Source organism: Bacillus pinisoli (genome assembly GCF_023036475.1).
In the GTDB taxonomy this organism is placed as follows: Bacteria; Bacillota; Bacilli; order Bacillales; family SA4; genus Bacillus_BS; species Bacillus_BS pinisoli.
Window position 1 is genome coordinate 401,961 of record NZ_JAJQKI010000001.1, and the last position, 44,917, is coordinate 446,877.

The following is a 44,917-nucleotide window of genomic DNA, read 5'->3' on the forward strand; positions in this document are numbered from 1 at the left end:
AATATCTTCTGGCAGTCGAGCGACTCACTCCAGATTTTTTACTCAATTCTTCTGCCGTAATTCCTTCAATGCCTGTAGAACTAATGCTTTCAAGGAGCTTCTCTAGCGTTAACGGATCAATGCCTTTTGGCGCATCCTCTTCCACCTGTTGTTTTGGCGAGTTGTTCCATAGTTCTTCTATCTGCTCCTGAGTAAACGTAGAATGTTGCGACAGCTGCTTGACTTTAAGACGATAATTTTCCAAGCATATTTTAAATCGGTCGAATGTTAGTGGTTTTACAATATAATCAACCACTCCTCCATGAAGTGCTTGGCGAATGATATCAACTTCAGAAGCAGCCGTAATCATAATAATATCCATGCTAGTAAAATGCTGTCTGATAAATTTGACTAACTCAATCCCCTTCATATCGGGTAAATACACATCTAGTAAAACAAGTTGCGGCTGAACGGTTTCAAGCCAATCTTTTGCCTGTTCACCTGTGGTTGCAGTACCTACAACAGTAAATCCATCTATTTTCTCTGTAAATCTCCGATGGATCTCTGCAATTCTTTTATCATCCTCCACGATTAATACCTCGATAACTGAATCCATCGGTCTTTCCTCCTTTAGCAATAGCCCATTTATCTGAATCATGTTGATCTTAATCTATCTAATCTGATTTCGGCTTGTTAGAGACGTTTGCAACATTTATTTGTGGATACCCTTGGGGATGGATACAATAAATAAAGCTCCTCCAAGATCTCCTTTTTCTATCACAATATAGCCACCTAATTCTTCTGTAAGTTCTTGTACCTTCGCTAAACCTAACCCTCGATTTTGGCCATCTTTTGTGGTGAAGCCTCGCTTGAAGATAGAGTCAATGAGTTCATCACAGATACCTTTTCCATTATCCTCCACCTCAATAACTAAATCCTCACCACGGTCCGTAACAAAAAATTGCACCTTTTTATCGTCTTTTTTTACTTCTTCCACCGCTTCAAATGCATTTGTTATTAAATTTCCGATAATGGATACAAAATGACTGCTGTCAATACTGCCTCTTAAGTCCTCGATATGACTAGAACGGTCAATTGTAAACTCAATCTTTAGCTCCTTGGCACGATTATAAAAGCCTAATAGAATACCTGCTAGCCAAGGATCCCTTATTTTTTTCATCACGAATTGTAAAAACTCCTGATGTCCTGCTGCTTCTTTATGAATTAATTCGAGTGCTTCATCGTATGCCTCTAACTGAATGAGACCTGATAATGTATATAAAAGATTATTGTATTCATGAGTTTGCGCTCTAAGTGCTTCTGTATACCTGCGTACCTGAGAAAGCTCTTCTGTTAACTGATCGATTTCTGATTTCAATCTAAAACTCGACACAACTCCTATTACATCATTCCCTACTTTAACAGGAAGACGATTGGCAATGACCGTTTTCCCACCAATTTGAAGCTGTCGATCCAATTGTTCTTCTCCTGTATCTACTACTTCTAATATAGTAGAATGGGGTATTACTTCTAGAATAGACGCACCGATGACAGATTGTGATTTTTGTAAGGAGAGTATTTCATAGGCTGCTTGATTGGCCAGTATCACTCTTCCAAGTCGGTCTACTACAATAATACCTTCTCTTACAGATTCAATGACTGCATTTCTTTCTTTATATAAAGAGGCAATTTCTTCTGGTTCCAAGCCAAACAATAATTTTTTTATACTTTTAGAAAGATAGATAGAACCTATTACACCGATTATGAGACCAACAATGGCAATAGGAATGATGGGACTACCATAATCATTAGATAATTGATTGATGTCTTCTAGTAAGAAGCCTACAGAGACAATTCCAATGATTGCCCCTCCCTCGTCATAAATCGGCACCTTACCTCGTAAAGCTGGCCCAAGAGTACCCGTTGCTTTTGAGATATAGGATTCTCCTTTAAGTAGGGCTCTCTCATTATCCCCACCTACCATCTTTTTCCCAAGTCTTTCCTCTAAAGGGTGGGAATAACGGATGCCTTCTTTATTTCCGACGACGATATATTCTGCTTCTGTCTCTATTCTAATTCGTTCAGCAATAGGTTGAATGATCTCCCATGGTCGTTCGTGTTCAAATGCTTGTTTGATTTCTGGCATGTCAGCCACTGTCTCTGCAATATGAAGGGCTCTGTCTCCTAGTTGAGTTTCAATAGTATTTGATAGAGTTTGGTAAAACAAGATGCTTGTCTGCATGACAATAATCAGTGTAAGAAATACAATAAAAACCATGATTCGTTGCTGTAGTTTCAATTTCTTAAATCTGATCATAGTAAACCCCGTCCTAATCTATGTAATAACTAAATGCTATAAAAATAAAAGAAGTTTGACTCTTTTTCAAATCCAATTTTCTCATATAACCGTTGAGCATTTACATTGTCTGCCCCTGTCTCGAGTGAAACCCCTTTTGCTCCAATTTCTTTACCATACTGAATAGCCGCATCTATTAATGCATTCCCTACACCTAGACGTCGTGCATCCTCTATTACATATAAATCGTTTAGTACAAGTGATTTTCTCATACTAACAGATGAGAACATTGGATATAGTTGAGTAAAACCGACTGCTCTCTCTTCATGTACACATAATAAAATGGTGGATTCATTATTTTCCAATCTTTCTTTAATAAACTGTGTTGCACCATTAAGATCCGAGGGTTGTTTGTAGAATCTGCGATATAAATCAAATAACTCCACGACCTGTTCTATGTCATTAACCGTAGCTCTAATAACTTTCATATAGATTCCCCTTTATTTTGGTATGTATTTACTATTATACAATTCATGGATATATACAAGCACAAATTAATTTATCAATTTTTTTTGATTAATTTGTTGACATTAGTAAATTTTGGATATATGATACATATATCAAATAAAATTGATTAATAAAGATCAAGGCGATAGATTAATTTCTAAAATTTTTTATAAACTAAATCAATTTTTTTTGATTTATAAATCAAACCAATTTGATTAAGGAGTGATAGCATGTTCTATCATCAATATGAATTGCTAGCCAAACAGAGAGTAACTGATCTTGAGCGAAAATCGTTAAACGCATGGAAGTTTCGTTCTATAGAAACCAATGCATCATTTAATCACCCTGCACCTAAAAAAGAAGCAAATCTTGCTTGCACACCTCGACCTTGTGTCAGTTGCTAAAGATTCTTACCTAGTTAAGGTTAGAAGGCTCCGTCTACTTGAGCCTTTATCTTTACTCGTAAAAAGTTCAAACTATCCTTTAAAAGGAGTTTTAATTTATGACAGTTAATCATGCAAGTGTGTTAAAAAAAGAGTATTTTATAGCCTATTTCAATCTAGTCTTACGTTCAAGAGCTTCTACACTTATGGAAGCAAAAGAATTAATTTTTACGTTATTTTTCCATCAGAAACCAGAGCAATATGGAAATGAAACGTTTAACCAATTTTTACTTGCCTATGAGGAATTAACTCAGCGAGAAATCTGTTGTTAACGTTTCACTAGTTCATTTTCTTTGAAATTCTAGTAAATATATATATATTATTGATAACAAGGAATGAAATTTGCTCATTCCAAAGAAAAGGAGGAAAAACGATGTTACGAAATTTAGCTGAAAACGAATTCGAAACAGCCGTCACCCATTCTGAACTACCTGTTGTTCTAAAATTCACTGCAGATTGGTGACCTGGTTGCAGACAACTGGCTCCAGTTGTAGGTAGTGTTTCAGAGGATTTATCTGGAAAAGTTGAGTTTTATAGTGTTGACGTAGACAAAGCTCCAGGTTTAGCTAGAAAGTTTGGAATCATGAGTATTCCAACTATGGTCTTATTTAAGAATGGTGAAGAGGTTGACCGAGTGACAGGAGCACTTCCTGAAGAAGCGGTAACTGAATTTTCAAGCCAATGAAAAATGAGCAGGTGAATATACCCTGCTCATTTTTTCATGCTCTTTTCTAAAACTTTGTTGCTTTTTAAGCTAATACTTCTAAATATCCACCCTATTTTGTACGAAAAAACGAAGTAATAATTGGTAGAAAAAAGCAACTCTCTCTATTTAAAGGACTGGACGTTGTACAATCTAGTAAAAATCTCGCTACCTGAGATTTTTAAGAAAGCAACAATCTTTACGAAAACAGCCTTTTTTATTATTAATCCCTTCTGTTAATGATTGTGAAAGGCTCTTTTCTTAAACTTTGTTACTGCAACGTAAATAAACTCACTACAGAATCAACGGAAACATCCTCAAGAAAATATTTTGAATGACGACTTCTAAATTTTTCAGAATAATGTAAAATATATATAGAGTAAAGAATGGGGGCTATATATATGAACGGAGTAGATACAAAAACAATCATTGAGATTGCAGCAAAAGCAGCTGAATTTCAATCCAGTATTGTCCTACGTGCCAACAATAAGCATATCGATGTGAAAAGTATTTTAGGGTTAAGTGTTACGTTAGTAACGGCACAACAATATTTACTTGAGATACACGGTCCTGATGAAAATGAAGCCAAGACAGCCATGGTTAAGGTATTTGAGAAAAATGGATTGAATGTAAAAGTTGTTTAAAATTTAACTTTTAAAGGAGGTCAGCAACCAGGCGCTGACCTCTTTCTTTTATTCACCAAGAAGATTTGCTTCTTCATCCTCTGTTTGTTTCTCCACATATTGTACATCTTTTCTAGCATGATAACGATCTGCCTTTTCAAGATGTACAGTAATATTGTAATCAGGAATTCCTGCGTATTTCTCATATCGACCTTTTGGTAATAAGAAATTACCTTCTGGAAAATGAACTTCTACATTACCTTTCGCAATTTCTACAAATTTGGCTTTGCCTTGAAAGACACCAAAACCGTTGTATAAGACGACTGCCTCACCTTCAACAATGCTTAAACGATGTGCATCTTCAGCACTCATTAGTACATCATAGCGACCTGCCCCATTTAGTGGATCGATTTCACTATACACCATTGAATTAAATTGTTTCCCTCGACGCGTCGTGACAATAAACTGATCTTCTTTCTTGCCGAGTGACGGAATCTCAACGGAAATGAGATTGCCTTTGCCATCGGCTGTTGGACATATACCTTCTTCACATAGCCATGCCCCACCCCATTGGAACACATCACCCGATTCTTTTAGCTGCTGAATTCCATCATAGTTTGGATTAGCAACAGCAATTTCTTCACGGATTTTAGCTGCATCTTGAAAATCAACAAGATGAGCTGTTTCTGGTTTCACCCGTTTGGCCAAGTCAATATATATTTTCCATTCTGCCCTAGCGTCTTCAATTTCATTTTTATTACCGGTGAGTTCTGGAGAGAAATAGACCATTCTCTCAGTAGAAGTAGATGTTCCCCCACCATCTTGTTCATAGCGTGTCTTTGCTGGAAGTAGAATGACTGCTTCCTTCGCGTCAACTAATGCCGAAGTATTTAAAATGATATCTTGATGAACTCGGATGTCCAATTCCGACAATGCCTTTTCTATAAACGTTGGCTCTGGCATGGTCTCTAGAAAATTTCCACCACTCATATAATACAGTTTTATTTTCCGTTCATGATCATCTGGAAGTAGAATATTCTCTAAGGTAACACCTACAATGTCCCCTTGCCATTTTGGTAGTGGAAAGTTCCAAAGTCTCTCAACTCTTTCTGTGTTTTTTTCATTATAGTCGCCACCCGGTAATACAAACGGGTCACATCCCATTTCACCTGTGCCTTGAACACCAGAGTGACCGCGAAACGGCATAAGCCCATTATACTTTCTCCCTAGATGACCACGTAATAATGCTAGATTCGAAACTTGTGAGATATTATCCGTCGCAAAAGAATGCATCGTTAGCCCCATTGCCCAGACATACACGGCGTTCTTAGAAGCCGCCAGTAGTTTGGCTAATTCTCCAATGCGTTCTTTTGTTACACCAGATGATTTCACAATTTCGTCCCAAGTGTAATCACTGGCCTTTTGTTTCATTTCTTCATAACCGTTTACATGAGACTGGACAAATTCATGATTCACGGCAGCTCCTTCTTCTCGTCCTTCCATCTCAAACCAGTGCTTCATGATTCCATACATAAATGCAATGTCCCCACCTATATTCACTTGATAAAAATCATCTGCAATTTTCGTTCCAAACAGTGCAGATTCCGCAACAGAAGGGATCCAATATTTATCCATCGCAGGTTCTTTATAGGGATTGATGACGATAATCTTGGTTCCTTTCTTCTTCGCGGCAAGCATATACTTCGTTGAGACGGGAGAGGAGTTGGATGCTACACTTCCAAAGAATAAAATTACATCCGTTCCAATCCAATCCTGGTAATTACAGGTCGAAGCTCCGACTCCAACCGACCGCTTCATCGCTGTTTTTGAAGGCGAGTGACAGATTCTAGAGGAATTATCAATATGATTCGTCCCCAGAAAACGAGCGACCTTCCCTGCCACATAATACGTTTCATTCGTAATTCCTCTACTTGTTAAATAGAAGGCATATTGTTTAGGGTCCAGCTGTCGCATCTTATCTGCAATCGTATCCATCGCTTCATCCCAAGAAATACGAGAGAACCTTCTCTCTCCTTTTCTCCTAATCATCGGATAAGGAATTCTCCCCAACTTACGCAATTCCGTACTATCCAATTTCTTTAACTCATCTATGTCCGCATGCAACATCTCTTCCTTAATAGCCGGCATCGTACTAAGCCTAAGAATATTTAAACGAGTCGTACACACATGTGGCCCCTTCAACGTTTGATCCGAAAGACCCGCAACCCCAAGCGCACACCCATCGCACACACCTTTCGTCAATATCTTCGTCGCGTAACTTAGATTATCCTTATTCTCCAATACCACCTTCATCGTATCGCGAATATGCTTCGGCTTCACTTTCCCCAAGCCAAAAGGAATGGGACTAACCCAATGCTTAGGTTGAGGTGTTTTTGACATTTTCTGAGGACCAGGATGTTTACTGTTTCCCATTGCAATTCAACCCCTTTATCGCATTAACGCATCGGGGGCCAGGCCCCCAATGCGTTAATGTAGTAAATTAATTTATGATTATGATGATTATGATTATGTTTATGCAGCTTCTGATTTACTTTTTAGTTGCTTAATATCAATTCTAACTAGAATTGAAGCCAGGAGTGCTATGACAAAGAGACCACCAAAGAAGGTAAGGCTTCCTGCGTAGCTGCCTGTTGTGTCTTTGATGTACGCCGCAAATTGCGGACCAGCAAGTCCAGCAGCTGCCCAGGCAGTTAGGATATATCCGTGGATCGCACCAAGTTGCTTCGTACCGAATAGATCTCCAATGTAAGCCGGGATGGATGCAAATCCGCCACCGTAGCAGGTGTAGACAACAATGAGCATTCCAACGAACAACCATTGAATCGATGTAGATGGTAGTAGGAAAAAGATAATAATTTGCAGCACAAAGAATGTGGTGTACGTATTTGGTCTTCCAATGTAGTCAGACGCTGAGGCCCAGCCGATCCGTCCGAGTCCATTAAAGATACCAATTGCACCAACTAAAGCAGCCGCTGCGGCTGCACTAATGCCGATCGCTTCTTGTGCTAGTGGTTTTGCGACAGCGAGTACGGCAATTCCGCATGTTACATTAATAAATAACATTATCCATAGGTACCAGAAACGACGTGTTTTAACGGCTTCATTCGCTGTTAATTGTGACAGATCAAGTGGGGCCTTTGCCTTACCGGACTCCACTTTCTCCTTAAACCCTTCTGGCATCCAGCCTTCTTCCGGTTTTTCTAAGTATAATGAGGATAAAAGCATAATAATAAAATAAACAATTCCCAACGTATAAAAGGTTACCGCCACACCGTAGGACTCAATAAGATAATTCATAATGGGACTTGCTATTGCCGCCGAAAACCCAAAGCCCATAATAGCTAATCCTGTTGCCATCCCTCGTCGATCAGGGAACCATTTTACAAGAGTGGACACAGGGGCAATATAACCAACTCCCAATCCTACTCCACCAAGAACTCCATAGAATAAATACAGTAAGTATTTAGATTCTAACTGCACCGCTAATCCAGACCCTATTAACCCAATACCAAAGAAGATTGCTGATAAAAGTCCTGCTTTTTTAGGTCCATGTTTCTCTACAAAATGACCTAAAAAGGCAGCTGAAAATCCAAGGAAAAGGATGGCAATACTAAAAGCCCATGCTACTTCTTGATCGCTCCAGCCAAACATGTTCTTCAATGGATTCGTAAAATTACTCCAAGCATATACTGACCCAATTGAGATATGAATTCCTACAGCCGACAACGCGATTAACCATCTGTTCTTTGTCTTCACTCTCTTCCCTCCACTTCTTTCGTCCGTTAAACGAATTGTTCATAAGTACAGCTATGATAGCGCTCTACAGGTTCGCTATAAAGCTACCATCATAACAATACCCGTGAAGGAAACAAATGTGACAACTTAACCCGCTCAGTTTATAGCCTTACAAAGTAAACGCTCTCAGTCTTTACTACATGAATATGGCTAATCCTGTAGAAATAGAATAATTTGTTCAGATTTCCCCTTATTGAAAAAAAAAACAAGTATCGTTGTTACCAGAATGGGCATCAATCGTTTCTTCATATTAAACACTCCTTAAGTGTTCGAGACTCATTTCTGAAAAAATCTGCCTATTGCATAGCTAGGACTCTACTATCCCGTTTTTCTAAGATAATAGATTACCTGCTTAAGTAACATTTCATTAAACAAGTTGTTCGGATTGAACATTCTCTAATATTCATACATATGTCAAAAAGAGACCGTACTCTCTTTACAGGAGAAGTATGAATAGTGAATAGTACTGTAGTGATTTGTCTCTATGATTAATGTTATACTAGCTTTTGCGCAATGATAAATAAGGAAGTGTGAATATGAAAAGATTGAATTATGTCATCCCTATAATGATTATCGTTTTTATATTAGCGTTACGAATCCTAAATAATAATTATCCTGAACTAAGTAATCAAACAAATGGACTGATAGCACTAGGTGGCTCCATACTATCTGGTGCTATTAGCTTTTTTATGTTTCGTAAAGAGCAGGAGTAGGTTATAGCCGATTAAAAAAGAAGAAGAGTGGGTGCTCTTCTTCTCTACATATACATGGTAAACCTACAAATACTTCCGATGAATCCCCTTCCCATCATACGTAAAGCAAACGCCTTTCCCTTCCACCATGGACTCCATATGCACCGTTCTTCCCCAGAGCTGGTGAATGTACGGCATTACTTTTTCTAGGTATTTAAGGTCCAGTTCAATCCCTTCATACCAATGTTTCAAGTAAAGCTCTCCGTTTCGCAAATAATCGCCATCATTGACAGTGATATACGGAAAACCACCATTTACTCGCATACTGACGAGTTGATCTCTTACATGTTCCCATTCTTTATCAACAATTTTGTAATCCTTTCCTTGCTTCTGGAACAAGTACATATCCTCTCTCATAACAAGATCTTTTGTTAAGTAGTTGCGAAGGAAAGAGATATCCGATTCGATTTCACGGACTTCATACATTTTTTCACGGCCTGAGCCTGGTTTCACACCGAGTCGCAACATTTCTTCCGTCGGGTTATTCCAACGCTCTTCAATGTCCTCAAACATTTTGTAACCTAGATAATATGGGTTAATACTTGTTTTGGAAGGTTGAACGACACCTGCATTTAGCTTGGCAAATTCAATGACTTCATCTGAAGTAAGGTCCATTTCGCGAATGATGCGGCTATGCCAGAACGAAGCCCAGCCTTCGTTCATGATTTTTGTTTCTAACTGAGGCCAGAAATACAGCATCTCTTCTCGCATCATGGTAAGAATGTCACGTTGCCAATGTTCTAAGTCTCGGCTGTATTCTTCAATAAATAGCAGGATGTCCTTTTCAGGGTTTGGAGGGAATTTCTTCTTACGCTTAATCTTTTTCTTTTCTGGGGCATTGCGCTTATCTAAAGACCACAAATCATCATAAGGAGTAGAGGCAGTAGTTTCTTCATACTCTTCTTCCTCTAAATCATAAGCAAGCTTCGGCCTCATTAAAGAAGGATCGATATGTTCTTGAATGGCTAATACTGCATCTAGGAAGGTCTCTACTTCCTTCTTTCCATATTCATGTTCATACTGAGCAATTCTCTCGGCAGTCGCTGACATGCTTTCAACCATATCTCGTTTCGTGTTTTGGAACCTAATGTTATTTTTAAAAAAGTCACAATGCGCCAACACGTGAGCCACAATTAATTTATTTTGGATAAGGGAATTGGAATCTAATAGGAAGGCATAACAAGGATTAGAATTGATGACAAGTTCATATATTTTACTTAAACCTAAATCATAATGAAGCTTCATCTTATGAAATTGCTTTCCGAAGCTCCAATGAGAAAATCTGGTTGGCATTCCATAAGCACCAAATGTATAGATAATATCCGCAGGACAGATTTCATAGCGCATCGGGTAAAAGTCCAGTCCAAAGCCTTTAGCAATCTCCGTTATTTCTTCAATCGCATATTGTAATTTCTTTTCATCTTCGGTTCTCATGCTCATCTCCCCTTTTTGATTGCTTATCACAATCTATGATAAAAACGCGGGAAAGATGAAAATAGTTAGTGAATAACCTGTTTATTAACAAAATAAAAAAGCTACTCTAATGGTAGCTTTACTGTACTTCAGAGAGCTGAAGTGATTGTAGAGTATCTGTTTTAGGATTAAATGTAACCACTACACGAACATTGAATTTTTTATCACCGGAAGTCACTTCAAATAAAAAGCTATCTTCTGATTTCGTATCAGAAATTTGCTTACGTCCTTCATATTTAAAGTCACTTACATCTTGCTCCGCATAATTTTCATTCATGACATTTACGGCCATTTTACTCCACTTTGCATAATCAGGTTGTTGAGCAATCCCCATTGAATCTTGGAAAAAGTAAGAAGATGAAAGTCCAATAAGGAAAGCCAATGTAATTAAAGGAAAGGCAATTTTTTTGTTCATTTGTATGTAACCTCCAAATATTGATTGCAGGATTATTTTGTGCCGTTCTATTCCCTTTCATACCTTAATTTTTTCGCTTCTTGAACAAGTAATAATCCAATCGTTTGATTTCTTTCCCATTCCTCTTGAAATACAGATAAAGGAGGACTGGTTTCATTTACCTCATAGCCTACTTCAATGGTGACGGCAGGACGTTGAAAGTTGTGAATAAACCAATCTGTATAGCCACCGCCTGTTGCTGTATCAACGGGCATATCTAATTCATAATTTGTTACATCTGTAATTTTTTTAGCTATTGTCCAATCTCGCATGACATGCTCCATCTTCGTTTTATAATACCAATACACTACTCTGCCAGAAGAGTGATAGGCCGCAGCAATACTTGGGTTAATTTCATGAGTAAACCGTTCGATTGCTTTAACTTCAGGAGCAACAAGAGGCTCTTTTCCTTTATATAATTGGTAAAAAGGAAATGGAGCACTTCCACTCAATTGATCCCAGCCAGCAGGATATTGACGGTTTAAATCAATTCCAATCCCGTTTGCCTTCCACCTTGAAAAATCAACACTTCCTCCGTTCATCATGATCAGTTGATCCAGGTTCGGGTTAATGGTTTGCGACAGTCCATTTTGTTGGATTTCAACACCGTCTGGATTTACCATGGGGACAAACCAAATGGATACGTCGTCTAATAAAGACAGATTGTATCCATGATAAAGTTGCTTTTGTTGATAAGCTTCTGCATATTCCTCTACCATCCTCATCACAATCATTGAAGTAATCCACTCACGACCATGATGGGCAGCATGAATGAGAATATTCTTCTCGCCTTTCCCTATTCTTATGGCCCAGATTGGCTGTTTAAATGTTGAGTAGCCAATTACCTTCGTCTCAATTTGTTCAGGATACATTGTTGAAAGTAGTTTTACATGCTTAGTTAGTACTTTAGGTGTATACATTTTATCGTTAGTAACGAGGGTTTCAGCACTTATTTTATAGGGTAATAAGAATAAAAGTATGAAAAGAATAAATAGCCGCATCATGCATTCTCCTGTCTAACCCACTTATTTAATCATTTCCTCTTTTCGCCAGAGCATTTACATACAATCCCACGCTTAAAGTAATCGTAACTTCCGTACAATATAAATACTCCTTTAACTTTGAGGGTAAGGCATGAGACCTGCTAAATCAGAAAGAAAAGGAGGCATTCAAAAATGAACATTCATGATTATGATCGGGCTTTGTATTATACTCACCGATCACAGTGGGATAATTTATTAATCCTTATGGTGCGCACAAAGGATCATTTTTTATCCAAGAAAATTGAGCATTTTCTACATGCCTACAATTTCTCTCGTGATTACAAAATTATTGAGACCAATTTACATTCTTTGTTCAGATATATTGATCATGCCTTAGAAAATCAGTCAATTGATATGGAAACGTTAGTAAATGTGGAATAATAAAAAGGAAGGGATTTCCCCTTCCTTTTACCTATTTATTTGATGTTTTACTGCATACAAAGCAGCCTGAGTACGATCCTGAAGTTGTAACTTAGATAGGATATTTGAGACGTGGGTTTTTACTGTCTTTTCCGTAATGTAAAGTGAGTCCGCGATTTCTTTATTACTTTTTCCCTTCGAAATTTCTACCAGAACTTCAAGCTCTCGTGCTGTTAATTGTTCATGTAAAAGTTCCTGTTCCTTACTACCATGCATTAAATGGTTCATCACATGGTTAGTCACTATGGGGTGTAAGTGTCGTTCCCCTCGATGCACTGCTATTATCGTTTTGACCAATTCATCAGGCTCTATGTCCTTTAATTGATAGCCATCCGCTCCAGCTCTTACGGCAGGAATAACATGGTCTTGATCAGAAAAGCTCGTTAATATAATGACTTTCGTTTCGGGAAACTGTTCCTTTACAAGCTTCGTCGCTTGAATTCCATCCATTTCAGGCATGTCTAAATCCATGAGGATGACATGAGGCTTATATTCCTGTACTAATGCCAATGCTTCTCTTCCATTACTCGCCTCTGCGACTATTTCTATTTCTGTCTGCGTCTTTAAGAAAAACATCAACCCTCTTCTGACCATGTGATGGTCATCCGCAATTAATATCTTGATGGCCACTATTGTTCCTCCTTCTAAAATGGAATAGAAACCATGATACTCGTCCCTACTCCTAATTGGCTTTTAAGCGTAAATGCACCTCCAAGTAGCTTTGTTCTTTCTTTCATGCTAGCTAATCCTAAAGAAGGGATATCCTCTTCATCTACCCAATGAAAGCCACAACCTACATCCTTAATTTCCATCGTAACGAGATGCTTCTTTACTTCAATATTTACAAAAGCAAGCTTAGTTCCTGCATGCTTTTTACAGTTATTTAATGCTTCTTGTGCGACTCTCCATAACGTTTCTTCTACTTTAGATGGTAAATCAAGTAATCCTGTTACATTCGCTTCAACAGTAAGACCTAGAACTTTTCCATAAGATAGGATGGCACTCGCAACTCCCTCTTCCAAGCCTTGTGGTCGGAGCTGCCAAATTAACGCTCTCATTTCTTGGAGAGCCTCTTGGGAAAGCTCTTGCATGTATCCTAACATTTCCTGTACTTCACGGTCCTTTGTCATTTCCTTTGTTCCTCTTGCTGTAAGCATTAAGGAAAACAACAGTTGATTGACTGAGTCATGTAAATCACGTGCCAATCGATTTCGTTCACCCAATAAAGCCACTTCTTGCTCTTTCTCTACAAGCTTAATTCTTTTAATAGCCGTTCCAATTTGCAGAGATACTGCTTCCAAAAGGGCAAGTTCTTCTTGCGATAACAAGGTTTTATGAGGAGATGCAACATTTAATAGTCCAAATTTCTCTTCACCCGCCAGTAACGGTACCGTCGCATGGTGCGTTAATCCGGCTGTATCTCCCCATTCATTCTCCATTGCATCCTCAAGCCTTTTGCACTCCATTATATTTGCGGCCTGTTTAAGCCTATTATGATTATATTTATCCACACACCAGCACATTCCCTTACACATAGGCATTTTGCCGTCATGCACGAGTGCTTCCGGAAGATTATAATCAGCCGCCAACCTATACTCACCTTTTTCATTAATTAGAAAAATCCACCCTGATGATAGACCAGTGACATGAAGAAGTTCCTTCAACACACAATTAAGCATGGAAGGAAGATCCGTCGAACCATTTAAAATCTCAGCAATTACTTTTAACGTTTGAAGTTCTTCTATCCTCTGCTCTCTACTCATAAGCATCCCGCCCTTGCATACGATACTTAAAGTATATCAGCAAATGTTGGAAAATGGTTCCACTAAAATAAAAATCGACAAGTGCCTGTCACTGACCGGTGACAGGCACTTGTCGATTTTTGTCATCAATTCCCCATCATCAAAAAAACCTCTTTCACCGTTGAAAGAGGTTTCCGTAACTATTTAATTCTTTGAAGCTTCAATTAATTCATTGACCTTTTCCATTAGTGCATCCATTAGACTCGTTAAATCTTGTTTACTTGCTTCAAGAGTAGATGCATTTACACCGAAATAGAACTTAACTTTTGGTTCTGTTCCTGATGGACGTAGGCAGAACCAAGAACCGTCCTCTAGAATGTATTTTAGCACATTCGATTTTGGTAATTCGATGGCTTGCACTCCATTTTCTTTTACGACAACACGCTCACTCGTTTTATAATCCTCAATTGCGGTAATTTTCTTACCTGCTAATTCTTTTGGAGCATCTTTACGGAAGCTAGAAAGAATGAACTCGATTTGTTCGGCTCCTTCTTTTCCTTTTAAGGTTAGTGATTTTAACCCTTCTTGATAGAATCCGTACTTCTCAAAAATTTGTAATAGTCCTTCGTAAACAGTTAAGCCTTGCTTCTTATAATAAGCACAAACTTCTACTGCAAGTAGTGCTGCTTGAACGGCATCTTTATCACGGACAAAGTCCCCGATTAAGTACCCATAACTTTCTTCATAACCAAACTGGAACGTGTATTCACCTGTTTGCTCATATTCTTTGATCTTCTCACCAATAAACTTAAAGCCTGTTAACGTATCAATTGTTGATAGTCCGTAAGCTTCTGCGATTGTTCTACCAATCTCAGAGGTCACAATTGTTTTTAACACGATTCCATTAGAAGGTAAGCTACCCTTAGCTTTCTTTTCCGATAGTAAGTACTCAAGGAAAATTGCACCTGTTTCGTTACCAGTCAATACCACATATTCACCGTTTTCATCCTTTACAGCAATACCAAGGCGATCTGCGTCTGGATCTGTTGCGATTAACATATCTGCTTCCAGTTCTTTTCCCTTTTTGATCGCAAGTTCAAACGCTGCATGCTCTTCTGGATTTGGAGAAGCTACTGTAGAGAAATTAGGATCAGGGAGCTCCTGTTCTTCCACAATATACACTTGCTCATAACCCATTGCCTTTAAACCATCACGTACTGGTTTGTTAGCCGTTCCATGAAGAGGCGTGAACACTATTTTAAGGTCGTTACCAACTTCACTTGCTAGCTCTGGATTAACTGAGATGGTTAGAAGCTTTTCTGTATAAGCTTCATCAATTTCTTGACCAATCATCTTAATGAATCCTTTTTCCTTAAGAGTTGCTTCATCTTGAACTTCAATAACTAGTTCATTGTCAATTTTATTTACTTCGGCAATAACTTGATCAGCAGCTTCAGGAGGTAGTTGTCCTCCATCATCACCATATACCTTGTATCCGTTATATTCAGGTGGGTTATGACTCGCTGTAATAACAATTCCTGAGAATGCGTTTAAATGTCTTACCGCAAAAGAAAGCTCTGGTGTAGGGCGAAGCTCTTCAAACACATATGCTTGAATTCCTTGTGTTGCAAGAGTCTTTGCTGCTTCCATTGCGAACTCAGGAGATTTATGTCTTGAATCATAGGCAATTACGACACCTTTTTGTTTAGCCTCTTCACCTGCAGCCAGAATAAAATTAGCCAATCCAAGCGATGCTTTTCTAACTGTATATGTATTCATACGGTTTGTGCCGACACCAATTTCGCCGCGCATTCCACCCGTACCAAATTCTAAGCTCTTATAAAAACGATCTTCTAGCTCTTTTTCATTCCCTACTAAGCTTTCTAACTCTTCTTTCCATTCCTGTTCGAGTTGGGATGCTTGGCCCCATCTTTCGTACTGTTCACGCCAATTCATTCTGCTTTTCCTCCAATGTATGTATTCTTTGAATTATTGTTTGTAGGATTGAACGACTTTATTAGCTTCGTCATAAATAGAATATCAGAGCTTTACAATGTTTTACAATTACATTTTTCAGATGAAGGCGTTTTCAAATAAAAAAGGCAGGTACAGCTACTGTACCATGCCCTGAAGGATTATTTTTTATAGCGGATTTCATATAGATCACGTCGACGATCACGAAGTTGTCTAACCGTTCCACTTTTTCGTTGTCTCCTCAAAATTTCAAGATCCACATCGGCAACCACAACTGTTTCTAGATTTGGATTACATTCAGCTGCCACGCCATCTCTCGCGAATTCAAAATCAGACGGAGTAAAGATACCAGATTGAGCATATTGGATATCCATATTTTCTACCTGAGGCAGATTTCCAACCGTTCCGGCAATTACGGTATAGATTTGATTCTCGATAGCACGGGCTTGCGCACAAAGTCTAACTCGTAGGTAGCCCTGGCGATCTTCCGTACAAAACGGAGTGAAAATAATATTGGCTCCTTTGTCAGTTGCAATGCGGGCAAGTTCAGGAAACTCAATATCATAACAAATCTGAATCGCTATCTTACCGCAATCCGTATCAAATACTTTTACTTCATCTCCTGCACTAACTCCCCACCAGCGTTTTTCATTTGGGGTAATGTGGATCTTATATTGCTTCTCGATTGTTCCATCTCTTCTAAATAAATAAGCAATATTATAAATTTTTTCATCCTCATTAACGAAATGAGATCCACCAATAATATTAATGTTGTACTTAACAGCTAAGTTTGCAAATAATTCTAAGTAAGGTTCTGTAAACTCCGTTAGCTTTCGAATGGCTTGACTCGGTGTTTTTTCACGTACAAATGACATTAACTGAGTCGTAAAAATTTCTGGGAATACCGCAAAATCTGATTCAAAATCAGCAGCGACATCTGTATAATACTCTACTTGTTTCGCAAATTCTTCAAACGAGTCAATCTGCTTCATCGCATACTGAATAGCGCAGATTCTGACTGGGAAAGACGTTTGGAAATGACGCTTCGTCTTTGCACGGTAATCGATATTATTCCATTCCATTAACGTTGCGTATTTATAAGAAGCCTGATCGTCTTCCAAATAATTAGGATTAATCCTCATTAACGTAAACCCATTCATTAACTGGAAGGAAAGCACAGGATCATAGATCTTATGCATCGATACTTCTTTTACATATTGACGAGGTGTCATTTCTTCCGCATATTTATGATAATTTGGAATGCGCCCACCAATGATAATACTCTTTAAATTAAGCTCACGGGCAAGGTCCTTTCTTGCATCATAAAGTCGCTGCCCTACCTTCATTCTTCTATATTCTGGGTGGACCATGACTTCAATTCCGTAAAGGTTATATCCTTCTGGATTGTGATTCGTTATGTATCCTTCATCCGTGATATCATCCCATGTATGTTTATCATCATATTCATCAAAATTTATGATTAAGCTTGAACAAGAACCAATAATCTTCCCGTCATATTCAGCACATAACTGACCTTCAGGAAAATGTTCTAAATGTGATTCGAGATGCTCTCTCTCCCATGGGACCATACCTGGAAAGCACACCTGTTGCATGTCCATGATCGAATCAAAGTCACTCTCCTCAATTCTTCTTATAATCATTCTTTTTTCGAATTTAGTAAGATCTATTTTTGACATTTCTTCCAACCCCTTTAAACGTATCCATATACAATACCCGTTTCACTCATTTCCTAAACCTAAACTAATTATTCCACCAGATAATTCCGTTTATAACTGTTCGCGTCGTTCCTTTTAGAAGAATATGTTTGCTTTTCATGTGAAATGAGCATTAATCTTGCTTTCTTAGCAATTGAAGGTAGTTGGTAGGCTGTTGATAGAGAATATATGTAACACTTTTGAGGGTTTAACTAACAAAACGTGGTAATTATCTTACACATCTCTAAATTTATCTAACAAAACCTGAGTTTTATCTAACACTTTCTCTAATTTATCAACAATTCCACTGCCTCTACGAAAAAGAAGCACCTGTCACAACATACAGGTGCCCACTTTCATTAAGCTTCTGGTTGAGAAGGAACGGAGATGTTCGTTAACGCTTCTTCTGCTTCATCATTAAACATTTCATTCGTGGCAATATCACCTAAGGCTATGACACCTACAATTTGACCATGTTCAACAATTGGCAAACGGCGAATTTGATTTTCTGCCATAAGACTAGCTGCTTCTTCTACATTCATATCTGGTGTACCACATACAACATGGGAAGACATGATTTCAGATACAGGTGTTGTACTCGCAAGACCTTGTGCAGTTGTTCGTAATGTAATATCTCGATCTGTAACAATTCCGATAATTCGCTCCTGCTGATCAACAACTGGAATTGACCCTACATTGTATTCACTCATTAGTCTTGCTGCATCCTGCACCGTCTGATTAGAAGATACAGTGGCCACATTTTCTGTCATAATATCTCGTAGTAAATTCATCATTCATCTCTCCTTTCCGTCTTATTGTTGACTATTTTCAACTGTCGATACCAATTGGTCACTATGTAAGACTTCCTCAAAAAGGAATAAGTTGGTACATTTTTTCTCATATTAAAAGAAAGTTGGTAGTGAGCGTAAGTGCACAGCCTTTAATAAGAAAGTGAAAAGGATAGGAGGGGTTTTGTTTTGCTAGTCGGTTGGAATGAATGGGAATTACCTCGTTTACTTACTCTTTTATTCGGAATATTTTATATGTTGCTATGGATGCAGGTAACCATTTGGCATGCAAGAGGCAAATTTCATAAGTGGCAAATGTGGATTCCTGTCATTACTCTTCCTTTACTCGGGCTGACTGCCATCCTTCTTTCCATTTGGCCAACAATTTGGTGGGGGTGGATGCAAACAATCCTTTCTACCGTTGGCATCGTTGCTGGTATTTACGGTGGAGCTTTACACCTTACCGCAATCCGACATCGCACAGGCGGTTTTAAGATGGAGAACTTTATGAGCGGTCCACCTTTTATTCTCCCCTTTTCTATAGCTGCTTTTGGACTCTTTAGCTTGTTATTAGTCTGGTATTAGAGGAGGAATTGTGATGGTACACCCTAAGCGTACCTATTACCCTGATTATGATGTGCTTTCAGAGTGGGATGAATGGGATCCAACTACTCAAGCTGTTTTGAAAGAGAGACTATCTCGAAATGAGACACATCTTTTTAATGAAGACGAAAAGGATGTTCTACTATCCCTGATTCCCATTTTATTTCCTTCCCATTTGGGAGATGTATCAATAGATGTTCTCGCTAATTTTGATCAACGTTGCCAACGTATGAATGGTTATGCAAAGGGTACTTCTGTTAAAAAGGTAGACGTCATTAAGACAGGACTTACTAGCTTGATGAGTCAGATATTTGATCAATATCAAGAACCGTTTTCTTGTTTAAGTGAAGAAATACAAAAGGAATTTGTTCAAGACTTGAAGAGCAATGTGGGGTATAAGAACTGCTGGCAATCCGTTTCACCTCTTTTATTTTTTAAAACCGTTACAGAAGAAATTCTCCCGATTGTTTATTCGGATCCTTCACTCTGGTCAAAAATTGGGTATGGTGGACCCTCGTATCCACGTGGGTACTATGCTTTTGGGCCGAACCAGTTTGATAAATGGGAGGCAAAAATACATGAATGAGATTGATGTATGTATCGTCGGGACTGGAGCGTCTGGAAGTGTGCTTGCTGCAGAGCTTTCTAAAGCTGGCCTAAAGGTTATATGCTTAGATGCTGGACCATTGCGAGAGCCGAAGCGTGACTTTGCCAGTGATGAATTAGAAGCTGAAAAGCTGTATTGGAATGATCCTAGAATCAGTCTTGGTCATGATCCCATTGATTTATCCAGAAGTAATTCTGGTAAAGGAGTTGGTGGCAGTGCTGTACATTATACCGCTCAAATGCTCCGGTTTCATCATTCTGACTTTAGAACATATACAGAAGAAGGTGTAGGTGAGGATTGGCCGATTCAATATGAGGACATTGAACCTTATTATAATCGGATGCAAAAAATACTTCAGCTCTCTGGCCCTTCCCGCTTTCCATGGGAGCCTTATGGAGAACGATTTCCTCTTCCTCAGCATCACGACCTTAGTAATAATACATTAAAATTTAGAGAAGGCTGTGAACGTCTAGGATTAAAACACGCTGTTTCACCCCTTGCCATTTTATCTGTCCCCTTCCATGACCGTGAACCATGTATCAACCGTGGTTTTTGTGAAGAAGGTTGTATGCCGGATTCAAAGACAACTCCGCTTAATACCTTTGTCCCAGAGGCTGTTAAACACGGAGCCAAAATTATTAGCGATGCAATGGTGACCCAGCTCCTCATGAACAAAGATGGTACGGCAAAAGGGGTAATCTATTCAAAAAATGGCCAGGAACATCAAATACATGCTCGATTAGTCATCCTTGCCTCCTATGTCGTCGAAACACCTCGGCTACTACTTCACTCCGCTAATGCTATGTTTCCGGATGGAATTGCGAATTCTAGTGGCGTAGTCGGTAAATATGTCATGACAAATACGAATGATCAGATTATTGTAAAATACGATGAGGAAATTCGAATGTATCGAGGAAATCCGGTACAAGCGCTCACACTTGATCCTTATGAACAAGGTAAAAAAGAAGGATATGCTCGGGGATTTATCATGAATTCTTATGGACACCGCCCAGTCCGTTTGGCAGGCCTTTTCTTTGAAAATGATGTAAGTCGATATGGCGAATCGCTACGAGAAATCATGCTCGATTACAACCACTATGGTTCTTTTGCGATGCTTGGTGAAGTACTGCCGCAGGAGCAAAATAGAGTCACTCTAAGCAGCGAACTTGATGAGTATGGCGTTCCTATTCCGATTGTTCATTTTTCTTTTCATGAGAATGATAAAAAAATTCGTGAAGCAGCAAAGAATCTACTAGTGAATATAGGGATCGCTTCAGGAGGAGAACCACTTTATCATCTAAAAGCAACTGCTCATTTAATGGGTGGCTGTCGAATGGGAGACAATCCGTCTACATCTGTCGTGAACAGCTATGGACAGACGCATGATGTAAAAAACCTATTTATTGTCGGCACGCCAACCTATGTGACGGCTCCATCAGCTAATCCAACTTTTACGACGTATTCTCTTGCACTACGCTCCTCGGAGTATATTTTGGATCAATTGAAGAAACAGGCTATTTAAGTGGTGCGTTTTTTAGGATTAAACATTCCTGTTATTAATCAGGACAAGCACTTTTGTTCTATGACAAGTTATCTCCTCATAAACCTAACAACGTACCATAAAAGGAGGAGATGAACATCACAAAAGAAAAAAGGCAGAATGAAAACCTTTTGAAAAGCACCTCTAACCACGCGAATGATTTAGTACACAAGACGGTCGACACTGCCAATAATATCGTGAAAAGTGTTTCTGGTGAAGGTGGCCTCGTCGGGAAAGTAACAGATTCAACCGCAGATATTGTCAAAAATGTTTCTAGCACAGGTAATAAGGTCATCGGAAAAACAGTGGATACAACGACAAAGACCTTTAAAGATACGACAGGAAAAATCTTCAAAAGAAAGTAATACTTACAATCATCAGCCCTTCTATCCAATGAAGGGCTTTTTTACATGAGATTTTTTACGTTCTGAAAAATATCTTCCGTGTATTACAGCAGTTCAGCCTGACCCATTCACAAAATAGATAAAAAATGCTACATAGGATGCTTGTTTTCAACAGCAAGTTTGACATACAATTTAGGAAAGTATTGTTGTAATTTAGTAGTAGAAAACAGTCAAAAGCAGGTGTATAAATGAAAGCAACCATTCACTCAAAGATAGAATCTTTATTTTTTATGGCTTGGGCCGTTTCTGTCATTGCTACAGTTGGAAGTCTATTTTTCTCGGAGATTATGTTGTTTATTCCTTGTGAACTCTGCTGGTATCAACGGATCTTCATGTACCCGCTTGCTCTACTAATGGGAATAGGTTTGATTAAGAAAGAGTATGAACAATTATCCTTATATGTACTTCCTTTTTCAATCATTGGTGGTTGCATTTCTTTTTATCATTATTTAATCCAAAAAGTAGAATTCCTAGCGAGTACTTCCATTTCTTGTGGAGTCGTTCCATGCACAGGACAATACATTAACTGGTTTGGATTTATTACTATTCCGTTTCTAGCCTTAACTGCCTTTACAACGATCACCATCTTACAGTTTATGATCTTAAAAATAAGAAAGGGGCAATAACATGAAAAAAGTTATGATCTTTTTAGTCGTTATTATTGCATTATTTGCCACTCTTGCTTTTGTCACGAATTTCTCAAATAAACAAGCTTCAGAGGGAAATCCATATGGAAAAGACAGCCTAAAACCGGCAACAATTTCCCAATTGGATGATCCTCTCTATCAAAATCAAATACTACCTGATGAGCTTGAAGATAAACTAGCGGACAAGGAAAATCTATTTGTCTATTTTTATAGTCCTGAATGTTCTTTTTGTAAAGAAACTTCTCCTGTCATCGTACCTATGACCGAGGAGTTAGGAATTGAACTACCTTTTTATAATTTATTAGAATTCGAAGAAGGTTGGAAAACTTACAATATCTCAAGCACCCCTACTCTTGTAAGGTTTGAAAATGGTGTTGAAGTAGACCGAGTGGTTGGGAAAGTAAGTGACGAGCAATTCCGTACGTGGTTTGAGAAATATAAAGACTAGCAAAAAAGCATCGAGTAAGCTCGATGCTTTTTTACATGATATACTGACTCGTAGGTTTTGAGTATAAGGAGATACATTCTTCCTTTGGTTTGGCGAAGTGATGTATTTGAAATGGGAATTTATAACCGTAGTCTTCTACAATGGTTGTGTTCTTTTCAAATATTTCTTGATGATGCTCCGCTACCTCTTCATGTCTAATCGTTTCAATAACGGCAATCAGTGACTGAATGCCAGAGATTAGTTGAAACGCCTCTTTTAAAGTACCATTATATAAATCTGAATTCGTTGGTAATAGAACATGGAGTTCCTTCAACTCTTCAATATACTCATCAGAGAAGTAGTTTGGAAATACTTCTGAGTACATATAATCTACTAGTTCTTCAATATAATTCTCTTGTTCTGGAGTTGAAGCTGTGACAATTTTCATGATTAGCCCACCTTTATAAAGCCGTTTCTATTATATAGCTATACGTTAACACACATCACTCGTGAATTGCTAAGGTAAGTCTTTCCGGCTTACCCAATTCCTATAAAGTAGACTAATAACTAACATTTCATAGTAGAGAATAATATAATAAGGACATTGTTGTGATCAAATTAGATATTCTTCATAATGAAAGAGACAGAAAGGAGTGTATGTTTGGAACTAATACTATTTATTTTACTCGGAGCATGTGTAGGTATTTTATCAGGTTATTTTGGGATTGGTGGGGGCTTCGTATTAACGCCCATTCTTTTATTAATAGGGTTATCCCCAATTGTGGCCATCGCGACAAGTTTACTTTACACGATTGGTACATCCCTTTCTGGTATCGTTGCTCATTTTAAGATGAAAAATATTGAATTCAAAATAGGATTATTTGTGGCAGTTGCTGGGTTAGTGGCTACTCAAATTGCCCATCCTTTTGTTATGTTTTTAGAACAGTTACATATTGAAGAAATTGTCATTCCTGTCTTTTACATCTTATTGGCTGGATATTTCTCCTATTCTTTGCTCACATATAAAGAAAAGAAACATGAACACCAAGAGGGACAAAAGAGAGCTTGGCTTGCCCCCGTTTTTATTGGATTAGCTGGCGGCTTTATCTCCACTACATTAGGAGTAGGCGGAGGATTTATTATCGTTCCATTACTTATTTCTTTTCTTGGACTTCCACCAAGGAAAGCTGTGGGTACTAGCCTTTTCGCTGTCTTTTTTATCGTCATTGCAGGTTTTATTACCTATTCGACTTCCACGCAAATTGATTATTCCTTTGCGTTTACTCTTATTATTGGAGCAATCATTGGAGGGCAAATTGGGGCACATTTAACAAGAATTTTTAAAGATACAGAAATCAAAAGATTCCTTGGCATTCTTTATGTTTTTACTGTCATTAATATGATTCTAAAGATTTTAGGATTTTCTATGCTAGGTCTTATCATTTCACTAAGCTACATCGGTTTTCTTCTTATTATATTTACTTTGCGTACGTGGAAGCATGTTCAAAAGAACAAGGAACAAGAACAAAGAGGTGAGTCTTCATGATTCAGACAGAAAAAAAAGGAGAATGGTTAGTAATCACCATACCTGCTTTTTGGGAGGGACAGACCATTGAACAACTGCTGCGAAGCGAGGTGGCTGTTCCTAAGAAAATGCTACATGAACTAAGAATGGAAAAAGGAGTCTTGCTAAACGGAGATCAAATTCCTTGGAACCATCCTGTAAAAAAGAATGATCAACTATATCTTCACTGTATAAAGGGAGAGGAATATGGTGTAATTCCCGAAGATTTAAATGTTGATATTTTATATGAAGATGATCATCTTTTAGTGGTCAATAAGCCCGTTGGAATGGATACACATCCCAATGATGCTAACGGGAAACAGACAGTAGCAAATGGAGTCGCTTTTCACCTGCAGCTTTCTGGTATTCAAACGAAGATACGCCATGTTCATCGATTAGATCGTGACACGAGCGGAGTTATCCTTTTCGCCAAACACCCTCTAGCAAGTGCCTTACTTGACCAAGCACTAGAGAAGCGAGAGATTAAAAGAACCTATCTTGCTTTAGCTGAAGGAATGATGAGGAAGAAGAAAGGTACGATTACAGAACCAATTGGCCGTGATCGCCATCATCCTACAAGAAGAAGAGTGTCACCGGCTGGTCAAAAAGCCATTACCCATTATGAAGTAAGCGAAATAAATACAAAACTTCACATGACACTAGTTAAACTAAATCTAGATACAGGAAGAACGCATCAAATTAGAGTGCATCTAAGTCATCTAGGTCACCCGCTTGTAGGGGATCAGCTTTACGGTGGGAAAAACACCTATTTAAAACACCAGGCTTTACATGCAAGTTCCATAGATTTTATTCATCCTATTACAAAAGGGAAGATTTCAGTTGAAGCTCCTACTCCTAGTTGGCTTCGAAAGTTTTTTAATGAAAAGACCAGATGAAGTTAATCTTAAACCGTTCCGTTTTGGGATATATATCATTTAATTGGTAATGAAAATGGCGTGCAAACTGACCACAGTTTTGACACGCCATTTTTACATTTTGAGTCCTAGAATATAGAGCGTCTTGTTGAGATAAAGCCCACCTTAGTACAGTAAGAAGTTAATCTATTGTTCCTGAGTTGGCTTACACTCCTTACAAGGAACCACGGAAGCATCTCGAATATCCTCGTAATACTCTAATGGGAGGTAATAACCGTTCCTACCCTGATAAGTATTCATTATAAGGTTGAAGTTTTCTTCTGAGACAAAATAACAATTTGTCTTGTGTAGTTTGTTACCTTTTGCGTTATCAAAAATGATAACATAGGGGTATTTTAATACATCGGAAAAAGACTTTATATCCATTCTGAAAGCCCTCCTTAATGCGAGGTAAATTCTCTTACATTTCCTTCTCCGTTAGTAAAAACATGCCTCCACTTGTTCTAAAGAGACTTCCATTACTTCATCCAATCACTTATTGTAGAATATATTAAATCGCCAGATTCAGAACTCCCTTTAATGTTAATAGGTAATAAAGTTGGCGCATCTAATTTTAAAAAGAAGAAACGATTTTCATCTGCATTAATTATTAAAGCATTTTTAAAGATGTCTTTCTCTATTTCAACTTTGACATCCTGTACTTTAGGATTGTTAATTTGTCCAAAGTAGTATGATATTGGTAGATCAGATCTACTTGAAGCATTCCATGTAAAATCTACTTCTGTTTCAGGAGGATAATTAGTAGAAATTAATGAGGACTCACTTCCTAAGTCATCTTTAAACTCCCAATAACCCATCCAGTTTTGTTCTAAACGACTGACAAAAGTGGTATGACTATTTCTGAAAATGGTTAACCACACATCGTCTATTTTCCTAACCAAATAAACTTCCTCAGTTTTTGGAGACCAATTACTTGAATTTCTAAACACATCTTCTTTAGTGGGGAGTTGTTTGTGGTTATATATTAAAAATAAGCAAAAAAAGATGATCGTTATCAAAATACCAATGAGTAACTTTCTCATCTCAACCTCCTAAAGAGTCATATCCCTATTCATATCCTTCTTAACAGTGTACAAATGAATAATGTAAATTCCTTCTCCAATTAACTTCACCCGTTAATTCATAGGTGTTTTTAATAACTATTAGTTGAAATGACGGCTTATATTGTTAACCCAAAATGACAGGCTTAATGACAACCTTTTTATGGTGTACAACAACTATTGTTCTTAAATTTATTATGTCATTTCATATGTCATTATTCTATTAAATATATCGAAAATCCTTTATACGAAAGAAAAATTGGCATAGGTCAATCCCTCTGCCAATTAGTAAGTCATTTTATTCTAATTCAACTCAAAACGGAACGGTTTAAGTTATTCTCCCACCTGGTTTATGATTTTCTCTAAATGTTTCGCTGGTGTTGCTACCCCGACAATTTCCTTTGTTTCGATGCTTGGATTTTGTAAGGTTGCAAATATAACCCCAATGACTTCTCCCTTATCGTTAATCACAGGACTGCCACTGTTCCCTTTATAGATCGGCGCTTCAATCATCATGACAGGCTCCGCCCACCCGGATAATAAGGTTTCACCAATAATTTCACCTTCATTGGCGATCTGGGTAAAGCTTAATGGATTGCCAATAAAGATGACACGTTCTCCTTCTCCCCAATCTGATGTAAAGGAGAGTGGTAAGACCGGTAATTCGGTTGCTTCAATATCAATAAGAGCTAAATCAAGCTCTGGATAACGGGCCACTACTCTTCCTGTATAAGAATTGCCCGCTTTAAAATGTACATTTACTGAGGGTGCATTGTCCACCACATGAGCGTTGGTAACAATTAATCCGTCTTGCTCAATATTGAATCCTGTTCCTTTCACACGGTCCCATTCAATCGTCACAACTGATTTTTTCCACTCTTTAATATGATCTTGTTGTGATAACTTTGCTGAAACAGCGAGAAATTCAACAGCAGGCAAATTTATAATTTTCGGCCAGATAGCGAGTCCATTTACTAACAATACGAGAACTAGTAAAGAGCCTATTAGTTTTGTGCTTAACTTCTTACGGTTCTTTCTTCTCTCTTTTTGCTTTTCATATTCCTCATCATACTCTTCGTTGAAAAAAGCATCGTAGTCAAAGTCTTCTCTTTCGTGTTCAAAGGGACGTTCTACCTGTTCTTCTAACTCTTTATCCATGCTACCTCCCTAAAAATAACTTTGTACTGTAATCAAACTTACTTCTATTATTGTCAAACGAAGTCTATATGTACAGCTATACCTTCTATTATGAAAATAATCGACAAAAAACGACACATTTCTGTTAAAATGAAAATGAGTTTATTATTCTTAAGGGGATCCATTTATGTCGATAACACTAAGAACTTACTTCGTTGTCATCTTTTCAATTTTCACTGTCGGTTTAACCACTTTTTTAAGCTTTACCATTAGTAGAGAATCTGGAGAAGAAGTGAAGCAGCAAATTGGAGAGAGATTAGCGAATGATTCATACCAGATTGCTGATAAATTAGATCAATTTATGTGGTCACGTTTCGGTGAAATCACCGTTTTATCCAAGCTTGAAGTCTTTCAAGATGCAAACAGCACTGAGTCTATTAGAACGTTAATTAATGAGTTAAAAACTAACTTCCCCGCTTTCTCATGGATTGGGTTTTTGGATGCTAAAGGCACGGTGAAAGCTTCAACCGATCAAATACTTGAAGGCGAAGATCTTACTAAACGTCCAGTTTACTATGAAGCCTTAACCGAAACTTTTATTGGGGATGTACATGAAGCTGTCCTTCTTGCAGATCTCCTTCCTAATGAAAGCGGAGAACCTTTAAAATTTGTCGATATTAGTGCTCCCATTTTTAACCCAAATGGTGATTTTGTTGGTGTGTTGGCTACACATTTAAGTTGGGAATGGGCCAAACAAGTAAAAGAATCTGTCGTACGACCATTGCAGCAACAAGACAACCAACTGGAAGTCTTTATTGTGAGTAAAAGAGAGAATACTGTTTTATTAGGTCCTGAGGAACTCATCGGAAAACCTTTAAATATACAAGCAGTAGAGAACGCTCAGAAAAATGAAAACAACTGGTCCATTGAAAAATGGCCAGATGGAAAATATTATGTCACAGGCTATGCACTAGCGGACGGATTTCTTAACTATCCAGGTCTAGACTGGACAGTTATTATGAGACAGCCTGAAGCAATTGCTTTCTATTCCGTTCTAGAATTAAAACAAACGATTTTATCTTTAGGATTTTTATCAACGGTCCTTTTTGCCGTCATGGGGTGGTTTTTAGCTGGATACATCTCAAACCCACTAAAGCAGATTGCTTTTACAGCTGATCGTTTAAAAAAGGGTGAAAAGGTTGAAATTCCAATTAAAAAGGGAATTCGTGATATTGAAATACTCTCTACTTCTTTGAAGCATTTAATTGAAACATTAGGTAAAACGGAGTCAGACTTAGGTAAAATGGAAGAAATTGCTCATCAAGATAAGCTAACAGGATTACCGAACCGGTTAGCACTCGATTTATTTATGGAAGAAGCAGCTTCTTACGTAAAGGGAACTAACCAAGGCTTATTATTTTTATATTTAGATCTAGACGGGTTTAAAACAGTTAACGATACATTAGGTCACCATCATGGAGATTTATTGCTAAAGGAAGTGGCTACTCGTATTAAAAGGTCATTACGGAGTCATGAGTTCGTTTGTAGGCTCTCAGGTGATGAATTCTTAATCGTATTAAAGTCATCTGCCGAAAACGGACAAATGGATGGAGAAATCATTGGGAATCGTGTGATTGAAGCCATACAAGAGCCGTTTAAAATTGAAACTGATACCGTTACGATTTCTTGCAGTATTGGCGCTTCATTATGGACAAACCATGATCTAGATCCTTATACTTCCATTCGAAATGCGGATAAGGCGCTATATACTTCTAAAGAAAGTGGTAAAAATAAATTGACTTTCCATCATAAAGATTGATAGAGAAGGTACAAGATTTCAGAGGATTCAGTGTGTAAAACCTGAATCCTTCTTTATTTCATAGGGAAAACTAATCTAAAACTGGCAATTTTCTTCATGTTTCGATATGATGATAAGCGACTATTATGCGGAGTGATGAATATGACAAAAGTGATTTTAGAAAGAAAAAGAAAAAAGCGTCTTGAACAGGGGCACCCTTGGATCTATCAAAGTGAGGTTAATCGAATAGAAGGGGAATATCAGCCTGGAGATATTGTTGATGTATATAATCATCAAATGCATTTTTTAGGAAAAGGCTATATTAATCCAAGATCTCAAATGATTGTTAGGGTCCTTACATATAAGGATGAGGAAATTAACGAGGAATTCTTTGTTAATAAAATTAAAAAAGCATGGGGACTTCGACAACTATTAATACCAGAGGTTCGTTCATGTAGAGCCATTTATGGTGAAGCTGATTTCCTTCCTGGTTTAGTGGTGGATAAGTATGAAGATACACTTGTAGTCCAAATTATGGCGCTTGGAATGGAAGTTAGGAAAGAGTGGATCTTACAGGGACTTTTAACAGTATTTAAACCTAAAGCGATCTATCTACGTAATGACGTATACGTTCGTGAACTTGAAGGACTAGAACAAGAGAAAGGCTTCTGGTATGGCGAGGGTCCTACTGAAGTCGAAATTGAAGAGAACGGCGTAAAGTATATTGTTGATATTAAAGACGGGCAGAAAACTGGATTCTTCTTTGACCAAAGAGAAAACCGTGCGGCCATTCAACCATTTATTACACCAGACACTACTCTTCTCGACTGTTTTACTCATACAGGCTCCTTTATGTTAAATGGTGCTTCATACGGGGCAAAGCATGTGACCGCCGTCGATATCTCGGAGCATGCGATTGACACGGCTCGACGAAACGCTGAGCTTAACGGCTTTACTAATGTTGAGTATGTTGTAGCGAATGCGTTTGATTATTTAAGAGATTGTGTAAATGAAGGAAAGCAATGGGATGTAGTCATCGTCGACCCACCTGCCTTTGCCAAATCGGCACATGCTGTTCGAAAAGCAATGGGTGGCTATAAAGATATTAACTTAAATGGCTTAAAACTAGTAAAAGATGGCGGGATCTTCATTACAGCCAGTTGCTCTTTCCATGTCCGTTCTGACCAATTTAAGGAAATGATTCAAGATGCAGCTGTTGATGCAAGGAAGGTACTTCGAGAATTACATTGGAGTGGTGCTGGATATGACCATCCTAAACTTTTAGCTGCAGAAGAAGGAAGCTATTTAAAATTTGGGATTTATGAAGTACATTCTAGATAAAGAAAAATCGACAAGTGCCTGTCACTTGTCGATTTTTTTAGGTTATGCAGCCTGTTTTTCCACTGTTTTGCGTTTTGATTTTACGTAAGCACCAAGGCCTAGAACAGCTACAATCATAAGGAGTTCAAAGCCATATTTAATGAATGGATTTGCGAAGTAAGGTTGTAGGAATGGCTCTCCGACAATCATCTTAGATGCTGTCCATGCTAACACCCCAGCTCCAATTGTAATGATAACGGGATAACGTTCTACAAACTTAAGGATAATCGTACTTCCCCAAACCACAATTGGTATCGAGATGATTAATCCTAAAACAACTAGTACGAAGCTTCCGTGTGCTGCTCCAGCAACTGCTAATACATTATCAAGACCCATTAGGGCATCTGCAATAATAATCGTACGAATGGCTGCCCAGAAGTTGCTTCCTGCTGAAACATTATGATCTTTTTCCTCTACCAATAGTTTATACGCGACCCATAGTAGAAGCACACCACCAACTACTAGTAAACCAGGTATCTTTAATAACCAAACCACGACAAGTGTTGCGGCAGCACGAATGGCGATTGCCCCTACTGTTCCCCACATAATGACTTTCTTTTGCATATGCTTTGGTAAGTTACGAGCAGCAAGGCCAATTACAATGGCATTATCACCTGCTAGTACTAAATCAATCATAATAATGGCTAATAACGCTGAAAAAAATTCTCCTGAAAATAATTCCATTTTATTTCCCCCTTAAACTAATATTATTTATCTACTAAAGCGATCCTCCTTTATGGTGATCCTCCTTTTGAAAACGGTACATACAAAAAGAAAAGCCTCTACCATCACGGTAAAGGCTTCTCTAAAAAAGGGAAGACCTTTACCATTCGCATGATAAAGGTCTTGCCAACAACATCGTGTTGTCCAATAAAGCCGGTGATCTTGCGAAAATCACGGCATGACGACTTTATTGTTAAGCTACTCCCCTTCGTTTTCCGAGGCTATATAATTAACCTCATTATAATTCCAATTTTTCCATTTGTCTATCATTTTGGATAAATTTAGTCAAAAGTTTAGAGTTTATATGTTTTTCGGTTGATAACTAAAACTTACTTTTTTGCTAATATCCTCGATTTATTTGTACAGTTTTCCATTGCTGATAGGACAGCTCCTCTAAATTGGTTCTTTTCCAAAGTAGCGACCGCTTCAATCGTTACGCCACCAGGTGTACATACTTCATCCTTTAATTCTCCTGGATGTTTATCAGTTTCTAACACCATTTTCGCCGCTCCTAAAACAGCTTGCGCCGCTAACTTATAAGCGAGCTTTCTAGGTATCCCTTGCATAACCCCACCATCAGCAAGAGCCTCAATAAACATATAAACGTAAGCCGGAGACGACCCGCTAATAGCTGGAATCGCATCTAACATGGCTTCTTCTACAATTTCACTTTTTCCAAAACTATTAAATAAGCTTATCACCTGTTCTTTTTCCTCTTCAGAAACAAGGTTATTGACACAGAGGACACTCATCCCTTCCCCTACAAGAGAAGGCGTATTCGGCATAGATCGAATCACTTTTACGTCATGATCAAATTGAGCTTCAATAAATGAAATATCAATACCAGCCGCAATCGTAATAATAATAGCATCTTGTTTAACATGATCCTTCACTTCTTGTAAAACTTCTTTATATAAATGAGGTTTTACAGCTATAAAAAGAAAATCACTAGAACTAGCTACTTCTTGATTAGATAGTGTGACATTAATATTAAACTTCTGTTCCACTACTAACAACGTCTCATCCGAACGAGCACTTCCGATGATTTGATCTGAGCGTACTAACGAAGAATGAAGCATCCCCGTAATCATCGCCTGCCCCATCTTCCCACAACCAATAAAACCAATCCGTTTATTCATACTGACCAACCTCTCTTCTTTTTGAAAATCTGAGCTTCCTGAAACAAAATTTATATGTAAGGTGATTCAAAAATACATCTCAGCCCATAACTAATTAGTCTATTTTAACAAATAATTATCTATTTATCGATATGAATTTAAATTTATATTTATTCAGTTTACCTTTGGTTCTATAAAGAAAAATCGACAAGTGACAGGCACTTGTCGATTTTTCTTTAGTGTATGATGTTTTTCCCGTAGAAGATCTCTTCCATCTCAGTTTTTAACTTTTTCGTAATCTCAACTTGTTCTTCTTTTGGTAGTGAGTCTTTACGGTAGCCAAATAAGTAGTTGTCTAAGTCGAATTGGCGTAGTCGGCACTTGGTGTGGAAGATGTTTTCTTGGTACACATTTACGTCAATCATATGATATAGTTCCTGCACTTCTTCTGGTATATAGTTTTGAATGGAGTTTATGTCATGGTCAATGAACAACTTGTGACCGTTGACGTCTCTTGTGAACCCACGTACTCGATAGTCGATCACCATTACATCTGTTTCAAAGGAATGAATGAGATAATTAAGTGCTTTTAGTGGAGAGATTTCACCACATGTTGAGACATCGATATCTGCACGGAAGGTACTAATCCCGTCAGCTGGGTGGTACTCTGGGTAGGTGTGTACAGTAATATGGCTTTTATCTAGGCCTGCGACAACCGCATTGCCTAATGGACCTGGTGATTCTTCGAATGCTTCCATGGGTGCTTCATCTACGGGACCTTCTGAAACAAGGATGGTTACACTAGATCCTTGAGGTACATAGTCCTGCTTGGCAATGTTTAATATATGGGCTCCTATCATTTCCGTTACGGTCGATAAAATATGTGTTAACCTTTCCGCGTTATATTGCTCATGTATATAGTTAATATAGGCTTCTCTTTCTTCCTTTGTTTTTGTATAACAAATATCATACATATTAAAGCTGAGTGACTTGGTCAGATTATTGAATCCATGAAGTTCTACTCTTTGCTCTGGAGTAAGTGACATTATGCAATCTCCTTTTTTCAATTCATTAGGCTCTTTTTAAAACTCATTTATCTAAAAGTAAGAAACAGCCATTCTTTATTATATATTTTGGAAGTGTAGAGGTATTATATTCACCCAACAAAAGAGTAGGGAAAAATTACCTCTACAACCTTCATCAAAAAACTCCTAGTAAACAATCTTCTTCCTACATTTCTTCATTTATAATGGGCGCTCGCTAATAATTTACCAACCGATACGTTTTTTACCGGAGATAATCGATTTATAAAACATTCATACTAAGACGAACCAAAAAATATAGCCATTGGGGGTTTTAAAGTTGATAAATAGAAAATTATTAGCGTTAACTAGTTCCGTTTTGTTGGCTTCACTAGTAGGGTGTAATTACGATCAAGATGCTGCTGGTAATATGGGTCGAACATATGATGGACAAAACACTCAGTTAAATGCACGTAACACGGCAGATGAGTACGTTTATAATGTAAATAACCGTAACACGACTGCAGACCGTAACTTTATGAATTATCAAGATGAAGCAACGAATAAAGGTAGATACACAACTAGAAATACAGGTCTTGATAACGTTACGATGAATAACAGAGCCGTTACAGACAGAAATATGGATGATAACAGTCGTGGTCGTCAACTAACTCAGGACGAAGATTTCACGTTTGGAAGAGATATGAACAATGATACATTTATCGAGCATGATCTAGAAAACCCAGGAGCTAACATCTCTGCTGATGTGACGACCATCTCAAGTAATAAGTATCCACATACAAAAGCGGTTCTTATTCAAGAAGCAAAATTTAAGTATGTAAATGCAGGTGATCAAGCGGCTAATAAAGGTCAAGGTCAACCTAAGAATACTAATGCGATTTACGGAGCTTTACAAAATATCCAAAAAGCTCAGGGAATGCAACCAGGTACTCAACAAGGACAACAGGCTAAGCAGCAACAAGCTGGTAACCAAAACAAAGCAACAGCCCAACAACAACAACAACAGGCTGCAAACCAAAAACAAACAACACAGCAACAAGCCCAAGCTGGTAACAAGGCTACACCAAGTCAACAACAACCAACAGCAAAAAATAATGCAACTGCTCAGAACCAACAACAAGCACAAGCTCAACAACAGCAACAACAAAAGCAACCTGCTGCTACGCAAAATAAAACAGCACAGGCTGCACCAACTACAGCTGTTAGTAATTTTGAATCAAAAGTAATTGAGTTAACGAATGCAGAAAGAAGAAAAAATGGCTTAAAAGATCTTACAGCTGATACGAAACTTAGCGATGTGGCGAGAGAAAAATCAAACGATATGCAAAAGAACAATTATTTCTCCCATACAAGCCCGACGTATGGATCACCGTTTGATATGATGCGTGACTTTGGCGTTACGTATAACACAGCTGGTGAAAACATCGCACAAGGACAACGTTCACCTGAAGAGGTCGTAAAAGCGTGGATGAATAGTGAAGGTCACCGTAAAAACATCTTAAGTGATAAATTTACGCACATCGGTGTCGGTTACAACGAAAGTGGTCATCACTGGACACAAATGTTTGTTGGACGTTAACAAATTAAAGGCTGATGCATGTCATCAGCCTTTTACTTCATTTTTCCAAAGTGCGCTATTCTTTCTTGAATTAAGTCTAAGTTTATATGCTGATGGAAATGGTTCGCAAACCGCTTGTATTCTAATTCACTAAGTCTTGAAAGGACACTCAATTTCTATGTATTTCATACCCTGTGGTCAACAAAATATAGCTTACCATTCGATCTGATCTTTGTGTTTCACCTTCACCATCAGAAATTTGATTTTCTAAAAATTAAGGGACATGTTCTGTGATTTAAATGGAGCTGTTTTATACCCATATACCCATCCTCATGAAAAATGCGGCATAGTGCAGTTGCAATAACACTTTTCCCTGCATCCGAATGAATACCCTGAATCATTATAGGAAAACCTTTAGCCATACATTTTTCTCTCCTTACATAGTTGAATCCAGTTCAAAACAAGTTCGGGGCAGGATGCAAAATGAAAATGAGTATACCCCGCCACTAAATGATGTTTCATATAACCTTCTTTACCTGTATGAAAATATCCTTTTGTTTCATAGGCATAGTCGATGTTATCAGTTGGTTCAAATGAGGAATAATGATATTCATGACCTTTTGCTATCGTATCTTGAGGTAACAAGTAGTTGCCAGGCTCCCCCTTCACTTCACGATAACCAATTGTAGTTAAAGTACGATTCATTTTCACCCTACCTGGAATAAGCCCGACCATTTTATGGCTCTTGCGATCAGACGTTATCATCTCTTCAGCCAGGTACATAAATCCACCACATTCAGCTAAAGTGGGTAAACCAGAATGTATAGCCAAACGAATTGATTCGTTAACTGTTGTTTGGTTAGAAAGTTCATCGGCAAATTCTTCTGGAAATCCACCTCCGATATAGAGTCCATCAACATGTTCAGGTAATTTTTCACCCGCTAATGGAGAGAAGTAGATGAGTTCTGCCCCATATACCTCGAGCAATTCTAAGTTCTCCTGATAATAAAAGTTAAAAGCTGCGTCCTTTGCAACGGCTACTTGAACTAGTGTTGATTCAATTTTTGTAAAAAGTGAGGTTTGACTTTGTAGAGGACTGTCTGAACATAGTGTAAGTAATTCATCCAAATTGATTGTACTTTCTACTAAGGCTGCTAAGTGATTGAAAAAGGGTGCAAGCTCCCCTCGTTCAATGGAGGGTACTAGTCCAAGGTGACGCTCTGGCATTTGAATATGTACGTCATTTGCAAGAAAACCGATTACTGGTAACTGGCATTCTTTTTCTATGGCTGTTTTTACAAGCTGATAATGGCCCTCTCCTCCTACATTATTGGCAATGACGCCTACAATTCCAGATCCGTCCTCAAAGCTGTTATAACCTTTTACAATCGCAGCTGCACTCCTGGCCATGCTAGAACAATCAATAACTAAAATAATGGGAGTGTCCGTTAATCTACTAATTTCTGCGGAGCTTCCTTTATTAGTAAGTGGATTCTCTCCATCAAATAGTCCCATCATTCCTTCAATGATGGACACATCGGCTCCACGCTGACCGTTAATGACTATTTCTTTTAATACCTCATGGTCTAGCATCCAGCTATCTAGGTTTCGGGAAGGACGATTAGTCACAGCTGAATGATAGGCCGGGTCAATATAATCAGGGCCACATTTAAAACCCTGTACAGTTAGTCCACGTTTATGTAAAGCAGCCATGATCCCAATGGTTAGAGTCGTTTTTCCCACGCCACTTGAAGTACCTGCAACCATGATTCGTTTGGTCATTATTCCCACCTCCATATACATTATAGTTAATTAAACGTTTGTTTAAGGCTCTTTTCTAAAACTTTGTTGCTTTTCGGAGCTTACTTTATAAACCTTCTTTCTAATACTATCAACCAAAGTGACCAATGTTAGAAAAGAGCAACTCTCTCTATCTAAAGCACTAACCACTGTAATACCGAGTAAAAATCCGGCTTTTGGGATTTTTACGAAAGCTACACTTTATACGAAGAGAGCTTTGTTTAAAGGTAAAAATGCTGAGTTACGTAATGGTTTCTTAGCTTTCGCTCCAAAATGGGGTCGAAATTTGGGTGATGAACTAGGCTCCATGAGGCATATCAGGAAAAAAATGGGAGGATATCAGGAATTTCTCTTATTTTATCAGGAATTCCTGCCACAACAAGAAAAGCTAGCCTAACACAATAGACTAGCTTTCCCAACCAAATTAAACCTCAACTAATTCTTTATCCATTTGGCTCTCTAGCTTTAAACGGTCTTTACGAGCAACACCTGTTTTATAAGCAGCTTGGATGACCGCAGTCTTAACCGCATCTACGACTTTTTGGTTAAATACACTTGGAATAATGTACGTTTCACTTAACTCATCTTCTGAAACGACATTCGCTATCGCACGTGCTGCAGCAATCTTCATTTCTTCATTGATTTCCGTTGCACGGCAGTCTAATGCGCCTCTGAAGATTCCAGGGAAGCAAAGGACATTGTTGATTTGATTTGGAAAATCAGATCGACCTGTTGCCATGACACGAACATAACCTTCCGCTGTATCTGGATCAATTTCAGGCTGTGGATTCGCTAATGCAAATACAATCGGATCTTTTGCCATTTTCTTTAAGTGATTGACCGTTAAGATGCCAGGTGCTGACACGCCAATAAAGACATCGGCGTCTTCAATTACCTCATCTAGCCCTCCAGTAAGATTGTCTGGGTTCGTGAAGTTTTTGTATTCTTCCCATTGCAGATTCTCATACGTTTCATGACGGTTAATTGCACCAAAGCGATCTACACCAATAACATTTTTCACACCAGCTGCAACCAGGATCTTCGTGCAAGCAATACCCGCTGCCCCGATACCCGTTAAGACTACCTTAATGTCTTTCAGCTCTTTACCTGTAAGCTTTAAAGCATTAATTAGTCCAGCTAAAATAACAACTGCTGTACCATGTTGATCGTCATGAAAAACAGGTATATCAAGCTCTTTCTTTAATCTTTCTTCAATTTCAAAACATCTTGGTGACGCAATATCCTCTAAGTTAATACCACCAAAAGCAGGTGCTATCGCTTTTATGATTTGAATAATTTCTTCTGTATCTTTCGTATCTAAGCAGATTGGGAAAGAATCCACGTTAGCCATTTGCTTAAATAGCATGGCTTTTCCTTCCATAACCGGCATGGCCGCTAATGGTCCAATGTCCCCTAACCCAAGAACAGCCGTCCCATCAGAGACAACGGCTACCGTATTACGCTTAATGGTTAGAGTATGCGCTTTACTTGGTTTCTCTGCAATGGCCTTACATACTTGAGCGACACCTGGAGTATAGACTCTAGATAAATCATCACGGTTTTTAATAGGAACTTTTGAATTCACTTCAATTTTTCCACCTAGATGTAATAAGAACGTTCGATCCGATACTGAAATAACTTCTACACCACTGATGTTTGAGATGTTACTTGTAATTTCTTCACTATGCTTTTGGTCATTTACATTGATCGTAATGTCACGAATCGTTCTATTTTTTGAAGAGGAAATGACGTCAATTCCTACAATATCTCCATGATATTCTCCAATGACTTTTGCAATATCACTAAAAGACGCTAGTTGTTTTTCGATTTGTAATCGAATAATAATATTCATACTAGATTTACTCATACTTGCCATGATGCTTCCTCCTTCATTCTGCTGTTTTTTTTATCGTTTGGCTCTGTTAAACATGGTTGTTGATTTTCGTTCCGGGACGCTCGCTTTCCGCGGGCGATGAATGGAGGATATTTTCACTATCGTGAAAAATCCCACTCCTCGGCGCTTCACGCCTGCGGGGTCTCCCTTACCGCGCTCCTCCCGCAGGAGTCTCGCATCCCTCCACTACAATCAACACTGCAAAATATCAACAATGTTCTTTAACCCAGCTAATCGTTTAGTAAGATAATAGTTTCTTATTCACATGGTCAATGACTTCTTGCATGTTGGAAGTACCACCAAGATCGCGTGTTTTCACACCTTCTCCGATTGTATCTTCAATTGCTTTCAGTAATAGATCGCCAAGTTCTTTTAAACCTAAATGGTCTAGCATCATTTTAGCTGTCCACAATTGTCCAATCGGATTGGCAATTCCTTTCCCCACAATATCAGGAGCTGAACCGTGTACAGGCTCAAACATGGAAGGATACTTTCCAGATAAGTTAACATTGGCTGCAGGAGCTATTCCAATACTACCCATAATCGCAGCTCCCAAGTCTGTTAAAATGTCCCCGAATAGGTTACTCGCCACAATAACATCAAATTCATGTGCTCTCGTTACTAAAAAAGCAGTCAACGCATCGATGTGGTTACTTTGAGTGGCAATGGAAGGATATTCTTTGCCCACTTCATTAAAGACTTCATCCCAAAATGGCATACTATGTACAATTCCGTTGGACTTTGTGGCACTTGTTACTTTTCCATTTCTCGTTTTTGCTAATTCATACGCGTAACGAATCGTTCTTTCGGTTGCTTTTCTAGTGAAGACTGCATTTTGTACAGCAATTTCATCACTGCCACTATGAATTCTTCCACCAACCTCACTATATTCCCCTTCACTATTTTCACGAACTACAATAAAGTCAAAGTCCTTAGGGTTTGCAAGAGGTGATGAAACACCTTTAATGTACTTAGCTGGTCTTATATTAACGACTTGCTCACACTCACGACGAATTTTAATTAGTAATCCCCATAGAGAAATGTGGTCTGCCACAAGGTTTGGATTTCCAACTGCGCCTAAGTAGATCGCATCTGTTTGATGAAGCTGCTTCATGCCATCCTTTGGCATCATTTCTCCGTGTTCTAAATAGTACTCACAACTCCATGGATGAGTCTCATATTCGAACTTTACGCCACCATTAATATTTGCTAGCGTATCTAACACTTGTAAGGTTGCAGGTACAATTTCTTTTCCAATTCCGTCACCAGGAATAACCGATAGTTTGAAGTTTTTCATGTTCGTCTCCTTTTTCTGAAAAAAAGGTAGGATTGTAGATTAGTCCTATGCATTCTTGCAAGTTGACTAACACAATCCTACCCCCTTCACATAAATTTAGTTCACTCTTTTACTATTAAGCAGAAATAGAAGTTGGCTCCTGCTTTTTCACCATTACTAATTGAACCGCTACTGCTGCACCCACAATCGCAAGTGCAATTAAGTCTGTCTTAAGTCCTGCATCAATTGAGCATAATGCTGCTGCAATTAATAGAAGTTTTGTAAGAAGGTTGGCACGACGACCTGCAAACCATCCTTGAACACTAGCTGCAAGAAGATAAATTCCAATCGATGCTGTTACTACAGCAATAGCGATTTCAGTCCATCCACCCTCCATTAGTAGTTGAGGGCTATAGATAAACATAAATGGAACGATAAATGCTGCAATACCTAGTCTGAATGACTCTACCCCAGTTTTCATCGGATCGGTTCCAGCAATACCTGCTGCCGCATAAGCTGCTAATGCAACCGGAGGCGTGATTGCAGACATTACCGCGTAATAGAATACAAACATATGAGCAAATAATGGCTCAATTCCTAAGTTAATTAGTCCTGGTGCTACAACGGAAGCTGCTACTGCATATGCAGCCGTTGTTGGCATACCCATTCCTAGTAAGATCGCAATGAACATTGCAAACAATAACGCTAGTAATTCACTTTCACCAGCAACATTAAATAACATAGAGCTGAAACGAAGTCCTACACCTGTTAATGAAATAACCCCTACGATAATACCAGCACAAGCACACACGGCTAATAACTGAATCGTATTCTTCATCCCAAGTTCAAATGCACCAAGTACTTTTTTCAGTCCCATTCTTGTAGACTTATTCAAGAAGCTCACAACAAAACATGCAATGATACTGTAAGTACCTGACATGATAACAGAGAAGCCTTGTAATAACATTCCAATTAAAAGAATGATTGGAATAAATAGATACGCTTTCTTTAAGATTGCTTTGAAGCTAGGTAAATCTTTTCTAGCAATCCCTTTCATTCCTCTTTTAACTGCTTCTAAATCTACCATTAAATAAACAGATAAAAAGTATAATAGAGCTGGAATGGTAGCAGCGATAACGATCTCACTGTAACGAATTCCTGTAATTTCCGCCATTAAGAATGCACCAGCACCCATGATCGGAATCATGATTTGCCCACCAGCAGAAGCCGTTGCTTCAGTTGCAGCAGCAAAACGTGCATTATATCCAACACGCTTCATTAATGGAATTGTTAATGATCCAGTTGCAACAGCATTACCTGCAGAAGTACCGTTCATCATTCCCATTAATCCACTAGAGATAACCGCTACCTTCGCTGGACCTCCACGCATTCCTCCTGCAAGAGAGAAGGAGAAGTCAATAAAGTAACGTCCCACTCCAGACATTTGTAAAAAGGAACCGAAGATAATAAATAGAAGAATATACTTTGATGATACATCCAGCGTAACGCCAAAAATACCATCTAATCCGTAAATATACGTAACGAAACGTTCAACACTATATCCACTATGATTTAAAATACTAGGTAAATAAGGTCCAACGAATGCGTATAAAATGAAGATTCCAGCCAAGATTGGTAGTGTCCAACCACTTGTACGTCTTGTTAACTCTAAAACGAGTAAAACCCCTACTAACGCAAAGATAAAGTCAAGCGTTGTAGGCATAACCCCAAAACGGAATAATAATTGCTTTAAGTTTACGGCAATATAGATAAAGATTCCGATACTTGCCAATATTAACGCCCAGTCAACGATATGAATCTTATTTGAAGCTTTTTTCCAGCCTGGGAAAAGCATGAAACCTAGGATTAAACCAAATAATAAGTGACTGCTTCTAAATAACCATGGATCAATAGGATGGAAGTTTAAGATATATAAGTGAAATAGTGCTCCCACTACTGCAATAGTAGAAAATAAAATTCCAATAAACCCTGTAAAATTTCTTGCCTCCGTCGAGCTTTCTACCGATTCGTCATCTTCTTGTTCTTCTAGCATGTCCAGAAGAGGCTTATCGTTTACATCCTTCTCTTTGTTGTTTAACTCTTTGCTCATGAATGGCACCTCCTTAGAGAATATACCTATCCCCTAGTAGAGGATAGGTATGTTTTCTTTATTTCTCCCACTCTGGTGGGTAAACAGAATCTGGTAATTCAATTCCAATTTCCTCATAGTACTTAATCGCACCAGGGTGTAATGGAACATCTTTGTTAATTGTAATTGCTTCAGCAACAGCTTCTTTCATAGAAGCATGAGTTTGTACTAACATGTCATTGTTTTCATGATACGCTTTTACTAAATCGTAAACGAAGTCTACGTTTGTATCTTTACGAACAATACCGAAGTTGAACATTGCAATTGTTTCAATGTCATGATCTAAAGTTGTATAGGTGTCAGAAGGAATAGTGAATTCAAAGAAGTAAGGGAATTCTTTAAGAACCTTCTCTCTCATTTCACCATCTAGACCAAAGAAGTTGATTTCTCTTTGAACTTCAATTTCAGATACAGCAGAGATTGGAATACCAGCAGCATATCCAATGATATCTAACTGACCATCCATTTGTTGAGAAGCCATATCACTAGCGCCTGCTTGAACATTGTCAGTGTCTAGACCTAATACATCATGAATTAACGGGACATACGTACCAGAAGTACCACCAGCAGGTCCTACCCCAACACGTTGGCCTTTAATATCTTCAATACTGTCTACACCAGACTCTTTAAGTGCCCACCAGTGAATTGGTGTTGTATACATTGGGAATACAATACGAACATCTTCCATCTTGTTTCCAGCTGTCCACTCACCAGTTCCTGTGTAGCCTTCATAAGCAGGTCCTAATGTTACAAGACCTAGATCTTGCTCTCCCGCTTGTGTTAATTGCATATTATGAACAGGTCCACCTGTTACCTCTACGTTTGCTGTTACATCCATTTCTTTTTCAAGAAGTGATGCAAGTCCTCCACCAACGATAAAGTAAGTTCCACCTTGTGAAGCAGTTCCAATCTTTACTGTAGAAGGATATTCTTTGTAAGTAATTTCAGTTGATCCTGATTCTGATTCATTTCCACCTGTTGTTTCTCCTCCACTACATGCAGCAGATACAACTAGTGATAAGCCTGCAACTAAAGTTAGCGCTTTCTTTTTCCAACTCACGATATTTCCCCCTTTGCTTAATGCGAAGCTTGTGCTTCTTTATTCTTTGGAAGCTGTTCTATATATTCAGCCCTAAACCGGTCTTCAAAATTGCGATATACCGGCTGAAGAGCGTCTTCCCACAATTGTTTCTCTTCTTCTGTTAAACGATGAATCTCAATACACCCACATTGTTCTATATCCTGCTGATTTTTCTCGTTCAGTTCTTGTGCCAACTCTACTTCCCATTCCGTTACTTCTCGGAAAGTGTCGGTAAGTAACTTTTGCACATCAAGTGAGAGACTCTCCCAAAATTCAAGATTCATAAGCACCACGTAACCGAGGTAACCATGATCACTAATCGTTAAGTAGTTTTGTAGCGAATGTAAATCTTTACTCACGATATTAGAAAAGGTGTTTTCTTGACCATCAATTATTCCATTGTTTAATAGTTGATACACCTCATCAAATGAATGGATTTGGGTATCTACTTGTAATGCTTTAAACTGGTCTTCAATTACCGTACTCGGCATGACTCTAAACCTTTGTCCTGCAAAATCCTTTGGTTTAATTAATGGGCCATATTGACTGGTCATTTGTTTAAAACCATTATCCCAAATACCTAAAGGATACAGACCTTCCTTGTTTAACTTTGCTAAGAGCTTCTGACCAATTTCACCTTGAAGATAGTCTTGGACATCACTTGAATTTCGAAAAGCAAATGGTAAGTCCATAACCTGCCATTCTGGAACAATTGGAGTCAGTTTTGATGTGGAAGGAGCAACCATTTGTATGTCGCCTCTGTTTAGAGCATCAAGCTCTTCCCCATCCTTGTAAAGGTTTCCATTTGGAAATACCTGAACTTCAATAAATCCATTTGATCTTTCTTTTACGAGCTTCGCAAACTTTCTAGCAGCCAACCCTTTTGGCGTTTGCTCACCCACTACATGTGAAAAACGAATCACAATCCGTTCATCTTCACTCAGTTGCTCATGATCAATCGGATAAGCAGAATTGCTACATCCAGACACCAGAACTAGTAGAGTGATTAACAATAGGTAACCTATTTTTCTATGATGTGTACAGCCATTCTGAAGACACACGGGAAAGCCCCCTAGATTCTCCATTATCAGTAGGAAAGATACGCTATTTTCCTTTTTTTCTGATAAATCTAATATAAAGCGCTTTCAGTTACCGTACAATATTAAGCTCATAATGGTTATTTTGGTCTTTTTGGTCTTTTGGTAGGTCGTGTTGGGAGGTTAATAGGGTGGTAGTTGTGGGGGTTTATAGATTTAGTTGAGGATTTTGGTGGGGTGGAGTGTATGTTGGTATACCGAGTCATATGGAATATGGATCTGGTTTCGGACTGCCCGGTTTACATACCCCTACTAGTATTATTGCACACAAATCGAGAAAATACGCACAGTAGTCCGGGTTAATTGCACAGAAGTCTTTGTTAATTGCACAAAAACCACGATTAATTGCACAAAACTCCTGAACCACA

Annotated in this window: 43 protein-coding genes and 2 pseudogenes (1 of these 45 running past the window's edge); 19 read left to right on the plus strand and 26 right to left on the minus strand. The window is 38.3% G+C overall.

Features of this window, described 5'->3' with window-relative positions:
* The 3 genes from LT143_RS02115 to LT143_RS02125 form a co-directional block, all read right to left on the minus strand.
* Positions 1-595 carry the 5' portion of a response regulator gene (locus LT143_RS02115; protein ID WP_246939007.1) on the minus strand. 89 nt of this gene lie to the left of the window's left edge, so the window shows 595 of its 684 coding nt (coding positions 1-595); it begins with the start codon at positions 593-595; the stop codon falls past the left edge of the window.
* A 96-nt stretch (positions 596-691) separates the two neighbouring features.
* Positions 692-2,293 (minus strand): ATP-binding protein, encoded by a 1,602-nt coding sequence (locus LT143_RS02120; RefSeq protein ID WP_246939158.1) that lies wholly within the window; start codon positions 2,291-2,293, stop codon positions 692-694.
* Between the two features lie 32 nt (positions 2,294-2,325).
* Complete coding sequence (locus tag LT143_RS02125; RefSeq protein WP_246939008.1) at positions 2,326-2,763, minus strand: GNAT family N-acetyltransferase; 438 nt, start codon at positions 2,761-2,763, stop codon at positions 2,326-2,328.
* A gap of 249 nt (positions 2,764-3,012) precedes the next feature.
* On the opposite strand from LT143_RS02125, the gene LT143_RS02130 reads away from it, so the two are divergent.
* The 5 genes and pseudogenes from LT143_RS02130 to LT143_RS02150 all read left to right on the plus strand — a co-directional run bounded on the left by LT143_RS02130 (position 3,013) and on the right by LT143_RS02150 (position 4,572).
* Complete coding sequence (locus LT143_RS02130) at positions 3,013-3,186, plus strand: hypothetical protein (protein ID WP_246939009.1); 174 nt, start codon at positions 3,013-3,015, stop codon at positions 3,184-3,186.
* A 98-nt stretch (positions 3,187-3,284) separates the two neighbouring features.
* Positions 3,285-3,497, plus strand: coding sequence for a hypothetical protein (locus LT143_RS02135; RefSeq protein WP_246939010.1), 213 nt, complete (start codon positions 3,285-3,287; stop codon positions 3,495-3,497).
* Between the two features lie 101 nt (positions 3,498-3,598).
* Positions 3,599-3,688 carry a thioredoxin gene (locus tag LT143_RS02140; RefSeq protein WP_246939012.1) on the plus strand — a complete coding sequence of 30 codons (90 nt, stop codon included), beginning with the start codon at positions 3,599-3,601 and terminating at the stop codon, positions 3,686-3,688.
* 12 nt (positions 3,689-3,700) lie between these two features.
* Positions 3,701-3,910: pseudogene (locus LT143_RS02145) on the plus strand (thioredoxin family protein); the annotation flags it as partial.
* Positions 3,911-4,329: 419 nt separating this feature from the next.
* Positions 4,330-4,572 (plus strand): HPr family phosphocarrier protein, encoded by a 243-nt coding sequence (locus LT143_RS02150; protein ID WP_246939014.1) that lies wholly within the window; start codon positions 4,330-4,332, stop codon positions 4,570-4,572.
* A gap of 48 nt (positions 4,573-4,620) precedes the next feature.
* Here the strand turns inward: LT143_RS02150 and LT143_RS02155 are convergent, their stop codons facing one another.
* Together LT143_RS02155 and LT143_RS02160 are read right to left on the minus strand one after the other, a co-directional pair.
* A complete protein-coding gene (locus LT143_RS02155) occupies positions 4,621-6,984 on the minus strand; it encodes an FdhF/YdeP family oxidoreductase (protein WP_246939016.1) in 2,364 nt (787 codons plus the stop codon).
* 99 nt (positions 6,985-7,083) lie between these two features.
* Positions 7,084-8,328 (minus strand): L-lactate MFS transporter, encoded by a 1,245-nt coding sequence (locus LT143_RS02160; protein WP_246939018.1) that lies wholly within the window; start codon positions 8,326-8,328, stop codon positions 7,084-7,086.
* A 575-nt stretch (positions 8,329-8,903) separates the two neighbouring features.
* On the opposite strand from LT143_RS02160, the gene LT143_RS02165 reads away from it, so the two are divergent.
* The gene (locus LT143_RS02165; protein WP_246939020.1) at positions 8,904-9,080 is read left to right on the plus strand and encodes a histidine kinase; all 177 of its coding nucleotides are present in this window, start codon (positions 8,904-8,906) and stop codon (positions 9,078-9,080) included.
* 63 nt (positions 9,081-9,143) lie between these two features.
* Here LT143_RS02165 and LT143_RS02170 read toward each other — a convergent pair whose 3' ends face one another.
* The 3 genes from LT143_RS02170 to LT143_RS02180 form a co-directional block, all read right to left on the minus strand.
* Positions 9,144-10,553 (minus strand): SpoVR family protein, encoded by a 1,410-nt coding sequence (locus LT143_RS02170; RefSeq protein WP_246939023.1) that lies wholly within the window; start codon positions 10,551-10,553, stop codon positions 9,144-9,146.
* Positions 10,554-10,671: 118 nt separating this feature from the next.
* A complete protein-coding gene (locus tag LT143_RS02175) occupies positions 10,672-11,007 on the minus strand; it encodes a DUF3889 domain-containing protein (RefSeq protein ID WP_246939026.1) in 336 nt (111 codons plus the stop codon).
* Between the two features lie 47 nt (positions 11,008-11,054).
* Positions 11,055-12,047, minus strand: a complete 993-nt coding sequence (locus LT143_RS02180; protein WP_246939029.1) for a M14 family metallopeptidase — start codon at positions 12,045-12,047, stop codon at positions 11,055-11,057.
* 174 nt (positions 12,048-12,221) lie between these two features.
* Between LT143_RS02180 and LT143_RS02185 the strand changes: the two genes are divergently transcribed.
* A complete protein-coding gene (locus tag LT143_RS02185) occupies positions 12,222-12,470 on the plus strand; it encodes a YhdB family protein (RefSeq protein WP_246939032.1) in 249 nt (82 codons plus the stop codon).
* 27 nt (positions 12,471-12,497) lie between these two features.
* Here LT143_RS02185 and LT143_RS02190 read toward each other — a convergent pair whose 3' ends face one another.
* From LT143_RS02190 to LT143_RS02210, 5 genes are all read right to left on the minus strand, one after another.
* Positions 12,498-13,139, minus strand: a complete 642-nt coding sequence (locus LT143_RS02190) for a response regulator (protein WP_246939035.1) — start codon at positions 13,137-13,139, stop codon at positions 12,498-12,500.
* Between the two features lie 14 nt (positions 13,140-13,153).
* Complete coding sequence (locus LT143_RS02195) at positions 13,154-14,272, minus strand: GAF domain-containing sensor histidine kinase (RefSeq protein ID WP_246939038.1); 1,119 nt, start codon at positions 14,270-14,272, stop codon at positions 13,154-13,156.
* Between the two features lie 183 nt (positions 14,273-14,455).
* Positions 14,456-16,207 carry a phospho-sugar mutase gene (locus LT143_RS02200; RefSeq protein ID WP_246939040.1) on the minus strand — a complete coding sequence of 584 codons (1,752 nt, stop codon included), beginning with the start codon at positions 16,205-16,207 and terminating at the stop codon, positions 14,456-14,458.
* 179 nt (positions 16,208-16,386) lie between these two features.
* Positions 16,387-17,922 carry a GNAT family N-acetyltransferase gene (locus LT143_RS02205; RefSeq protein ID WP_246939042.1) on the minus strand — a complete coding sequence of 512 codons (1,536 nt, stop codon included), beginning with the start codon at positions 17,920-17,922 and terminating at the stop codon, positions 16,387-16,389.
* 377 nt (positions 17,923-18,299) lie between these two features.
* Positions 18,300-18,731 carry a CBS domain-containing protein gene (locus LT143_RS02210; protein WP_246939044.1) on the minus strand — a complete coding sequence of 144 codons (432 nt, stop codon included), beginning with the start codon at positions 18,729-18,731 and terminating at the stop codon, positions 18,300-18,302.
* 186 nt (positions 18,732-18,917) lie between these two features.
* Between LT143_RS02210 and LT143_RS02215 the strand changes: the two genes are divergently transcribed.
* From LT143_RS02215 to LT143_RS02240, 6 genes are all read left to right on the plus strand, one after another.
* Positions 18,918-19,313, plus strand: coding sequence for a hypothetical protein (locus LT143_RS02215; RefSeq protein ID WP_246939046.1), 396 nt, complete (start codon positions 18,918-18,920; stop codon positions 19,311-19,313).
* A 13-nt stretch (positions 19,314-19,326) separates the two neighbouring features.
* A complete protein-coding gene (locus LT143_RS02220) occupies positions 19,327-19,917 on the plus strand; it encodes a gluconate 2-dehydrogenase subunit 3 family protein (RefSeq protein ID WP_246939048.1) in 591 nt (196 codons plus the stop codon).
* Entirely contained in the window at positions 19,910-21,460 is a 1,551-nt protein-coding gene (locus LT143_RS02225; RefSeq protein WP_246939050.1) for a GMC family oxidoreductase, read from the plus strand. Before LT143_RS02220 ends, LT143_RS02225 begins: the two co-directional genes overlap by 8 nt.
* Positions 21,461-21,570: 110 nt before the next feature.
* Complete coding sequence (locus tag LT143_RS02230; RefSeq protein ID WP_246939053.1) at positions 21,571-21,843, plus strand: hypothetical protein; 273 nt, start codon at positions 21,571-21,573, stop codon at positions 21,841-21,843.
* A 227-nt stretch (positions 21,844-22,070) separates the two neighbouring features.
* Positions 22,071-22,508 (plus strand): disulfide oxidoreductase, encoded by a 438-nt coding sequence (locus LT143_RS02235; protein WP_246939056.1) that lies wholly within the window; start codon positions 22,071-22,073, stop codon positions 22,506-22,508.
* A 1-nt stretch (position 22,509) separates the two neighbouring features.
* Positions 22,510-22,977, plus strand: coding sequence for a thioredoxin family protein (locus tag LT143_RS02240; RefSeq protein ID WP_246939059.1), 468 nt, complete (start codon positions 22,510-22,512; stop codon positions 22,975-22,977).
* Between the two features lie 31 nt (positions 22,978-23,008).
* On the opposite strand, the gene LT143_RS02245 is transcribed toward LT143_RS02240, so the two are convergent.
* Positions 23,009-23,404 (minus strand): DUF5365 family protein, encoded by a 396-nt coding sequence (locus LT143_RS02245; RefSeq protein ID WP_246939061.1) that lies wholly within the window; start codon positions 23,402-23,404, stop codon positions 23,009-23,011.
* A gap of 213 nt (positions 23,405-23,617) precedes the next feature.
* Here LT143_RS02245 and LT143_RS02250 point away from each other — a divergent pair, with 213 nt between their 5' ends.
* Together LT143_RS02250 and LT143_RS02255 are read left to right on the plus strand one after the other, a co-directional pair.
* Complete coding sequence (locus tag LT143_RS02250; RefSeq protein ID WP_246939064.1) at positions 23,618-24,502, plus strand: sulfite exporter TauE/SafE family protein; 885 nt, start codon at positions 23,618-23,620, stop codon at positions 24,500-24,502.
* On the plus strand, positions 24,502-25,416 hold the full coding sequence (locus tag LT143_RS02255) for an RluA family pseudouridine synthase (protein ID WP_246939164.1): 915 nt from the start codon (positions 24,502-24,504) through the stop codon (positions 25,414-25,416). Before LT143_RS02250 ends, LT143_RS02255 begins: the two co-directional genes overlap by 1 nt.
* A 497-nt stretch (positions 25,417-25,913) precedes the next feature.
* On the opposite strand, the gene LT143_RS02260 is transcribed toward LT143_RS02255, so the two are convergent.
* Together LT143_RS02260 and LT143_RS02265 are read right to left on the minus strand one after the other, a co-directional pair.
* Complete coding sequence (locus tag LT143_RS02260; protein WP_246939066.1) at positions 25,914-26,477, minus strand: hypothetical protein; 564 nt, start codon at positions 26,475-26,477, stop codon at positions 25,914-25,916.
* 351 nt (positions 26,478-26,828) lie between these two features.
* Entirely contained in the window at positions 26,829-27,653 is an 825-nt protein-coding gene (locus LT143_RS02265) for a S1C family serine protease (RefSeq protein WP_246939068.1), read from the minus strand.
* Between the two features lie 166 nt (positions 27,654-27,819).
* Between LT143_RS02265 and LT143_RS02270 the strand changes: the two genes are divergently transcribed.
* On the plus strand, positions 27,820-29,451 hold the full coding sequence (locus LT143_RS02270) for a sensor domain-containing diguanylate cyclase (protein ID WP_246939070.1): 1,632 nt from the start codon (positions 27,820-27,822) through the stop codon (positions 29,449-29,451).
* A gap of 141 nt (positions 29,452-29,592) precedes the next feature.
* Positions 29,593-30,771: a class I SAM-dependent rRNA methyltransferase gene (locus LT143_RS02275; protein WP_246939072.1), complete on the plus strand. Its 1,179-nt coding sequence runs from the start codon at positions 29,593-29,595 to the stop codon at positions 30,769-30,771.
* A gap of 42 nt (positions 30,772-30,813) precedes the next feature.
* Here the strand turns inward: LT143_RS02275 and LT143_RS02280 are convergent, their stop codons facing one another.
* The 3 genes from LT143_RS02280 to speD all read right to left on the minus strand — a co-directional run bounded on the left by LT143_RS02280 (position 30,814) and on the right by speD (position 33,697).
* Entirely contained in the window at positions 30,814-31,494 is a 681-nt protein-coding gene (locus LT143_RS02280) for a TerC family protein (RefSeq protein ID WP_246939074.1), read from the minus strand.
* A 368-nt stretch (positions 31,495-31,862) separates the two neighbouring features.
* Complete coding sequence (gene proC, locus LT143_RS02285; RefSeq protein ID WP_246939076.1) at positions 31,863-32,672, minus strand: pyrroline-5-carboxylate reductase; 810 nt, start codon at positions 32,670-32,672, stop codon at positions 31,863-31,865.
* A gap of 215 nt (positions 32,673-32,887) precedes the next feature.
* Complete coding sequence (gene speD / locus LT143_RS02290; protein WP_246939078.1) at positions 32,888-33,697, minus strand: adenosylmethionine decarboxylase; 810 nt, start codon at positions 33,695-33,697, stop codon at positions 32,888-32,890.
* A gap of 679 nt (positions 33,698-34,376) precedes the next feature.
* Between speD and LT143_RS20695 the strand changes: the two genes are divergently transcribed.
* Positions 34,377-35,273: a CAP domain-containing protein gene (locus tag LT143_RS20695; RefSeq protein WP_418909793.1), complete on the plus strand. Its 897-nt coding sequence runs from the start codon at positions 34,377-34,379 to the stop codon at positions 35,271-35,273.
* Between the two features lie 252 nt (positions 35,274-35,525).
* Here LT143_RS20695 and LT143_RS20820 read toward each other — a convergent pair.
* A pseudogene (locus LT143_RS20820) lies at positions 35,526-35,674 on the minus strand (nucleotide-binding protein); the annotation flags it as partial.
* Complete coding sequence (locus LT143_RS02300) at positions 35,667-37,037, minus strand: cobyrinic acid a,c-diamide synthase CobB (RefSeq protein WP_246939167.1); 1,371 nt, start codon at positions 37,035-37,037, stop codon at positions 35,667-35,669. The pseudogene LT143_RS20820 and the gene LT143_RS02300, both read right to left, overlap by 8 nt.
* A gap of 115 nt (positions 37,038-37,152) precedes the next feature.
* Between LT143_RS02300 and LT143_RS02305 the strand changes: the two genes are divergently transcribed.
* Positions 37,153-37,449 carry a hypothetical protein gene (locus tag LT143_RS02305; protein WP_246939081.1) on the plus strand — a complete coding sequence of 99 codons (297 nt, stop codon included), beginning with the start codon at positions 37,153-37,155 and terminating at the stop codon, positions 37,447-37,449.
* A 27-nt stretch (positions 37,450-37,476) separates the two neighbouring features.
* Here LT143_RS02305 and LT143_RS02310 read toward each other — a convergent pair whose 3' ends face one another.
* The 5 genes from LT143_RS02310 to LT143_RS02330 form a co-directional block, all read right to left on the minus strand.
* Positions 37,477-38,928, minus strand: coding sequence for an NAD-dependent malic enzyme (locus LT143_RS02310; RefSeq protein WP_246939084.1), 1,452 nt, complete (start codon positions 38,926-38,928; stop codon positions 37,477-37,479).
* A gap of 256 nt (positions 38,929-39,184) precedes the next feature.
* Positions 39,185-40,243, minus strand: coding sequence for a tartrate dehydrogenase (locus tag LT143_RS02315; protein ID WP_246939089.1), 1,059 nt, complete (start codon positions 40,241-40,243; stop codon positions 39,185-39,187).
* A 115-nt stretch (positions 40,244-40,358) separates the two neighbouring features.
* Positions 40,359-42,332, minus strand: coding sequence for a TRAP transporter permease (locus LT143_RS02320; protein ID WP_246939092.1), 1,974 nt, complete (start codon positions 42,330-42,332; stop codon positions 40,359-40,361).
* Positions 42,333-42,390: 58 nt separating this feature from the next.
* Positions 42,391-43,431 carry a TAXI family TRAP transporter solute-binding subunit gene (locus LT143_RS02325; protein ID WP_246939096.1) on the minus strand — a complete coding sequence of 347 codons (1,041 nt, stop codon included), beginning with the start codon at positions 43,429-43,431 and terminating at the stop codon, positions 42,391-42,393.
* Between the two features lie 17 nt (positions 43,432-43,448).
* Positions 43,449-44,513: a DctP family TRAP transporter solute-binding subunit gene (locus tag LT143_RS02330; RefSeq protein WP_246939099.1), complete on the minus strand. Its 1,065-nt coding sequence runs from the start codon at positions 44,511-44,513 to the stop codon at positions 43,449-43,451.
* Positions 44,514-44,917 lie beyond the last annotated feature (404 nt).

Bases quoted from the DNA above. Each gene is read 5' to 3' on its own strand.
- LT143_RS02170 (WP_246939023.1), bottom strand. From the start codon at position 10,553: ATGAGAACCGAAGATGAAAAGAAATTACAATATGCGATTGAAGAAATA.
- LT143_RS02210 (WP_246939044.1), bottom strand. From the start codon at position 18,731: ATGAATTTACTACGAGATATTATGACAGAAAATGTGGCCACTGTATCT.
- LT143_RS02230 (WP_246939053.1), top strand. From the start codon at position 21,571: ATGAACATCACAAAAGAAAAAAGGCAGAATGAAAACCTTTTGAAAAGC.
- LT143_RS02200 (WP_246939040.1), bottom strand. From the start codon at position 16,207: ATGAATTGGCGTGAACAGTACGAAAGATGGGGCCAAGCATCCCAACTC.
- proC (WP_246939076.1), bottom strand. From the start codon at position 32,672: ATGAATAAACGGATTGGTTTTATTGGTTGTGGGAAGATGGGGCAGGCG.
- LT143_RS02310 (WP_246939084.1), bottom strand. From the start codon at position 38,928: ATGGCAAGTATGAGTAAATCTAGTATGAATATTATTATTCGATTACAA.
- LT143_RS02315 (WP_246939089.1), bottom strand. From the start codon at position 40,243: ATGAAAAACTTCAAACTATCGGTTATTCCTGGTGACGGAATTGGAAAA.
- LT143_RS02260 (WP_246939066.1), bottom strand. From the start codon at position 26,477: ATGAGAAAGTTACTCATTGGTATTTTGATAACGATCATCTTTTTTTGC.
- LT143_RS02275 (WP_246939072.1), top strand. From the start codon at position 29,593: ATGACAAAAGTGATTTTAGAAAGAAAAAGAAAAAAGCGTCTTGAACAG.
- LT143_RS02195 (WP_246939038.1), bottom strand. From the start codon at position 14,272: ATGAGTAGAGAGCAGAGGATAGAAGAACTTCAAACGTTAAAAGTAATT.
- LT143_RS02165 (WP_246939020.1), top strand. From the start codon at position 8,904: ATGAAAAGATTGAATTATGTCATCCCTATAATGATTATCGTTTTTATA.
- LT143_RS02270 (WP_246939070.1), top strand. From the start codon at position 27,820: ATGTCGATAACACTAAGAACTTACTTCGTTGTCATCTTTTCAATTTTC.
- speD (WP_246939078.1), bottom strand. From the start codon at position 33,697: ATGTCACTTACTCCAGAGCAAAGAGTAGAACTTCATGGATTCAATAAT.
- LT143_RS02240 (WP_246939059.1), top strand. From the start codon at position 22,510: ATGAAAAAAGTTATGATCTTTTTAGTCGTTATTATTGCATTATTTGCC.
- LT143_RS02320 (WP_246939092.1), bottom strand. From the start codon at position 42,332: ATGAGCAAAGAGTTAAACAACAAAGAGAAGGATGTAAACGATAAGCCT.
- LT143_RS02155 (WP_246939016.1), bottom strand. From the start codon at position 6,984: ATGGGAAACAGTAAACATCCTGGTCCTCAGAAAATGTCAAAAACACCT.
- LT143_RS02180 (WP_246939029.1), bottom strand. From the start codon at position 12,047: ATGCGGCTATTTATTCTTTTCATACTTTTATTCTTATTACCCTATAAA.
- LT143_RS02265 (WP_246939068.1), bottom strand. From the start codon at position 27,653: ATGGATAAAGAGTTAGAAGAACAGGTAGAACGTCCCTTTGAACACGAA.
- LT143_RS02135 (WP_246939010.1), top strand. From the start codon at position 3,285: ATGACAGTTAATCATGCAAGTGTGTTAAAAAAAGAGTATTTTATAGCC.
- LT143_RS02175 (WP_246939026.1), bottom strand. From the start codon at position 11,007: ATGAACAAAAAAATTGCCTTTCCTTTAATTACATTGGCTTTCCTTATT.
- LT143_RS02245 (WP_246939061.1), bottom strand. From the start codon at position 23,404: ATGAAAATTGTCACAGCTTCAACTCCAGAACAAGAGAATTATATTGAA.
- LT143_RS20695 (WP_418909793.1), top strand. From the start codon at position 34,377: ATGAACAATGATACATTTATCGAGCATGATCTAGAAAACCCAGGAGCT.
- LT143_RS02140 (WP_246939012.1), top strand. From the start codon at position 3,599: ATGTTACGAAATTTAGCTGAAAACGAATTCGAAACAGCCGTCACCCAT.
- LT143_RS02220 (WP_246939048.1), top strand. From the start codon at position 19,327: ATGGTACACCCTAAGCGTACCTATTACCCTGATTATGATGTGCTTTCA.
- LT143_RS02280 (WP_246939074.1), bottom strand. From the start codon at position 31,494: ATGGAATTATTTTCAGGAGAATTTTTTTCAGCGTTATTAGCCATTATT.
- LT143_RS02185 (WP_246939032.1), top strand. From the start codon at position 12,222: ATGAACATTCATGATTATGATCGGGCTTTGTATTATACTCACCGATCA.
- LT143_RS02205 (WP_246939042.1), bottom strand. From the start codon at position 17,922: ATGTCAAAAATAGATCTTACTAAATTCGAAAAAAGAATGATTATAAGA.
- LT143_RS02130 (WP_246939009.1), top strand. From the start codon at position 3,013: ATGTTCTATCATCAATATGAATTGCTAGCCAAACAGAGAGTAACTGAT.
- LT143_RS02225 (WP_246939050.1), top strand. From the start codon at position 19,910: ATGAATGAGATTGATGTATGTATCGTCGGGACTGGAGCGTCTGGAAGT.
- LT143_RS02235 (WP_246939056.1), top strand. From the start codon at position 22,071: ATGAAAGCAACCATTCACTCAAAGATAGAATCTTTATTTTTTATGGCT.
- LT143_RS02125 (WP_246939008.1), bottom strand. From the start codon at position 2,763: ATGAAAGTTATTAGAGCTACGGTTAATGACATAGAACAGGTCGTGGAG.
- LT143_RS02150 (WP_246939014.1), top strand. From the start codon at position 4,330: ATGAACGGAGTAGATACAAAAACAATCATTGAGATTGCAGCAAAAGCA.